At 48.4% G+C, this 55,313-nt stretch carries 63 protein-coding genes and 3 tRNA genes (1 of these 66 cut by a window edge); 39 read left to right on the top strand and 27 right to left on the bottom strand.

From position 1 onward, the window contains the following. Positions 1-76: 76 nt before the first annotated feature. Entirely contained in the window at positions 77-541 is a 465-nt protein-coding gene (locus EXG77_RS01425; protein WP_023469617.1) for an NUDIX hydrolase, read from the bottom strand. A gap of 129 nt (positions 542-670) precedes the next feature. Here EXG77_RS01425 and EXG77_RS01430 point away from each other — a divergent pair. The 7 genes from EXG77_RS01430 (at position 671) to EXG77_RS01460 (ending at position 4,126) form a co-directional block, all read left to right on the top strand. After that, a tRNA-Met gene (locus tag EXG77_RS01430) sits at positions 671-747 on the top strand. 34 nt (positions 748-781) lie between these two features. Further along, positions 782-858, top strand: a tRNA-Met gene (locus EXG77_RS01435). A gap of 118 nt (positions 859-976) precedes the next feature. Beyond that, positions 977-1,426: a tRNA (adenosine(37)-N6)-threonylcarbamoyltransferase complex ATPase subunit type 1 TsaE gene (gene tsaE, locus EXG77_RS01440; protein ID WP_023469616.1), complete on the top strand. Its 450-nt coding sequence runs from the start codon at positions 977-979 to the stop codon at positions 1,424-1,426. Further along, positions 1,423-2,076 (top strand): tRNA (adenosine(37)-N6)-threonylcarbamoyltransferase complex dimerization subunit type 1 TsaB, encoded by a 654-nt coding sequence (gene tsaB / locus EXG77_RS01445; RefSeq protein WP_035395716.1) that lies wholly within the window; start codon positions 1,423-1,425, stop codon positions 2,074-2,076. The genes tsaE and tsaB overlap by 4 nt, the downstream gene beginning before the upstream one ends. Beyond that, positions 2,069-2,524 (top strand): ribosomal protein S18-alanine N-acetyltransferase, encoded by a 456-nt coding sequence (gene rimI / locus EXG77_RS01450; RefSeq protein ID WP_071908837.1) that lies wholly within the window; start codon positions 2,069-2,071, stop codon positions 2,522-2,524. Before tsaB ends, rimI begins: the two co-directional genes overlap by 8 nt. Further along, a complete protein-coding gene (gene tsaD / locus EXG77_RS01455; RefSeq protein ID WP_035395718.1) occupies positions 2,521-3,528 on the top strand; it encodes a tRNA (adenosine(37)-N6)-threonylcarbamoyltransferase complex transferase subunit TsaD in 1,008 nt (335 codons plus the stop codon). The genes rimI and tsaD overlap by 4 nt, the downstream gene beginning before the upstream one ends. Before the next feature lie 28 nt (positions 3,529-3,556). Next, positions 3,557-4,126 (top strand): hypothetical protein, encoded by a 570-nt coding sequence (locus tag EXG77_RS01460; RefSeq protein ID WP_035395720.1) that lies wholly within the window; start codon positions 3,557-3,559, stop codon positions 4,124-4,126. 47 nt (positions 4,127-4,173) lie between these two features. Here the strand turns inward: EXG77_RS01460 and EXG77_RS01465 are convergent, their stop codons facing one another. From EXG77_RS01465 to EXG77_RS01475, 3 genes are all read right to left on the bottom strand, one after another. Next, complete coding sequence (locus EXG77_RS01465; protein WP_023469611.1) at positions 4,174-4,833, bottom strand: haloacid dehalogenase type II; 660 nt, start codon at positions 4,831-4,833, stop codon at positions 4,174-4,176. A gap of 68 nt (positions 4,834-4,901) precedes the next feature. After that, on the bottom strand, positions 4,902-5,357 hold the full coding sequence (locus EXG77_RS01470) for a flavodoxin (protein ID WP_035395721.1): 456 nt from the start codon (positions 5,355-5,357) through the stop codon (positions 4,902-4,904). A 105-nt stretch (positions 5,358-5,462) separates the two neighbouring features. Beyond that, complete coding sequence (locus EXG77_RS01475; protein WP_023469609.1) at positions 5,463-5,783, bottom strand: helix-turn-helix domain-containing protein; 321 nt, start codon at positions 5,781-5,783, stop codon at positions 5,463-5,465. 183 nt (positions 5,784-5,966) lie between these two features. Here EXG77_RS01475 and EXG77_RS01480 point away from each other — a divergent pair, with 183 nt between their 5' ends. Both EXG77_RS01480 and EXG77_RS01485 read left to right on the top strand, forming a co-directional pair. Continuing rightward, positions 5,967-6,365, top strand: a complete 399-nt coding sequence (locus EXG77_RS01480; protein WP_023469608.1) for a DoxX family protein — start codon at positions 5,967-5,969, stop codon at positions 6,363-6,365. A 19-nt stretch (positions 6,366-6,384) separates the two neighbouring features. Continuing rightward, positions 6,385-6,978: a flavin reductase family protein gene (locus EXG77_RS01485; protein WP_023469607.1), complete on the top strand. Its 594-nt coding sequence runs from the start codon at positions 6,385-6,387 to the stop codon at positions 6,976-6,978. A gap of 119 nt (positions 6,979-7,097) precedes the next feature. Here EXG77_RS01485 and EXG77_RS01490 read toward each other — a convergent pair whose 3' ends face one another. Beyond that, on the bottom strand, positions 7,098-7,538 hold the full coding sequence (locus tag EXG77_RS01490) for a hypothetical protein (RefSeq protein ID WP_145981719.1): 441 nt from the start codon (positions 7,536-7,538) through the stop codon (positions 7,098-7,100). Continuing rightward, on the bottom strand, positions 7,520-9,421 hold the full coding sequence (locus EXG77_RS01495) for an ABC-F family ATP-binding cassette domain-containing protein (protein WP_035395941.1): 1,902 nt from the start codon (positions 9,419-9,421) through the stop codon (positions 7,520-7,522). The genes EXG77_RS01490 and EXG77_RS01495 overlap by 19 nt, the downstream gene beginning before the upstream one ends. Positions 9,422-9,588: 167 nt before the next feature. On the opposite strand from EXG77_RS01495, the gene EXG77_RS01500 reads away from it, so the two are divergent. From EXG77_RS01500 to EXG77_RS01535, 9 genes are all read left to right on the top strand, one after another. Then, on the top strand, positions 9,589-10,248 hold the full coding sequence (locus EXG77_RS01500) for a redox-sensing transcriptional repressor Rex (protein ID WP_023469604.1): 660 nt from the start codon (positions 9,589-9,591) through the stop codon (positions 10,246-10,248). Beyond that, on the top strand, positions 10,248-10,448 hold the full coding sequence (locus tag EXG77_RS01505; RefSeq protein WP_023469603.1) for a twin-arginine translocase TatA/TatE family subunit: 201 nt from the start codon (positions 10,248-10,250) through the stop codon (positions 10,446-10,448). Before EXG77_RS01500 ends, EXG77_RS01505 begins: the two co-directional genes overlap by 1 nt. 7 nt (positions 10,449-10,455) lie before the next feature. Continuing rightward, a complete protein-coding gene (gene tatC, locus EXG77_RS01510; RefSeq protein WP_023469602.1) occupies positions 10,456-11,235 on the top strand; it encodes a twin-arginine translocase subunit TatC in 780 nt (259 codons plus the stop codon). Between the two features lie 104 nt (positions 11,236-11,339). Further along, positions 11,340-11,415, top strand: a tRNA-Ala gene (locus tag EXG77_RS01515). Between the two features lie 220 nt (positions 11,416-11,635). After that, positions 11,636-15,382 carry a S8 family serine peptidase gene (locus EXG77_RS01520; protein WP_035395723.1) on the top strand — a complete coding sequence of 1,249 codons (3,747 nt, stop codon included), beginning with the start codon at positions 11,636-11,638 and terminating at the stop codon, positions 15,380-15,382. A 127-nt stretch (positions 15,383-15,509) separates the two neighbouring features. Next, positions 15,510-15,668, top strand: a complete 159-nt coding sequence (locus EXG77_RS16390; protein WP_014971497.1) for a hypothetical protein — start codon at positions 15,510-15,512, stop codon at positions 15,666-15,668. A 118-nt stretch (positions 15,669-15,786) separates the two neighbouring features. Beyond that, complete coding sequence (locus EXG77_RS01525; protein ID WP_035395724.1) at positions 15,787-16,239, top strand: hypothetical protein; 453 nt, start codon at positions 15,787-15,789, stop codon at positions 16,237-16,239. A 13-nt stretch (positions 16,240-16,252) separates the two neighbouring features. Further along, complete coding sequence (locus EXG77_RS01530) at positions 16,253-16,762, top strand: hypothetical protein (protein WP_023469599.1); 510 nt, start codon at positions 16,253-16,255, stop codon at positions 16,760-16,762. Further along, positions 16,729-17,196 (top strand): hypothetical protein, encoded by a 468-nt coding sequence (locus EXG77_RS01535; protein WP_023469598.1) that lies wholly within the window; start codon positions 16,729-16,731, stop codon positions 17,194-17,196. The genes EXG77_RS01530 and EXG77_RS01535 overlap by 34 nt, the downstream gene beginning before the upstream one ends. A 54-nt stretch (positions 17,197-17,250) precedes the next feature. On the opposite strand, the gene EXG77_RS01540 is transcribed toward EXG77_RS01535, so the two are convergent. The 4 genes from EXG77_RS01540 to EXG77_RS01555 form a co-directional block, all read right to left on the bottom strand. After that, positions 17,251-18,258, bottom strand: a complete 1,008-nt coding sequence (locus EXG77_RS01540; protein ID WP_023469597.1) for an iron ABC transporter permease — start codon at positions 18,256-18,258, stop codon at positions 17,251-17,253. Continuing rightward, entirely contained in the window at positions 18,255-19,256 is a 1,002-nt protein-coding gene (locus EXG77_RS01545; RefSeq protein ID WP_035395725.1) for an iron ABC transporter permease, read from the bottom strand. The genes EXG77_RS01540 and EXG77_RS01545 overlap by 4 nt, the downstream gene beginning before the upstream one ends. 79 nt (positions 19,257-19,335) lie before the next feature. Then, positions 19,336-20,247 (bottom strand): iron-hydroxamate ABC transporter substrate-binding protein, encoded by a 912-nt coding sequence (locus EXG77_RS01550; RefSeq protein ID WP_023469595.1) that lies wholly within the window; start codon positions 20,245-20,247, stop codon positions 19,336-19,338. 3 nt (positions 20,248-20,250) lie between these two features. Then, the gene (locus EXG77_RS01555; protein WP_023469594.1) at positions 20,251-21,042 is read right to left on the bottom strand and encodes an ABC transporter ATP-binding protein; all 792 of its coding nucleotides are present in this window, start codon (positions 21,040-21,042) and stop codon (positions 20,251-20,253) included. Positions 21,043-21,226: 184 nt separating this feature from the next. Here EXG77_RS01555 and EXG77_RS01560 point away from each other — a divergent pair, with 184 nt between their 5' ends. The 4 genes from EXG77_RS01560 (at position 21,227) to EXG77_RS01575 (ending at position 24,544) form a co-directional block, all read left to right on the top strand. Next, complete coding sequence (locus tag EXG77_RS01560; RefSeq protein ID WP_023469593.1) at positions 21,227-22,285, top strand: NAD(P)/FAD-dependent oxidoreductase; 1,059 nt, start codon at positions 21,227-21,229, stop codon at positions 22,283-22,285. A gap of 179 nt (positions 22,286-22,464) precedes the next feature. Then, positions 22,465-23,760, top strand: a complete 1,296-nt coding sequence (locus EXG77_RS01565; RefSeq protein WP_023469592.1) for a cation:dicarboxylate symporter family transporter — start codon at positions 22,465-22,467, stop codon at positions 23,758-23,760. Between the two features lie 181 nt (positions 23,761-23,941). Further along, the gene (locus EXG77_RS01570; protein ID WP_023469591.1) at positions 23,942-24,229 is read left to right on the top strand and encodes a hypothetical protein; all 288 of its coding nucleotides are present in this window, start codon (positions 23,942-23,944) and stop codon (positions 24,227-24,229) included. Positions 24,230-24,247: 18 nt separating this feature from the next. After that, on the top strand, positions 24,248-24,544 hold the full coding sequence (locus EXG77_RS01575; RefSeq protein ID WP_023469590.1) for a DUF2089 family protein: 297 nt from the start codon (positions 24,248-24,250) through the stop codon (positions 24,542-24,544). A gap of 41 nt (positions 24,545-24,585) precedes the next feature. On the opposite strand, the gene EXG77_RS01580 is transcribed toward EXG77_RS01575, so the two are convergent. Continuing rightward, positions 24,586-24,798: a DUF4305 domain-containing protein gene (locus EXG77_RS01580; protein ID WP_230088481.1), complete on the bottom strand. Its 213-nt coding sequence runs from the start codon at positions 24,796-24,798 to the stop codon at positions 24,586-24,588. Between the two features lie 42 nt (positions 24,799-24,840). Further along, the gene (locus EXG77_RS01585) at positions 24,841-25,533 is read right to left on the bottom strand and encodes a CPBP family intramembrane glutamic endopeptidase (RefSeq protein WP_023469588.1); all 693 of its coding nucleotides are present in this window, start codon (positions 25,531-25,533) and stop codon (positions 24,841-24,843) included. Positions 25,534-25,753: 220 nt separating this feature from the next. Here EXG77_RS01585 and groES point away from each other — a divergent pair, with 220 nt between their 5' ends. The 4 genes from groES (at position 25,754) to EXG77_RS01605 (ending at position 29,454) form a co-directional block, all read left to right on the top strand. Continuing rightward, complete coding sequence (groES, locus tag EXG77_RS01590) at positions 25,754-26,038, top strand: co-chaperone GroES (protein WP_023469587.1); 285 nt, start codon at positions 25,754-25,756, stop codon at positions 26,036-26,038. Between the two features lie 32 nt (positions 26,039-26,070). Beyond that, complete coding sequence (gene groL, locus EXG77_RS01595; protein ID WP_023469586.1) at positions 26,071-27,711, top strand: chaperonin GroEL; 1,641 nt, start codon at positions 26,071-26,073, stop codon at positions 27,709-27,711. Positions 27,712-27,858: 147 nt separating this feature from the next. Next, entirely contained in the window at positions 27,859-28,479 is a 621-nt protein-coding gene (locus tag EXG77_RS01600) for a LysE/ArgO family amino acid transporter (protein ID WP_035395728.1), read from the top strand. A gap of 72 nt (positions 28,480-28,551) precedes the next feature. Then, the gene (locus EXG77_RS01605) at positions 28,552-29,454 is read left to right on the top strand and encodes a HEAT repeat domain-containing protein (protein WP_203229904.1); all 903 of its coding nucleotides are present in this window, start codon (positions 28,552-28,554) and stop codon (positions 29,452-29,454) included. A 107-nt stretch (positions 29,455-29,561) separates the two neighbouring features. On the opposite strand, the gene EXG77_RS01610 is transcribed toward EXG77_RS01605, so the two are convergent. After that, complete coding sequence (locus tag EXG77_RS01610; RefSeq protein WP_035395732.1) at positions 29,562-31,352, bottom strand: LTA synthase family protein; 1,791 nt, start codon at positions 31,350-31,352, stop codon at positions 29,562-29,564. 226 nt (positions 31,353-31,578) lie between these two features. Here EXG77_RS01610 and wrbA point away from each other — a divergent pair, with 226 nt between their 5' ends. After that, positions 31,579-32,181: an NAD(P)H:quinone oxidoreductase gene (gene wrbA / locus EXG77_RS01615; RefSeq protein WP_035395734.1), complete on the top strand. Its 603-nt coding sequence runs from the start codon at positions 31,579-31,581 to the stop codon at positions 32,179-32,181. Positions 32,182-32,242: 61 nt separating this feature from the next. Here the strand turns inward: wrbA and EXG77_RS01620 are convergent, their stop codons facing one another. Together EXG77_RS01620 and EXG77_RS01625 are read right to left on the bottom strand one after the other, a co-directional pair. Further along, positions 32,243-34,675 carry an ATP-binding protein gene (locus EXG77_RS01620; protein ID WP_035395736.1) on the bottom strand — a complete coding sequence of 811 codons (2,433 nt, stop codon included), beginning with the start codon at positions 34,673-34,675 and terminating at the stop codon, positions 32,243-32,245. 216 nt (positions 34,676-34,891) lie between these two features. Continuing rightward, positions 34,892-35,905: a zinc-binding alcohol dehydrogenase family protein gene (locus tag EXG77_RS01625; RefSeq protein ID WP_304465957.1), complete on the bottom strand. Its 1,014-nt coding sequence runs from the start codon at positions 35,903-35,905 to the stop codon at positions 34,892-34,894. Between the two features lie 189 nt (positions 35,906-36,094). Here EXG77_RS01625 and EXG77_RS01630 point away from each other — a divergent pair, with 189 nt between their 5' ends. After that, the gene (locus EXG77_RS01630) at positions 36,095-36,535 is read left to right on the top strand and encodes a hypothetical protein (protein WP_035395742.1); all 441 of its coding nucleotides are present in this window, start codon (positions 36,095-36,097) and stop codon (positions 36,533-36,535) included. Positions 36,536-36,606: 71 nt separating this feature from the next. On the opposite strand, the gene EXG77_RS01635 is transcribed toward EXG77_RS01630, so the two are convergent. The 4 genes from EXG77_RS01635 to EXG77_RS01650 all read right to left on the bottom strand — a co-directional run bounded on the left by EXG77_RS01635 (position 36,607) and on the right by EXG77_RS01650 (position 39,689). Next, positions 36,607-37,119: a PCYCGC motif-containing (lipo)protein gene (locus EXG77_RS01635; RefSeq protein ID WP_035395745.1), complete on the bottom strand. Its 513-nt coding sequence runs from the start codon at positions 37,117-37,119 to the stop codon at positions 36,607-36,609. A 76-nt stretch (positions 37,120-37,195) separates the two neighbouring features. Further along, positions 37,196-38,113, bottom strand: a complete 918-nt coding sequence (locus EXG77_RS01640) for a metal ABC transporter substrate-binding protein (protein ID WP_035395748.1) — start codon at positions 38,111-38,113, stop codon at positions 37,196-37,198. Beyond that, a complete protein-coding gene (locus EXG77_RS01645) occupies positions 38,110-38,955 on the bottom strand; it encodes a metal ABC transporter permease (protein ID WP_029342804.1) in 846 nt (281 codons plus the stop codon). Before EXG77_RS01645 ends, EXG77_RS01640 begins: the two co-directional genes overlap by 4 nt. Continuing rightward, on the bottom strand, positions 38,952-39,689 hold the full coding sequence (locus EXG77_RS01650; protein ID WP_035395750.1) for a metal ABC transporter ATP-binding protein: 738 nt from the start codon (positions 39,687-39,689) through the stop codon (positions 38,952-38,954). Before EXG77_RS01650 ends, EXG77_RS01645 begins: the two co-directional genes overlap by 4 nt. Positions 39,690-39,916: 227 nt before the next feature. Between EXG77_RS01650 and mgtE the strand changes: the two genes are divergently transcribed. After that, entirely contained in the window at positions 39,917-41,269 is a 1,353-nt protein-coding gene (mgtE, locus tag EXG77_RS01655) for a magnesium transporter (protein WP_035395754.1), read from the top strand. A 53-nt stretch (positions 41,270-41,322) separates the two neighbouring features. On the opposite strand, the gene EXG77_RS01660 is transcribed toward mgtE, so the two are convergent. The 4 genes from EXG77_RS01660 to EXG77_RS01675 form a co-directional block, all read right to left on the bottom strand. Beyond that, positions 41,323-41,973 (bottom strand): hypothetical protein, encoded by a 651-nt coding sequence (locus EXG77_RS01660; protein ID WP_035395757.1) that lies wholly within the window; start codon positions 41,971-41,973, stop codon positions 41,323-41,325. 13 nt (positions 41,974-41,986) lie between these two features. Further along, positions 41,987-42,316 carry a potassium channel family protein gene (locus EXG77_RS01665; protein ID WP_023469572.1) on the bottom strand — a complete coding sequence of 110 codons (330 nt, stop codon included), beginning with the start codon at positions 42,314-42,316 and terminating at the stop codon, positions 41,987-41,989. A gap of 12 nt (positions 42,317-42,328) precedes the next feature. Next, positions 42,329-43,894 carry a sensor domain-containing diguanylate cyclase gene (locus EXG77_RS01670; protein ID WP_035395760.1) on the bottom strand — a complete coding sequence of 522 codons (1,566 nt, stop codon included), beginning with the start codon at positions 43,892-43,894 and terminating at the stop codon, positions 42,329-42,331. Between the two features lie 94 nt (positions 43,895-43,988). Continuing rightward, positions 43,989-44,822, bottom strand: a complete 834-nt coding sequence (locus tag EXG77_RS01675) for an SDR family oxidoreductase (protein WP_023469570.1) — start codon at positions 44,820-44,822, stop codon at positions 43,989-43,991. Between the two features lie 127 nt (positions 44,823-44,949). Between EXG77_RS01675 and EXG77_RS01680 the strand changes: the two genes are divergently transcribed. Genes EXG77_RS01680 through EXG77_RS01690 form a run of 3 tightly spaced genes read left to right on the top strand, consistent with a single transcriptional unit; the run spans position 44,950 to position 47,209 of the window. Beyond that, positions 44,950-45,705 (top strand): DeoR/GlpR family DNA-binding transcription regulator, encoded by a 756-nt coding sequence (locus EXG77_RS01680; protein WP_035395763.1) that lies wholly within the window; start codon positions 44,950-44,952, stop codon positions 45,703-45,705. Next, positions 45,702-46,751 carry a Gfo/Idh/MocA family oxidoreductase gene (locus EXG77_RS01685; protein WP_035395766.1) on the top strand — a complete coding sequence of 350 codons (1,050 nt, stop codon included), beginning with the start codon at positions 45,702-45,704 and terminating at the stop codon, positions 46,749-46,751. Before EXG77_RS01680 ends, EXG77_RS01685 begins: the two co-directional genes overlap by 4 nt. Beyond that, a complete protein-coding gene (locus tag EXG77_RS01690; protein WP_023469567.1) occupies positions 46,739-47,209 on the top strand; it encodes a heme-degrading domain-containing protein in 471 nt (156 codons plus the stop codon). The genes EXG77_RS01685 and EXG77_RS01690 overlap by 13 nt, the downstream gene beginning before the upstream one ends. A 395-nt stretch (positions 47,210-47,604) precedes the next feature. Here the strand turns inward: EXG77_RS01690 and EXG77_RS01695 are convergent, their stop codons facing one another. From EXG77_RS01695 to EXG77_RS01710, 4 genes are all read right to left on the bottom strand, one after another. Further along, complete coding sequence (locus EXG77_RS01695; protein WP_035395771.1) at positions 47,605-48,084, bottom strand: DMT family transporter; 480 nt, start codon at positions 48,082-48,084, stop codon at positions 47,605-47,607. A 12-nt stretch (positions 48,085-48,096) separates the two neighbouring features. Beyond that, a complete protein-coding gene (locus EXG77_RS01700; RefSeq protein ID WP_023469565.1) occupies positions 48,097-48,525 on the bottom strand; it encodes a DMT family transporter in 429 nt (142 codons plus the stop codon). Positions 48,526-48,590: 65 nt separating this feature from the next. Beyond that, positions 48,591-48,908, bottom strand: a complete 318-nt coding sequence (locus EXG77_RS01705) for a helix-turn-helix transcriptional regulator (protein ID WP_023469564.1) — start codon at positions 48,906-48,908, stop codon at positions 48,591-48,593. 45 nt (positions 48,909-48,953) lie between these two features. Beyond that, positions 48,954-49,397, bottom strand: a complete 444-nt coding sequence (locus EXG77_RS01710; protein WP_023469563.1) for a GNAT family N-acetyltransferase — start codon at positions 49,395-49,397, stop codon at positions 48,954-48,956. Between the two features lie 170 nt (positions 49,398-49,567). On the opposite strand from EXG77_RS01710, the gene rpoE reads away from it, so the two are divergent. The 7 genes from rpoE to EXG77_RS01745 form a co-directional block, all read left to right on the top strand. Continuing rightward, positions 49,568-50,092, top strand: coding sequence for a DNA-directed RNA polymerase subunit delta (gene rpoE / locus EXG77_RS01715; protein WP_023469562.1), 525 nt, complete (start codon positions 49,568-49,570; stop codon positions 50,090-50,092). 270 nt (positions 50,093-50,362) lie between these two features. Further along, positions 50,363-51,958, top strand: a complete 1,596-nt coding sequence (locus EXG77_RS01720; RefSeq protein ID WP_035395773.1) for a CTP synthase — start codon at positions 50,363-50,365, stop codon at positions 51,956-51,958. A 132-nt stretch (positions 51,959-52,090) separates the two neighbouring features. Next, a complete protein-coding gene (locus tag EXG77_RS01725) occupies positions 52,091-52,798 on the top strand; it encodes a GntR family transcriptional regulator (protein ID WP_035395776.1) in 708 nt (235 codons plus the stop codon). Positions 52,799-52,950: 152 nt separating this feature from the next. Continuing rightward, positions 52,951-53,295 carry a PTS lactose/cellobiose transporter subunit IIA gene (locus EXG77_RS01730; RefSeq protein ID WP_035395779.1) on the top strand — a complete coding sequence of 115 codons (345 nt, stop codon included), beginning with the start codon at positions 52,951-52,953 and terminating at the stop codon, positions 53,293-53,295. Then, positions 53,295-53,603, top strand: coding sequence for a PTS sugar transporter subunit IIB (locus EXG77_RS01735; RefSeq protein WP_035395782.1), 309 nt, complete (start codon positions 53,295-53,297; stop codon positions 53,601-53,603). The genes EXG77_RS01730 and EXG77_RS01735 overlap by 1 nt, the downstream gene beginning before the upstream one ends. A gap of 12 nt (positions 53,604-53,615) precedes the next feature. Further along, positions 53,616-55,022 carry a GH1 family beta-glucosidase gene (locus EXG77_RS01740; protein WP_035395785.1) on the top strand — a complete coding sequence of 469 codons (1,407 nt, stop codon included), beginning with the start codon at positions 53,616-53,618 and terminating at the stop codon, positions 55,020-55,022. Positions 55,023-55,034: 12 nt separating this feature from the next. Further along, a protein-coding gene (locus tag EXG77_RS01745) for a PTS sugar transporter subunit IIC (RefSeq protein ID WP_023469556.1) crosses the window boundary here: on the top strand, positions 55,035-55,313 show its start. The gene runs 1,044 nt beyond the window's last position; only the first 279 of its 1,323 coding nucleotides appear in the window; its start codon is at positions 55,035-55,037; the stop codon falls past the right edge of the window.

Below are 55,313 nucleotides of genomic sequence, written 5' to 3' on the forward strand. Positions count from 1 at the left end.
GGTCGGTTTTTTGTTGTGGAAAAGGAAAAACTGACCGAATGACAGCCAGTTTTAAAATACGACATCTATATTAAATTCAAGATGTTGTTTCGATAAGACGAGGGATGACGTGTTTTAACAGCGCAGCGGCTCTTGCTTCAAGTAGTTCTGGTAGTTGATCGAGTGGAAAATAACGAAGATCTAGACTTTCTCCATCTGTCATTTGTAATGTACCTGATATTCCTTTTGCTTGAAAGAGATGAATCACACTATAGGTTTGATCGCCATTTGGATAACGGAAGAAGTAATCAGGACCCGAGAAGACGTCTAGCAGCTGAACACTGCGTGCTTGAAGTCCGGTTTCTTCCTGTAATTCACGCATCGCGACTTCTTCAAGTGTCTCACCTGGTTCCATCGAACCACCGGGAAGTCCCCAACTGTGGGTATCCGAACGATATTGAAATAGCAGTTCATGTTGTGGATTTATGACGAGTACGGTCGCACCCACGCTGATCAACGGTCGGTTGCCTACGATTTTTCGTAAATCTAATAAGTATCCCATCTGCTCACTCCTTTCGTATCAGTATAGAAGAATATTCATTATGACAGTTAGTAAAAAGAAATAAGGCAAAAAGACTTGCCAATTTAAAAGACACATGTTATATTAATATCTGTCGAAACGTTATATCATCGCGGGGTGGAGCAGTCTGGTAGCTCGTTGGGCTCATAACCCAAAGGTCGTCGGTTCAAATCCGGCCCCCGCAACCAATTTTTAAATAATTAAATCCGAAACGTTTATCGTCGCGGGGTGGAGCAGTCTGGTAGCTCGTTGGGCTCATAACCCAAAGGTCGTCGGTTCAAATCCGGCCCCCGCAACCAATTTTAAACTTAACTTCAACTTTACTACGAAACGTTCAGCGTTTCGTATTTTTTTTTGCCTTTTTCGTCCGGTACAATAGAGAAGGACGAACAGTACGTATTAAGGAGGAGACATCGTATGATAGAACTGGAAATGAACAGCTTGGAAGAAACGACTGCCTTGGCTCTTGAACTCGGACGACGTGCTGAAGCAGGGATGGTCATTACGCTCGATGGGGATTTAGGTGCTGGGAAAACGACTTTTACGCAAAGCTTTGCGAAAGGATTAGGTGTGACGCGTCACGTCAACAGCCCTACCTTTACAATCATGAAAGTCTATACGGGACGTCTTCCTCTTTATCATATGGATGTTTATCGCCTGGAAGGTTCCGGTGATGATATCGGACTTGAAGAATATTTGAATGGTGAAGGCGTCGCCGTCGTCGAGTGGTCTGAGTTAATTGCGGACAGTCTTCCACCTGAACGGTTGGCAATCACGATTACGCGAACAGGTGATGATAGTCGACGTTTTGAGCTGACGCCGATCGGAGAACGATACATTACATTATGTGAGGGATTGAAATCATGAAAATCGTAGCCATTGATACATCGACGAAACAATTATCAGTCGCTCTTTCAGACGGGAAACAGATTGTAGCAGAAGCTTCTTACGTCACGTCTTTGAATCATGCGACGAAACTCATGCCGTTGCTTGAGCGCTTGATGGTGGAAGCAAAATGGTCGCCGGCTCAACTGACACGCATTGTCGTTGCTGACGGTCCTGGTTCTTATACGGGATTACGGATTGGAGCGACGACAGCGAAGACGCTTGCCTATACACTCGGTATCGAGCTCGTTGCTATCTCGACACTTGAACTGATGGCAGCTTCGACTGGTCATACAGGACGCGTTGCGGCGATTCAAGATGCGCGGCGTGGAGCAGGGTTTGTCGGAGTGTACGACGCCGGGAAACGAATTGGTGAAGAACAGCATGTCGAGATTGCGTCCTTTGTAAAGACGTTAACGCCAGATACGCTCGTCACAGGAGACGTCGAGGCGTTCGAAGAGATTCTTCAGCCCTTCGAAAAGGTGGCTCCTGCTTTCCGGACGCCACGTGCCGGCGTACTCGCTTTACTCGGTGCAACGCGTCAGACGGTCGAAGCGCATGCGTTTGAGCCACGTTACCTGCGACTGGCTGAAGCAGAAGCGAAATGGATCGAGGCACAGCGTCATGAGTAAGGGCATTCGTCGCATGACCGTACAGGATGCTGCAGGTGTTCATGCGGTCGAACTCGAATCATTTGCGACACCGTGGACGCTAGATGCCTTCGAAGCGGAAATGACACAAAATCCGAATGCCTATTATGTCGTTGCCGATCAAGATGGTATCGTTGGGTTTGCTGGTCTGTGGCATATTGCGGATGAAGGACATATTACGAATATTGCCGTCAAGCAGTCGCATCGCGGACAAGGGCTCGGGGAAGACTTGCTAACGGCATTGATCGCCGTCGGTCGTGCGCTTGGTTTGCGGGCGATGACGCTTGAAGTACGTGTCTCGAACACACCAGCGCGGACTTTATATGAAAAACTCGGATTCCAGTATGTCGGTGTCCGAAAACGATATTATCAAGATAACAATGAAGATGCTGCCATCTACTGGCTGGAACTGGAGGGAGAAGACCTATGACACAACCATTGATTCTAGCAATCGAATCGAGTTGTGACGAAACGGCGGCTGCCGTCGTCCGTGGAGGAACTGACGTCTTATCGAACGTCGTCTCGTCTCAAATCGAAAGTCATAAACGTTTTGGTGGCGTCGTGCCTGAAGTGGCTTCACGGCATCACGTTGAACGGATCACATACGTCATCGATGATGCTTTGACGGAAGCAAACGTCACGATCGACGATATCGATGCGATCGCCGTCACGGAAGGACCTGGACTCGTTGGAGCACTACTCGTTGGTGTCAGCGCAGCGAAGGCACTCGCCTTTGCGCACAATAAACCATTAATTGGTGTTCATCATATCGCAGGTCATATCTATGCGAATCGTCTCGTGCAAGAGCTTGAGTTCCCGCTCGTCTGTTTGATTGCATCAGGTGGGCACACGGAACTGATCTACATGCCGGAAGACGGTGTATATGAAGTCATTGGTGAAACACGGGATGATGCCGCAGGGGAAGCATATGATAAAGTTGCTCGAACGTTGCAGTTACCGTATCCGGGTGGTCCACGGATCGATCAATTGGCACAGACTGGTCAGGATACGTTCCATTTTCCACGCGTCTGGCTTGAGAAGGACTCGTACGACTTTAGCTTCAGCGGTTTGAAGTCAGCGGTCATCAATGCCGTGCATAACGCCGAACAACGGGGAGAAACGATCATTCCGGAAGATTTAGCTGCAAGTTTCCAAGCGAGCGTCGTCGAGGTACTCGTGACAAAGGCGGTTCGTGCCGTGAAGGATAAAGGGGGACGTCAATTGCTACTTGCTGGTGGCGTCGCTGCTAACAAAGGATTACGCCAAGGTCTCGAAGCGGCGTGTGCGAAGGAAGGAATCGATCTCGTCATTCCACCGATGCACCTGTGTGGAGACAATGCAGCGATGATCGGAGCGGCTGCAATTCATCCATATCGCGCGTTACGCTATTCGACACTTGCCATGAACGCAGAACCTGGGCTAGATTTAAAGTAAGGAATCCGAACAACTTGGGGGAAATGGAATGAAAAAAGTCATCATCGCATTGTTAGCGGTACTGGTCATCGTCGCGATCGGACTTCAGGTCCGAGAAATCGTCAACGCATACCAAGTCGCCTATAAGGAAGAACTCGTACCCGATAAAAAAGCGGTCGAGACGAATACGAAACAACGTCCACTTTACGAAATCGGACGAGCAGAAGGGGAAAAGACCCGGATTCAAAAGTTATATGCTTTTGATCAGACAATCAATGGTAAGCTCAGTAACGTCGTCATCGTCGATCGGAAGTATGGTTTAACGAACAAGGCGGGTGATGATTATTTCATTATTGCTTCCGGAACACCGGTGACGGATCAAGAAAAGAAGTCATTCGAACCAATGATTCAAAAGATGGATGCAGAACAAGTCCAAGCCGAGGTCATCTCAAAGCATGAGGTGACGGCTGTCGAGAACAATAAAAAACGGACGTTGACGTTATTTAAGGTCTTCTATAAGGATACGGATCAAAACGAATACCTCTTCTTCATCGAAAAAGAAGGCGGTCTGAAACTCGATCTATTTAAGAAGGGTTACTCACGTTTGTCTAATTACTAAATCCATGAAAACAGCGGATTCCTAAATAGGAGTCCGCTGTTGTTCGTTCATTGCCATTCAGTGATACCCGTCAAGTCATCATAGATACGATCGGGATCGAGATTCAATTCCTCGACCGGAAGTCCATTTCGATTGATCCATGCCGTTTTGAAGCCGAAACTCTTCGCCCCGGTGATGTCCCAACCGTTCGAGGACATGAAGAGGATCTCCTCGCGTTTTAGACCGAGCGTGTTTAAGGCATGCATATAGGATGCAGGTGCTGGCTTATACTGTTTGATATCATCGACACTGACGAGATGTTCGAACCGATCGGCTAAGCCTGACTGCTCAATGAGCGGATCGAGCATATCATGGGAACCATTCGAGAAGACGACCAGACGCTTGTCCGCCATCGTCTCGAGAACGGAGCTGACTTCAGGATATACATCAAGCGTCAGGTACGTCTCCATTAAGGTCGTGATTTGTTCCTCGGTCACATGGAGCTTCAGTTCGAGTAACGTATAGCGGAGAGCATCTTGTGTCACTTGGCTGAACGGCACATACTGTCCGTTCAATTGTCGGAGGAAAGAGTACTCCAGTTGTTTCTCCCGCCAGCGTTTGCTGATCGCTTCTCCGTGATCCGGATAAAGCGCTTCGGCTTGTTCTTTGACGGAATGGACATCGAATAATGTACCGTAGACGTCAAAGACGAGTGCTTGAATCGTCATAAAACATTCATCTCACTTTCATAGAGTCTGCTTTAACGATTCCCTTACAGTACGGATTCAAACGACACTCAAGAATGAACCTGTTGTAAAAAGCGATGAAACGTTTGCGCGAATGCACGACAAGCGGCTTGTTTCTCCAGGGTATTCGGATCAAACTCAATCTTCAAGCCATCCGTGACGAGGGTCGCCCCAGCTTCTTTTAATGCGTCTTCAATCAAATCAACGGCTGCGCAGTACTTCGGATAATCAAGATCCCCCGAACCAAAAGCAGCCGCCGGTATCCCGTCTAAGGATTGTTCCCTTAGCTCCTCAACGAAGTCTTCTGCTTCATACGGTAAATCACCGTCTCCCCATGTATATGAGCCGAGTAATAGACCATCAAAACGTGATAAGTCCTCCCCGACGAATTGATCTAGTTCCGTGATCGTCACGTTGACACCGTGTTGCTCGAATTCATGTTGAATGAGCGAGACGATATCTTCCGTATTACCGGACATGCTGACGAATCCAATCGCGATATGCATGCATCTTCCTCCTTTCACTGTACTTCTCTACTTTAATTGATAATGATTATCAATGTCAAAGGACATATAAAAAAGCACCTTCCGAAGAAGATGCTTTTCTATACATTAGTCTTGTAGTTCGGCCCATTCCTCAATGGAACGAATGACCGGTTCGAGTTGGCGCCCTTTGTCGGTCAAACTGTATTGAATCTTAATCGGACGATCGGGAATGACAGTCCGGATGACGATGCCTTCCGCTTCGAGCTCCTTCATACGTTCCGTGAGCATACGACCTGATAATTCGGGAATGGCATCTTGAATCTCATTGAAACGACATGTCTTCGTCAACAAGTGACGTAAGATCAGACCCGTCCATTTCTTACCTAAGATTTCAAAGGCATGTTCGACTTTGGGACAAAGAGCCGGTTGGATTGCGACTTCTTCCATCAGCACTCATCCTTTCTATAGTTGTAGTATACCCGCTTCTGCTAAAAAAATCGAATCATTTTACTTAATGTAACAAAAAGAACTAAAACAAATCTATTTACTTTTAGTAAGTGATAAGATATAGTCTGTTTATTGAGTTACTTAAAGTAACTAAAATACATTAGGTAAAAGGAGAAGAGAGCAATGATGGATACAGGACTTTTAATCATTCGTTTAATCATCGGCTTAACGTTCGCTGCACACGGGACACAAAAATTATTTGGTTGGTTCGGCGGACACGGAATCGCTGGAACAGGCGGTTGGTTCGAATCAATCGGCATGAAGCCAGGGAAGGCACTCGCGATTACAGCAGGTCTTGCTGAATTGATCGGCGGCTTGTTGTTTGCAGGAGGCGTATTCCTCTGGATCGCAGCACTCCTCATCATCGGATCGATGCTTGTCGCGATCGTTAAAGTACACGGTGCGAATGGTTACTGGGTGACGCAGAACGGGTACGAATACAACATGGCATTGATCGTCATCGCGCTTGGTGTAGCAATGATCGGTGCTGGAGACTACTCACTCGCTGCACTCATCGGGTGAAGAAAAAGGTGGGTCATTCATGAAGTTTGAGGCATCAACGCTTAGCGCAAAAGACAATTATAAATTACTGATCGGAAGCATCATTCCGCGTCCGATTGCTTTCGTGACAACGCAAGGAGAAGACGGGACGGTCAACGCCGCACCGTTTTCCTTCTTTACGGTCGCTTCAAGCAGTCCGCCGCAACTGGTGATCGCCGTACAACGGACGGATCAGGGGCAGAAGGATACGGCACGTAACATCCTAGCGAAACAAAGTTATGTCATCCATATCGTCAGCGAAGAGATCGTCGACGCAGTCAATGAGACAGCTGCACCACTTGCTTACGGTGAAAGTGAGCTTAAGCGGACGGATTTAACACTCGTCGATAGTGACGCAATCGAAGTACCCGGAATCGCGGAAGCGAAAATTCGCTTCGAGATGCGCTTGACGCAACACGTCGAGCTAGAAGGTGCCGATCTTCTAATCGGGGAAGTACTGCGCTATCACGTTGCAGATGAACTCGTCGAGTCGTTCCGAATTGACGCGGCAGGCTTGAAGGCTGTCGCTCGTTTAGCAGGGAATGATTATGCGACGATCGGGAAGACGTTTACGATTGCCCGACCGACGAAATGATCGAAGTGTGAATGCCTGACTCATCGTATGATTCGTTTTGATTCAAACAAAAAGGAGTGGAGAGACCGGTCTAACTACCGGAATCTCCACTCCTTTTTTCATGTCGTTCATCTGATTCATCAAGGCTGCGGATCGATTTCGTTTGAAGAGGCTTCAAGACCATGACGTTTACTGTACTGATAGCCATCGAGCAAATAAAAGACGATTGCGAGTGCCCATATTCCGACGCAGCTGATCAAGAAAGCGCTGATTGGAGAGACACTACCGTAATACGATAAGATCAACGGATCATTGAGTTCGACGAATAGCTGTATCGTCAGGAGCGTACAGCATAATCCCGAGAGTAAACTGATGAAGAGCCCACTCAATGTCTGGATGACGAGACCGATCATGCAGGAAATCAAGAGGAACAAAGGAAGTGCAGCATTGAAGGCATCTGGACGAATAAAGACGGATACATAATCGGCATATAACGGTACGAAATAGAGAACACCGGATAGTAATCCTAAGATGAGATTGATGAAAAAGCTCTTCGTCCGCATCAGTGTTGGTTCTCCCATCGTTCCATTAATTCGAGCAAATCGACATCAATCTGATCACGTTCTGCCGAAAGTGCCGTTGCTTTCGGAATGTCATTGAAGACTTCCGGTTCGCAAAGCAACTGTTCGATCTCCGCTGAACGCTGTTCGAGCCGCTCAATGTCTTGTTCGAGTTGTTCGATTTGCTGACGGCGCTTGCGCTCTTCCTTCTGCGCTTCTTTATCGATCGTCTTCGATGCCGTGACTTTTGCTGCTTTTGCTTCCTCGGCTTCAAGACGAGCGATTTCTTCTTGCTCCGCCTTCTTCTCCGTGTAGTACGAATAATCACCGAGGTATTCCGTCACGCCGGCTTCACTCATCTCGATGACGCGGGTCGCGATTCGGTCGATGAAGTAACGGTCGTGAGAGACGAATAACAGCGTTCCTTCGTAGTCGACGAGCGCATTTTCAAGGACCATCTTCGAATCCAGATCCAAGTGGTTCGTCGGCTCATCGAGGACGAGGACGTTCGTTTTCCGGAGTTTCAGTTTTGCAAGTGCGAGACGTCCGCGTTCGCCACCAGATAACTCATGGACGATCTTGAAGACATCGTCACCGCTAAACAAGAATTGCCCGAGGACAGACCGGACTTCTTGTTCACGCATCAGTGGCCATTCGTTCCAAATCTCATCGATGACGCGGTTCCGGTCATTGAGTTCTGCCTGCTCTTGATCGTAATATCCGATCGAGACGCCAGTTCCGAAACGGAAATCACCGAAGAGGGGGCGTAAGCGACCGACGAGGACTTTTAGAAGCGTCGACTTTCCGATTCCATTCGGTCCGACGAGTGCCAGCGATTCACCGCGTTGCAAGCGGAACGTGATGTCTTTTGAGACAGCTTCTTCGTAACCGATTGCCAGTTGATTGACTTGAAGAACGTCATTCCCGCTCTGTTTTTCAATCGGGAAGGACAGGACCGTGCTACGCTCATCCCCATCTGGTCGGTCGAGCCGATCGACCTTCTCGAGCCGCTTCCGGACACTTTGGGCACGTTTGGTCGTCGTCGCTCGGGCGATGTTCCGTTGAATGAAGTCCTGCATCTTCGTGATTTCTTCTTGTTGCTGTTCGAACTGTTTCATTTCTTGATCGTACAATGCCGCTTTTTGTTCCAAGTACTTCGTGTAGTTACCGGTGAACTTACGGCAGACATTGCGTGACAGCTCATAGACGACATTGACGACTTGGTCAAGGAAGTACCGGTCGTGCGAGACGATCAGAACGGCACCACGATAACCGCCGAGGTAACTTTCGAGCCAAGCAAGCGTATCGATATCGAGGTGGTTGGTCGGCTCATCGAGAATGAGGAGCTCTGGTGCTTGCAGGAGCATCTTCGCTAAGGCGAGACGTGTCCGTTGACCACCGGATAACGTTTGGATCCGACGCGAATAATCGTCCGGATAAAAGCGCATGCCGTGCAGGACGGAGCGGATATTCGCTTCGAACTGATAACCACCCGCTTCTGAGAAGTCGTATTGCGCTTGATCGTACGTCTTTAGGAGACGATCGTACGCGACCGGATCGTTCAAGATATGCTCCATGCCCATTTCGATTTCCATCCGGCGTAGTGTTCGTTCTTGTTCCTGCAAATGTTCAAAGACGGTCAGCATCTCGTTCCAGATCGTCTCGTTCGATTCAAGACCACTGTCCTGCGCGAGATAACCGATTTTGACATCTTTACCTTTCATGATGTCACCCGAGTCATGACTGAGTTCGCCAGCAATGATTTTGAGCAAGGTCGATTTACCGGCACCATTTCGTCCGACGAGCGCAATCCGGTCGTGCTCTTGTACTTCCAATTTGATATTTTCTAAAATCGGCTCAACGCCGAATGATTTCGAGAGTTGGTTGACTTGTAAGAGTATCATTTCCATCCATCCTTCCACCCTTTAGTCTATCACGAACAAAAGCGCGAGGTCCTGCGGAATATATTATTTGTGACTCTATGTGAAGTGGTTTACAATCAAGGAGAGTAGAAAGCTTTTTGCAAAGATTTGGGTGCCACGATGGATGTGGCCGAAGGGGGAACTGCAGGATGAATGGACCAGACACAAAAATTCCACAAGCGACAGCAAAACGGTTGCCGCTATATTATCGCTTCATCCAAAGTTTATACAATTCAGGCAAGCTCCGCGTCTCTTCTGCTGAGTTAAGCGAGGCGGTGAAGGTTGATTCAGCAACGATTCGTCGCGATTTTTCCTACTTTGGGGCATTAGGGAAGAAGGGGTATGGATATAACGTTCAACATCTCTTAACGTTTTTCCGCAAAACCTTGAATCAAGATGAGGTGACGAATGTTGCCTTAATCGGGGTCGGTCATCTCGGAACAGCGTTTGCAAATTATAACTTTTTAAAGAATAATAGTACTCGGATAGTCGTTGCGTTTGATGCGGACGAAGAGAAGGTCGGAACAACGACGCATGACGTTCCAATCTATCATGTTTCGGACATGAAAGAACAAATCGAAGCGAATCAGGTCGATGTTGCCATCTTGACGGTTCCATCCCAGTTCGCGCAGTCAGTAGCGGATGAGTTAGTCGAGTATGGTGTGACTGGCATCCTGAACTTTACGCCCGCGCGGTTGAACGTGCCAGCGAGCGTCCGGGTCCATCACATCGATTTATCGATCGAGTTGCAGTCGTTAGTTTATTTCATGAAGCATTATTCGCAATCAGCTGAAGGAGTGAAATCATAATGGAAAACCTTATCCCGTCAACTATAGCATTCATCGGACCAGGTAGCTTAGCACTAATCGGTGTCGTCGCATTAATCATCTTCGGACCGAAGAAGTTACCTGAACTTGGTCGTGCTGCGGGTCAGACATTGAAAGAGTTCAAGAGCGCAACGAACGGTATCATGGACGACGATAAAAAGGATGAACCGAAAGAGAAGTGATTGAATCATGGCGATTGATCAAGAACAAAGCGTGACGTCGCATCTGGACGAACTGCGTAAACGGATCGTCTGGTCGCTTATCATCGTCGTCGTCCTGTTCGCTGTTGCATTTCCGCTCGTCCGACCGCTCGTTCGCTTCTTGCAAGCGGACTTAAAAGAGCTCGGTATCGGTTTGAATGCCTTCAACGTCGCAGATCCTTTAATGTTGTATTTGAATCTTGCGTTCATCATCGCAATCGTGCTGGCATCGCCGTTCTGGATGTATCAACTCTGGGCATTCGTCCGCCCTGGTCTGTATGATAAGGAGCAAAAAGCGACATTGACGTATATTCCGGTCATCTTCTTTCTATTTTTGGCTGGTGTAGCCTTCTCATACTTTTGGTTGTTACCTTTCTTATTAAAAGTTTCGACTGAACTAGGGAAGGAACTCGGAATCGAACAAGTCATCGGAGTTGAGAACTACTTCAGTTTCTTAATCCGATTAACGATTCCGTTCGGTCTTCTTTTCCAATTGCCGGTCGTGACGATGTTTCTGACACGTCTTGGTCTCGTGACGCCAATTTTCATGCGAAAGAATCGGAAATATGCGTACTTTGCGCTGTTCGTCGTTGCGGCATTGATCGCACCGCCGGACGTGACGTCACACTTGATGATCTCGGTCCCATTGTTCGTTCTCTATGAAATCAGCATCTTGATTTCTGCGCGGACGTACAAAAAGGTCTTGATCCTCGAGCAACAGGCAGAGCTTGAACGACAGGCGGATTTGATGCGTGAATTGAATAAATGAATCGTGAATTCCTTCCGATAATTTTGGAAGGGATTCTTTTTTATGAAAGCGTTATTTTTATATTGATAAAGCAGTTAGCGATGCGTATACTAAAGTTAATTCATGGGGGCTTAGCTCAGCTGGGAGAGCGTTTGGCTGGCAGCCAAAAGGTCGTCGGTTCGATCCCGATAGTCTCCACCATATTCGTACACTTCAAACTCTTGAGCATTCAAGAGTTTTTTGTTGTTTTCAAAATATGGAAATGCAATATAAAGTGTCAATAAAAACAAATAATTATATAAAACAGACAGAACTGAATTGTTTATTTCCATCTATTTCATTAAACTAAATATACAGAATTTTCGTTTAACTGTTTTGTTGGTAACATCATTATAGTTTTTTAGAAAAGGGGAAAAGAAGTATGAAGAAGGAAATCGCACTCTTGGCAGCTGTCTTGATGACATCTTCCAACTTGGTCAGTGCTCAAGGAGCACTGTCCTCGCAAGATAAGGCAAGCGGTCAAAAGCCGCACGCCCTCTCACTTAAGAAAACAGGACAGGAGAAGGTGTATAAGCAGTCTGACAAGGTCCGTGTCGTCATCGAGATGGAGCAGAAGCCGGCGATTCAAATTGCGCAGGCACAAAACAAGCGGTATAGCACATTGAGCAATGCCGAAAAAGAGTCGATTAAGGATCGCCTCGTAAGTGTCCAAAAATCAGTCAAGTCAGCGATCGCTAAAAAATCGATTCCCGTTACATATAAGGAAAGCTTCACGACCGTCATTAACGGATTCAGTGGTGAAGTCAAGTTCGGCGACATCGAAGACATCAAACAACTCGACGGAGTCAAGAGCGTACATATCGCCCATGAATACGCGCGACCGAAAGCCGATAAAGGTGCAAAACCAGATATGTTATATAGCAAAGATATGGTTAATGCAAAAGAAACATGGCAGGACTACGGCTTCAAAGGGGAAGGGACAATTGTAGCGGTTATCGATACGGGGATTGATCCGTCGCATAAAGATATGGTGTTGAGCCCAGAGACGAAGATTGATTTGACTTCTTCAAAGGTTGAAAGCGCCAAAGAATCAAAAGGACTAAAAGGGAAGTATTTCACGGAAAAAGTCCCATACGGCTATAACTACGCTGATCACGATAGCGAAATCCGTGATTTAGGTGCAGGTGCATCGATGCACGGAATGCACGTAGCGGGTACGGTCGGTGCTAATGGAGACGAAGCGAACGGTGGTATCAAAGGGGTCGCACCGGAAACACAACTCCTCGCGATGAAAGTATTCGGAAATGATCCAGGCATGCCATCGACATTCAGTGATATCTACATCAAAGCGATTGATGATGCGATCGCCCTCGGAGCGGATGTCATCAACATGAGTCTCGGTTCGACAGCATCATTCGTCAACGCAGATGATCCAGAGCAACGGGCAATCGTCAACGCGATGAACAACGGGATCTTATGTGCGATCTCTGCTGGAAACTCGGCATTCACAGGACATGGTGCAGGCAATCCGTATACAGCGAATCCTGACATCGGTGTTGTAGGATCTCCAGGGTTGATCAGCCAAGCGCTACAAGTCGCATCGCTAGAGAATACGAAATTAACGCTTGAAGGTATGGCACTGACGATTGACGGACAAGATGCTGGGTATTTGGCGTACCAAAAACAGGACTCGCCGAATCCGATTAAGGTATTCAACAAGGAGAAGCAAGACGTCATTTATGTCGGCGATGGTCAAGCATCGAACTATCAAGGAAAAGATGTCAAAGGAAAAGTTGTTTTTGTTGTGCGTAACGGCAGTTTCAATTACGGTATGATTCAAGCAGAAGCTGAGAAACAAGGAGCAGCCGGTGTCATCGTTCGTGGACGAGTCGATCATGGGGATTATGTCAGCATGGCACTTAACAATCCGACGATTCCGATGGTGACGCTCAGCATCGCGGATGGGAATGATCTTGAAGAAAAAGCGAAAGCAGGAAAAGCAATTGCTGTCACGTTCGATGGAAAAGCGGTCTCAGCAGATAACCCAGTAGCGGGCGAGATGTCTGATTTCACGTCATGGGGTGTCACACCAAATCTTGATTTCAAACCTGAAATCACGGCACCGGGTGGAAAAATCTACTCGACGCTCAATGATAACGAATATGGCGTCATGAGTGGAACATCGATGGCAGCACCACACGTCGCCGGAGGAACGGCACTCGTCATGCAACGAATCGCGAAGGATTTCAAAGTCGATGGTGCGACACGCGTTAAACTCGCGAAGAATATTCTCATGAATACGTCACGTCCACAGCTTGATAAAGGGCAGTATAATGCTGAAGCGAAAACTGGTAGCTTCTATTCACCACGTCGTGAAGGTGCTGGTTTAATGGATCTACGTGCTGCGATGAAAACACCAGTCGTCGTTACGGAAACGAAATCGGGTGAAGGAAAGGCTGCACTCAAAGAGGTCGGCGAGAAATTCACATTCACGCTCGATTTGAAAAACTATAGTAGCGAAAAAGTGACGTATCAATTAGCCGGAACGGTACAATCGGATCTCGGTGCAGAAGGAACGAACTTCCTGGAAGCCAACAATATTTATAAGAAAAACTCAGTGGATGCGGTCGATCCGAATAAAGGAACGTTCCCAATCTCATTCGCGATCGGTTCGAAAAAAGCAAGTTCTGTCTCCATCAATCCTAAGAGCTCAACGAAAGTAAGTGTATCGGTCGATTTGAAAGATACAGTCGATTGGGCAAACGGTCTTCCACTTGAGCAAGTCTTTGAAAATGGCTACTTCGTTGAAGGTTTCGTTCGTTTAATCGATACGAAGAGTAAAAATCCGGAATTGACAGTGCCGTACGTCGGATTCAAAGGAAAGTGGGATCAGGCACCGATCGTCGATGCACCGCGTTATGACGAAGAGAAGACATTCTACGGATTAACTGGATTAGCGACAGAAGTAAAAGATGATTTCGAGTTCCTCGGCACGAACACGGCGGGAAAAGTCGTTGAAAACAAGGTTGCGTTCTCACCTAACAACGATGGTAGCGTTGACGAGGCGTTCCCAGTCCTCTCGTTCCTTCGTAATGCACGAAAAGTCGAGTATTCGATTCTTGACCGGAATAAAGCAACACTCCGTAAATTAGATCTACAAACAGACGTTGTGAAGAACTATTATGATAGCGGTTCTGAAGATGGGTTCACACCCGTCACAAGTGCGGCTTGGGATGGAACAGTCAATGGAAAACCAGTCAAAGACGGTCTTTACTATTACCAAGTGAAATCAGTCATCGATTATCCGAATGCGAAGTGGCAGTCGAATCTCTTCCCTGTCTATATTGATACGAAAAAACCAGCAGCAACTGTTCAATGGGATACTGCAAAAGAAACACTTTCTTGGACAGCAGGCGATCAGGGAACAGGTGTAGCGTCGTATGACATTCTCGTTGATGGAACAAGTGTCCTCAAACAGCCGCTTGCGCCGACAGAAAAAGCATATGAATTAAAAGGTCTCTCGAAATCGGCGAAGATTGATTTCGTTGTTAAGGATTATGCAGGAAATACAGTGACGAAATCGGTGAACACGACAGGCATCGACAAGGCGGTACCAACCGTCCAAATCGATACACCGGTCGCACTCGGTCTGTCGACATCTAAAGTGGTTACTATCGCGGGTCATGTATCCGATGAGTCAGGGATTAAATCATTCAAAATTAACGGAAAAGCCGTCCAGCTTCGTTTTGATGCAGCAAAACAGCAGTACGTGTTCAGTCATGATGTGACCTATACGAAAGATGGCGTCAAATCGTTTAAAGTCGAAGCTTATGATGGAAAAGGAAATCGCTTAGTATTTAGTCGCCAGGTCATTCTAGATTCGACATTGCCGACTTTAAAAGTGACAGCACCAAAAACAGTATCAGCAAAAACAAAGACAGCATCTCTTAAAATCGTTCTTCAAGATAATTATGATGAGATTCGATTTGATATGAATGATAATGCGATATACCGTCATACCTTCAAGGAACCATACCAAATGAGAGCCTTCAAAAAGACAATCACGAAAAAAGTGACGCTCAAGAAGGGGAAAAACACGTACAACTTGAAACTGAAGGATCTTGGTGGACACGTTGTTACAAAAACAGTCGTCATCACGAAAAAATAAGTAACTACAGATAAAGTCAGGCGGAAATCCGTCTGGCTTTTCTTGCGTGCCGAAGCGCCTTGAAGGGTTTATGAGACGAGAAGAGGGGGAATTTTAAGAACAGAAACAAGTCAGAGGGGGAACAACCATGAATCCGTTCACGACCTTAATCGCCTTCATCGTAGGGTGTCTCGTCTTATATCTCGGTATCCGTGACAAAAACGGCTGGCTGATCGGTGTCGCGATGATACCGCTCGCAATCGTTGCCTATAGCGTCATCTATCTGATCATCCAGGTCAGTGCGTAGTCTTCATGGAAGATGTCTTACCCTAAGCGGTAGGACATCTTTTTTTTGAAATTCGTACCACAGATGAAACCGATCGAGTAAAATGTAAGTATATGACAGTATAGAAAGGTGGATGATCATGGAACACGTACATACACAAACAGATGCCTTAGCGGCGCTGTACGAAGAGATGCATCAGAAGACGAAGACCGGCATGTGGGTCATGCTTGCGGCATTCTTAGCGCTCAGTAACACACTCGAGAAACCAATCTACGCGATGATCGTCCCGTTATTGTATTTTGGCTACGACATGTTCGTACAACGGAAGCGGTTCGCGCTTGTCGCGGAATACACATCAAAGGATTCAGCAAGACGGCTCTATCAGGTACATGTGCTGATCGGCATCTTACAGTACGGAGCACTCGCTGGTCTGATCGTTTGGGCGGTCGATCGACCGAACACGTACTTCTTGATCGGTCTCGTCATCGTCGTCATTCCGTTCTACTGGCTCTGTCGAAAGACGTTAGAGTTCATCTCACGAAAGATTGATCCAACATATATCACGGAAAAAGAAATTCACAAAGCGCGCTAAAGGAGACGATGTCATGCAAACAGCTCGTGAAGAACGTCTACAAAAACTTGCGCTCGCGTACCGAGACGTCGAGTGGCTCGGCACACGCTGGTATTGGAACATGTTTCTATTCATAACAGTCGGTATCTTAATTGAATGGACGGATCTCCCGATGTTGATTTTGGCGATTCCAGCCGTTTTTCTCGCCTCCGATTTTCGATATCAATTAAAAAAACAAAAAATTTTAGACGGATATATCTCAAAAGCACAAGTCCGTCGGCAATTTTTACTACGTGTCGGTAGTCACGTCCTGCTGTACGCTGTCTTGACGATCGTCATCATCCAGACGATCGAGGAACCGTTCTGGAAGATGCTGGTGGCCATTTTTGCGATTTTAACACCGCTCTACTTCATCAGCGAATGGATCATCCGACGTGACGGAGCGCGTGACCCGGATTATATCAGTGACAGAGAAGTAGCCCGCTTCGTCAAACAGAAAGGAACATCGAAATGGAACACCTATTCGAGCGACAAGCACGTCTGAATGTAATGAAACGTCCAGTGCATGTCGTCACCTATTTCTTTTCGATTCCTGGATTGATTGTCGCCATACTTGCTTGGTTTTTACCAGCGGTTGAATCCGTCTTTGGACAAACCTTGTTTTTCTGTCTTTGTGGAATTGGAGTCGCTCGAGAAATCGTCCGGCTACGACTCATGAAGTCCTATTTAACGCAAGGTATCTATCAACAGACTGTTCAGAAGGTTGCTCACCTGACGATCATAGGATATGTCGTGGCGTGGCTAATCGCTTTCGTCATGCTTTCGATTCCAAATGCTCCCGGTTATTTATTCGTTCTCTTACTTGTCTGGAGCGGCGGAGTCGGTCTTGGTGTCACTCGAATGAATCGATTGGCTAAACAAATCGATCCTGCGTACGTCTCGATGGGAGAAATTGAACGTGCGTGGTGGAAACGGTAAAGCAAAAAAATCCGTATCAATCAGTGAAAGACGCTGATTGATACGGATTTTTGATTATTTCTTCAACAGTAGATAGATGAAGTATGGTGCTCCAATCAAGGCGACGACGATCCCAGCCGGTACACCGTCTGGTCCCGCGATATTGCGTCCAATCGTATCAGCGAACGCAAGCAACCAGCCGCCGAGCAAGAGGGCGATCGGTAGGAAGAACTGATGGCGTGGTCCAACGAGCGCACGAGCGATATGTGGCGCCATCAGACCGATGAAGGAAATCCCACCCGTGACGGAGACGGCAGCAGCAGCGAGCGCGACGGCTGTCAACAAGAGTTGGATCCGTTCTTTTTCAATCGCGACGCCAACACCAATCGCGACCGGTTCATTCAAGGCAAGTAGATTGAGCTTATTCGCCTTATAGAACGTGAGCGGAATCAAGACGAGTAACCACGGTAAGAGTGAGTAGACGAAGATCCAGTCCGTCCCCCAGATGTTACCGGCGAGCCACTTGGCGATGAAGTCGACCTTTTCACGACGCGTCGACGAAATCAGGATGACCATGATTCCAGACAGTGCCATCGAGAAGCCGACACCCGTTAAGATCAAGCGGATCGGTTGGAGTCCTTGTACACGGTCGTACGAGAACAGGTAGATCGCTGTCGCGGTGACGAGTGCACCGAAGAAGGCAGCGATCGGTAACAGATAGATGAATGACCCGACATCGGTCGGGAAGTACAGGAAGAACAAGGCGACGGCGACGCCAGCTCCCGTATTGATGCCGATGATACCAGGATCAGCGAGTTCGTTGCGGGTGATCCCTTGAAGGATTGCACCGGATAAGGCGAGCGCCATTCCTGCCATGACGGTGATGAGCAGTCGGGGCAAGCGAAGCGAATAGAGGACGAACTCCTCTTTGAATGATCCGTTTCCAAGTAACGTCGGCAGTAAACGATCATACGACAGGGAAGCAGGTCCAAGACCGATGCTGACGACGAGTGTTGCGATCAATAGTGCCAGTAACGTCCAAAACGTCAGTTGCTGGCGACGGCGTAAACGAGATTCCATCATGAGAAAGCACGCCCTCCTTTCCGAACGATTAAGAGGAAGAATGGTAGCCCGAGCATCGAAACGATCGCGATGACCGGCGTCTCATAGGGTGCATATAGTGTCCGTCCAATCGTATCAGCAAGCAACATGAATGTCGCACCAAAGATCGCGGTCATCGGCAGGATGAACCGATAGTCCGTCCCGACGATCGCGCGGACGATATGTGGAATCATCAGCCCGATGAATGCCATGTTACCGACGAGGGCTACGGCAGCACCGGCAAGCAGGATGACGACGACGTAGAGGACCGCTTTGATCCGCTGGATGTTCTGTCCGAGTCCGAGCGCGACTTCTTCCGAAAGACTGAGGATCGTCAATTGTCGTGAGAAAATGAACGCAATCAAAATTCCAATTGCGATGACTGGCGCGATGACTTGCAGTTGTCCCCAGGTCGAGCCGACGAGTCCCCCGGACGTCCATTGTGAGACATCTTGGGCAATCTTGAAGTAGATCCCGATGCCTTCCGCAATCGCGTACAGAAACGCTGAGATCGCGGAACCAGCAAGGACGATCCGGAGCGGGGAGAAGCCGCCTTTTTTCGAAGCGCCGATTCCAAAGACAAGTGCTGCCCCGAGTGCTGCTCCGACGAAACACGCGATCATGATCCCGAAGTAGTCAATTTTCGGGAACAGGACGATGACGAGCGCCAGTGCCGCATTCGCACCTGCTGTCAGACCGAGCAGACCAGGATCTGCGAGGGGATTGCGTGTCATGGCTTGCATGATGGCACCTGAGACACCGAGTGCCGCACCGACGAGGGTTGCTGCCAGTTCCCGTGGCAAGCGGATTTCTTGGACGATTTTTGCTTTTTCATTCAACGGTCCGAACGTCAAAGCGTTCCAGACTTCGCGCGTCGTCGTATCGGCAGCACCGAACGTCATTGCGATCCAGAACATCCCGAAAAAGAGGACGAGACCGAGTGTGATTTTAATGCCGAACGGAATTCGACCAGCTGACATGAATGTCGCCTCCATTTCTGATTCAGTGAGTGAGCCGCAAAAAAAAGGGAGGGATCCCGCAGGTTCCCTCCCTTATTCATTATGCGCCAAGGAAACTTTTCTTGAAGAACTCGAGTTGACGTTCGAGTGTGAGCGGATCGTTGAAGTAGAACTCCTTCGAATCGACTTCGAAGACACGATCGTTTTTGACGGCTGGAATGTTCTTGAACGTATCCGTTTTCGTGAATGAGTTGTCCGCTTCCGCACTCTTACTGAAGATGAGGTAGTCGCCTGCGTATTCAGGAAGGACTTCTGGTGACAACGCGTAGTATCCGTCTTTTAATGCCATCTTCGTGACTTTATCTGGCATTTTCAATTTCATTTCCTGATAGAGAATCTCTGTTCCACGACCCCAGTTATCGCCGAAGACGTAGAGTTGTTTATCGAAGCTTTCGATGACAGAAACAGTAGCATCTTCACCGATTTTTGCTTTGATGTCTTTACCGGCAGCAGCAGCGCGTGTTTTAAAGTCTTTGACCCAGTCGCGTGCTTCTTGCTCTTTGTTGAGCAATTTACCGATTTCGATATGTTGCGTCAAGTAGTCGACTTTTCCGTATGTGTACGTGACCGTCGGAGCAATCTTTTTGATTTTATCAAGGTTTTTCGTTGTTGAGTAGCCGATGATCAAGTCTGGTTCGAGTTCGATGATTTTTTCAACGTTCTCTTCCGATACTTCCGTGACATCTTTGAGCTTGTCGAACTTCGGATTCGCTTTTGACCACGAATCGACACCAACGACAGGTACGTCGAGTGCCATGACGTTGCCGGCAAAACCAGCGAGAACAACGACACGTTTTGGATTAGCCGGAACTTTGATGTCACCGTTCTCCGATTTGTACGTAATCGTCTCGTTTTTCGACCCAGACGCTGCGTCGTCTTTTTTCTCCGTATTGCCACACGCTGCGATGACGAGCGTGAGAATGAGTAGAACCGGTAAAAGTAGTTTCTTCATGATTCAATCTCCCTTGATTAAGTTGTAGGTGATACACATCGGCTTGTTCGTCCGCGGATCGCGTCCGATTTCAGCATCGATATGGAATACTTCTTGTAAGACGTCTTTTGCGATGACTTCCTCACACGTTCCGGCTTTGACGACTTCACCGTTTTTCATGGCGATGATATAGTCGGCGAACCGTGCCGCTTGATTCAAATCATGCAGGACCATGACGATCGTCCGTCCTTCAGTCCGGTTGAGATGCTCGAGTAGTTCGAGTACCTCGAGTTGGTGGGCGAGATCAAGATAAGTCGTCGGTTCATCAAGGAAGATGATGTCCGTCTCTTGGGCGAGTGCCATCGCAATCCAGACCCGTTGACGTTGACCACCCGACAGCGCATCGACGGGACGATGTTTAAATGCCATCGTATCCGTTGCTTCGAGTGCCCAATCGATGATCTCGTAATCGTGTTTCGTCAAGCGTCCAAATCCTTTTTGGTACGGGAAACGACCGTATGAGACGAGCTCTGCGACCGTCAGACCACTTGCGCTCTCTGGAGTTTGTGGCAGAATAGCCATTTTCCGGGCAAGTAGCTTCGTACTTTCCTTGGCGATATCGAGACCATCGAGCAATGCACGTCCTGATTGATGAGGAATGATCCGTGTCATCGCTTTCAATAAAGTCGATTTGCCACATCCGTTCGCCCCAATGATCGTCGTGATTTGTCGATCGGGAATTTGGACGGACAAGTCTTTGACGATGGGACGATCACCGTAGCCGATATTGATTTCTTCTGTTGCTAGACGTACCATACGCGACGACTCCTTCGTTGTTCTCTCCGTTTTCAATGATAATGATTATCACTATCGTCTCATTAACCATACCAGTCCTGTAAAAACGCTGTCAACATTTTTTCTTGTGTTCAAGAGATGTTCACGTTATCATGAGGGAGTGAGAATGATAATCAATCGTAATCAAAGATGAGGAGTGAGCGAGATGAGGGAACAGGAGTTGTTCGACGTAACGATCATCGGCGGAGGACCTGCAGGGTTATATTCGACGTTCTATAGTGGTCTTCGGGGCATGAAGACGAAATTGATCGAGTATCAAGCAGAACTCGGAGGAAAATTGCACGTCTATCCGGAAAAGATGATCTGGGACGTCGGCGGACAGCCACCGATCACTGGTGAAAAACTCATGGCTCAACTCGTCGAACAAGGACTGACGTTCCAACCGACTGTTCAATTGAATGAAAAGATCATCTCGATCGCAAAAGACGTCTTCGGCAACTTCGTCTTAGAAGCAGAATCGGGTCGGATCCATTATTCGAAGACGGTCATCGTCGCGGTCGGCGGCGGCATCCTCAATCCACAAAAATTAAAAGTCGAAGGTGCGGAACGCTTTGAAGTGTCGAACTTGAACTATACGGTCAAATCGATTGAACGCTTTAAAGGAAAGACCGTCATCGTCTCAGGTGGTGGGAACTCTGCGATCGACTGGGCGAACGAGCTCGAACCGGTCGCGAAAAAAGTCTACGTCACGTATCGCCGGGATTGTTTCTCGGGGCACGAGGCGCAAGTCGACCAGCTCGTTAAAAGTTCGGCTGTTTGTCTCCTCAACACGACGATTCACAAGCTGATCGCAAGTCCTGATCATCAACGGATCGCATCAGTCGAATTGATCGACTGTCAAACAGAGGAAATCGTTGAGATTCCAATTGATGAAGTCATCATCAATCACGGCTACGAGCAGGACGCGGCACTGCTTGACGCCTGTGATCTCGATATCGCACGGGTCGATGACTTCTATATCGCGGGTAACGCGGCGAGCGAGTCGAGTGTACCGGGACTATATGCTGCCGGAGATATTCTTTCACACGACGGGAAGGTCCATTTGATCTCAGGTGCCTTTCAAGATGCGGCGAATGCCGTCAACCGGGCAAAACGCTTCATTGAGCCGGAAGCGCCAAAAGTGGCGATGGTCTCGTCACATAACGAAGTCTTTAAAAAACGCAATCGTGCGTTGATTGAGGAACGCGTCAATCAACAATCTTGAATAATGTTCAAACGTCCAAAATGCTTGGAAACAAGCGGATTTTGGACGTTTTTTTATACAGAATCTAGTTTTGTACTATAACAGAACGATTTGACAACGTACTGTATTTAGGACAAAATTCTACTTATGTTCCACTACATGTAGGATACAAGTAAGACGGATGTATAAGGAGGAAGAGTATGACAACTACGAAACGTAAGCCAATTGGTCTTGCCTGGCAAATTTTAATCGGCTTGATTCTCGGGATCACAGTCGGTGGTGTATTTTATGGGAATCCCCATGTCGCGGAGTGGCTCAAGCCAATCGGTGACATCTTTATCCGGATGATGAAAATGATTGTCGTTCCGATTGTCTTCACGACGATCGTCCTCGGTGTCTCATCAGTCGGTAGTCCGAAAAGTCTCGGACGTCTTGGCGTCAAGACGCTCGGTTACTTCACGATCGTGACGATGATCGCCATCTTCACGGGGCTGTTCGCAGCCAATCTCGTTGAACCGGGTGCTGGTATTAACATGTCGACACTCGATAAAACGGACATTTCGACATATGTCGAGACGGAAGAGACGACACAAGACGCAGGACTCGTCGACAAGATCGTCAACATCGTCCCGACGAACATCTTGGACGCGATGGTCCGCGGTGACATGCTTGCAATTATTTTCTTCTCGGTCTTATTCGGACTCGGTGTCGGTTTTGCAGGAGAGAAGGGCCAACCGGTCGTTCGTTTCTTTGAAGGCGTCGCAGCAGCGATGTTCAATCTCGTCAATATCGTCATGAAATTTGCGCCGATTGGTGTCTTCGCTTTAATCGGTGTCACGGTCTCGACGTTCGGGATTGAATCGCTCGGTTCATTGTTTAAATTGATTGCGACGTTATACGTCACAGCGCTTCTCTTCATGGTCGTCGTCTTCGGTGCCATCATGAAGTGGGTTGGTATTCGGGTATCTGATTTCACACGCATATTCAAAGACGAGTTATTGCTGACGTATTCGACGGCGTCGTCTGAGACGGTACTGCCACGGATCATGGAAAAACTCGAGAAGATGGGTGTTCCGAAATCAATCGTCAGTTTCGTCGTACCGACGGGTTATTCGTTTAACCTTGATGGATCTGCGCTTTATCAAGCGCTCGCAGCCTTGTTCATCGCACAGATGTACGGGATTGATCTCTCGATTGGAACACAGCTGACGCTTGTCTTCGTCTTAATGCTGACATCAAAAGGGATGGCTGCCGTTCCTGGCGTCTCATTCGTCGTTTTACTCGCAACACTCGGTACGGTCGGTATCCCGGCAGAAGGACTTGCCTTCATCGCGGGGATTGACCGAATCATGGATATGATGCGCTCGGTCGTCAACGTCACAGGAAACACGCTCGCTTCACTCGTCATCGCGAAGTGGGAAGGTGTCCTTGACGAAGACCAACTCGAGACGTTCATGTCGACAGAAGGTAAAAAAGACGACGTCCGCAGTGCGTGATTGTCGTAAATATAAGGAAGGACTGAATCGTCAGTCCTTCTTTTTTTCGTCCTTGAAAATAGATTAAAGTCGATTGTTTTTAAATAAAATCCCTTATTTTTGATTATAGTTAAAATTATGTTGAATATTATTAATTATAAAGTTAATATTATTGATATAATCATAGGGGAGAGGCGATAGGATGGAAACGGTAGGAATCGTCATTGGTATTGTCACAGTCTGTATCGTACAATTTTACTTAGCACGGCGAGGAAGAGTCTGGAGCCTCATCATTCCAGCGATCATCATCGGGCTCGGAATTTACTGGTATTTCGGAACAGGACCACACACGTCGGATCGGGAGTCAGTGATTCGGATGGGAACGTTTGCCTGTTTATCACTCATGATCTCAATGGCCGAGATGGGAGTTAACTCACGTCGCAAGCAACTGAAGCGTGAAAAAGAACGAATGGAGATTCAAGATTTGTAAGAGAAGTGAGGGAACACGATGGAACGACAAGACGTGCCCGCTTGGGTACTGGCACTCGAACAGGAGCATCTCGAGTTCATCCGCAAGTTCGTCTTGAGCTCTGGTTCATTAAAGGATATGGCAACGGCCTATCAAGTATCCTACCCGACCGTCCGGGCGAAGTTGAACCAGTTGATCGAGCGGATTGATTCGGTGCAGCAAGAGGATGTCGAGTTCGTCAATATGATCAAGAACTTGGTCTTAGATGAACGGTTGAGTCTCGATGTGGCGAAGACGATCATCGATTCCTACCGCAAGGGTCAAGCGAAAGAATAAACCAAAAAACGAGATTCCCGTCTGACGGAAATCTCGTTTTTTTATTGTTTGTCGTTCTTTTTGTCCTGTTCCTTCTTGATCATCTTCTTTGCTGCTGCGCGGAAGCGGAAGATCAAGTAGAGACGGTAGAAGTCGATCGCGGCAAACAACGTCAGCAGGATCGTCCAGAAGTTAAAGACCGTTCCTGCTTCGACCGAGTTGTTGTAGGCGAGGAACATGAAGAGAATACCGAATATGGCATAGAATACTGCCATGAAGTTCGAGCTTTGACGCATGAAAACACGACCTTTCGTAAATTAAGACATCGCGTAGATGGCGAGTACGACGATTCCGTTGTTAAAGACATGGATGGCGATCGGAGCAATGATCCGGCGCGTCTTGACGAAGACGAGCGAGAAGACAAAACTCATCGCGACATAGATTAAAAATTTGTTGTCTTGGTGAATCAGTCCGAACAAGGCACCCGTCAAGATGAAGCTGAAGAAGAAACCGAGCTTCGAGGAGAGATTCCCGAACAGGATATGCCGGAACAAGAACTCTTCCATGATCGGTCCGAGCAGGACGACCATGACTTGAAGGAGTGGGATGACTTGGATCGCTTGGATGATCTGATCCGTATTTTGCGATTTCGCGACATTCTCGATCCCGCCTGCCATCCAGGCATCGATCAAGTTGACGCTGATCAAGAGCGCATACAGGAGCACGATCCCGATTCCGATCCATTTCAACGTATCCATCGGATCGGTTTGACGTCCCTCTGCCTTCCACTTCTGCCAATCGGGACGCAGGCAGTAGTAGGAGACGATGACGGCGACCGTGAAGCCGATCGCAAGCCACCAACCGGCGACGTCAGCAATGACGTTTTTCGGAAGGAAATACTGGAACGAACCCGGAACCAATTGGACGATCAGATAGATGATGATCGGAATGACGTGACGCTTTTGCCACTTCTCCGCCATCACGAAAGGCAGACTGATTGGATTTTTCATCGTACAGGACACAACTCCTTTATAATGAAGGTACTGTCCCGATTGTAACAAACAAACGGTCTTGGCGCACGATTGACGATGATTCAAAGGTGTCGATTTCGGGAAAACGGATAAAGGTTCAGGCTTGAATTCAGAAGAGAAAGCGTATAAGATAAAAATATGTTAGCACTCAACTAAAGTGAGTGCTAAAAAACAGTCATTTTCAAGGAGGATGTTTCGCATGTTAAAACCACTTGGTGATCGCATCGTGATCGAAGTCGTTAAAAAAGAAGAAACAACACTCGGAGGAATCGTTCTTCCTGGGTCAGCGAAAGAAAAACCACAAGAGGGTAAAGTCGTCGCTGTCGGTACAGGCCGTGTGACAGAGCAAGGCGTACGTGTACCACTTGAAGTGAGTGTCGGAGATCACGTCATCTATGCACAATATGCCGGTTCAGAGGTCAAAGTCGACGGCAATGAATACTTAATTTTACGCGAAAGCGATATTTTGGCAGTAGCCGAGTAATTCAGTCAATCATCTAAAGGGGGATTTCAGTCATGGCAAAAGACATTTTATTCAGTGAAGAAGCACGTCGAGCAATGCTCCGCGGGGTCGACGCATTAGCGGATGCAGTCAAAGTCACGATCGGACCAAAAGGACGCAACGTCGTCCTCGAGCGGAAGTTCGGTTCACCACTCATCACGAATGATGGTGTGACGATCGCAAAAGAAATCGAACTCGAAGATCATTTCGAGAACATGGGTGCAAAACTCGTTGCAGAAGTTGCCTCAAAAACGAATGAGATCGCAGGGGATGGTACGACAACAGCGACAGTCCTCGCACAAGCGATGATTCGTGAAGGTCTTAAAAACGTTACAGCGGGCGCAAACCCGATGGTCATCCGTAAAGGAATCGAAAAAGCGGTCCGTCGCGCTGTCGAAGAGTTGCACACGATCGCAAAACCAATCGAAGGTAAAGAAGCAATCGCCCAAGTCGCAGCAATCTCAGCAGCAGACGAAGAAGTTGGTCAATTGATTGCAGAAGCGATGGAACGTGTCGGTCAAGATGGTGTCATCACGATCGAAGAATCACGCGGCTTCACGACAGAACTCGACGTCGTCGAAGGCATGCAGTTCGATCGTGGTTACGCGTCACCATACATGATTACGGATTCAGATAAGATGGAAGCGGTCCTTGAGAACCCGTACATCCTCGTCACGGACAAAAAGATCTCGAACATCCAAGAGATTCTTCCAGTCCTCGAGCAAGTCGTTCAACAAAACAAACCACTCCTTATTATCGCAGAAGACGTTGAAGGCGAAGCACTGGCGACACTCGTCGTCAACAAACTCCGTGGTACGTTCAACGCGGTAGCAGTCAAAGCACCAGGCTTTGGTGACCGCCGGAAAGCAATGCTTGAGGACATTTCAATTGTCACAGGCGCAGAATTGATCACAGAAGACCTCGGTCTTGATCTGAAAGAAACACAAATCACGCAACTCGGTCGCGCGTCGAAAGTCGTCGTCTCAAAAGACAACACGACAATCGTCGAAGGTCACGGACACGGGGATTCGATCGAAGCACGTGTCGGTACGATCCGTGCGCAAATCGAAGAGACGACAAGTGACTTCGATCGTGAGAAATTACAAGAGCGTCTGGCGAAACTCGCAGGCGGCGTAGCAGTCGTCAAAGTCGGGGCAGCAACCGAGACAGAACTCAAAGAACGCAAGCTCCGGATTGAAGATGCACTTAACGCGACACGCGCAGCGGTCGAAGAAGGTATCGTAGCAGGTGGGGGAACAGCTCTCATTCACGTTACGAAAGCCGTCGAATCGATTCTGTCGGTCTCAACAGGTGACGAAGCAACAGGTGTCAACATCGTGCTTCGCGCACTTGAAGCACCGCTTCGTCAAATCGCGGAAAACGCAGGTCAAGAAGGTTCGGTCATCGTCGAGCGTCTCAAGCATGAAGCGCCAGGAATGGGCTACAATGCGGCAACGGACGAGTATGTCGACATGATCGAGACAGGAATCGTCGATCCAGCGAAAGTAACGCGTTCAGCACTTCAAAACGCAGCGTCCGTTTCAGCGATGTTCTTGACGACGGAAGCCGTCATCGCCGATAAACCAGAACCAGCCGGATCTGCTCCTGCAATGCCTGATATGGGCGGCATGGGTGGAATGGGCGGCATGATGTAAGACATTTCATCTAAAAGTACCGAATCCTAGTAAATAGGGTTCGGTACTTTTTGTTTGCGATAGTATACTTAATAGTTGAAAGAATTACATAAACAGTACTCATCAATTTAAAAATAAAGATAGCGATAACGAGAGAGGAGACGTCAAGTGAATGAAATTTTAAAAGGCATAGTAACCTCGGGTACACTCATCGTCGCAATCGGCGCTCAAAATGCGTTCGTCCTTAAACAAGGTTTACTTAAAAACAATATTTTCTGGGTGGCGCTAGTATGTTTCTTGTGCGATGTGTTGTTGATGTGTGCGGGCGTACTGGGAGTTGGTACCGTCATTAAGAATAATACGTTTGCAAATATTGGACTTGCGATTGTTGGAGGACTGTTTCTTCTCTTGTATGGATTTAAATCTTTTCGTAGTGCATTTTCGTCATCACATACAATGAATGTTTCAACAGATTCTAAAATCATGCCTATTCACAAAACGATCTTACTCACATTAGCGATTACACTTTTAAATCCACATGTCTACTTAGATACGGTCGTCATCATTGGTGGTATAGCTGGGACTTTGACATTTGATCAAAAAGTCAATTTCTTGATCGGAGCTTTGATTGCCTCATTTGTCTGGTTTTTTGGATTAGGATATGGATCGAGATGGCTCATTCCTGTGTTTAAACAACCAAAAGCGTGGAAAGTACTAGATTTTGGAATAGGATGCTTAATGTTCTGGCTATCGTATCAATTAATTCAGTTTGCTTTAGAACAAAGTTAAATAGATATTTAAAGGGTTAAGGAGCAACTACAAAATATGAAGGACGATGAGATTTTATATTTAGTTGAACAGATGTCTGATGAAGAATACCTCTATCATGAAGAATTGAAGTGCTATACGAACGAAGGCTCACCATCCGACTTAGCTTATGCAAGAGTCCGTCAATTTAGGGACGCGAAGATGCTTCCGATATTGAACGATTTACTCGATAAAGTGAAACAAGCAGAACAAAAACAACATCTTTATTTTATGATTGGGACGATTGGTGTGAATTCGGGAGATGTTCGTGCAGGGATGTTACTGCTTGAAAAACTGGAGCAAGAGACAAAGCCGAGTCTTCTCGAAAGCATTTTGGAAGAACTAGCAAAACAGCAATGCATTCCTGATACAGAACGAATCGTAAAATATATAGACGATTCTCGGTCGTCAGTTCGAGAAGCTGCGATTCAAGCATTGCGAGCCTGTCGAGATGAGATAGCAGAGGATGTGCTAATTCGTTTGATTACGACATCAAATAACTCTTTTGATATCATGAGTGCTAATTTTGTTTTAGCCACGATTGGAACAGAGCGAGCCGTTCCTTATTTGACTCCTTTGTTGGATCATTCTCGAGGAGACGTGAGACATTCGGCTTTAGCAACGCTAAGTGAACTTGGAAATGGGTTAGATCTTTCGATATTTTTGCATGGACTAAAAGATCGATCTAGCAATGTGAGAGAGTATGCGTTAGTCGCAATCGAGCGACATGGTGATGAAGTAGCGATTGAACCGGTGATCAAACGTGTACAAATATTATTGAAGCGAACGCGACAAATACAAACAGATGAAGTCCTAATCGCTCTTCGATTTTTACATCGATACCAGCATTCCCATCAGGCGATTCCTAAATTATTTCATTGGATCATTCAAACAAAAAGAGAAGTCTTGTTTGACGAAGAATGGCAATGGATCGAAGACCATTTTACTTGCTATTGATGGGCTCGAGGATAGGTGGAGATAACAATCAATAAACAAACCTGACCTTCTTCACGTCTAGTGAGAAGTCAGGCTTGTTTATTTTAAGAAAATCAGATGTCCTTTGATTACTCCAGTTCATTCTCCTCAATAATCTTATCCGACAGCTTTAACTGCTTACTCACATCCTTGACTTGATTTCGACAGAACTTCAGCTCAACTTTCTTTTTTGTCGAGACGTCATAGCAGGTGCCTTCACCGGATGCTTTCGTCAAATCCGCTTCATAGTAATAGTCCTTGTAGCGAAACGAACCATCACGGAAGCCGGTCAGATTCGGTTGATCATCGACGAGGGATTGTCCCATCATATAGGACGTCTTAAGATTCAATAGATCAATGATTGTTGGTGCGATATCGATCTGTCCGCCATTCTCTTTCATGACCCGACCGGTTTGCTGGTCGGGTTTTTTGATGAAGAGTGGGATGCGGCGCTCGAGTTCAAAGGCAGCAACCGGGGACGAGATATCCGCTTTTTTGCGCATCTCGCTGTCTTCATTGACAAGTCCACTATCGTGATCGCCATAAAAGATGACGAGAGACTGATCCCAAAGATCGCGTTGTTTCAACTCGTCGATCATCTTTCCGACACCGGTATCGACGTAATGGACGGTCTGATAATACCGTTTCAGCATTGGATCCTCATAACCAGATAGATCAAGCGTCTGGTCTTCCTTGTCAATTTCATACGGTGTATGACTCGTCAGCGCGACTAAAAACGAGAAGAACGGTTCTTGCAACGTCTCCATGTGATCAATCGATTCGAGGAAGAACTGTTGATCGTTCAGTGCCATGCCGATTTTCTTCTCTTTTGAATAATCCTTTTGGCTGAAGAAGTGCTTAAAACCGATGTTCTTGTAGACATCGTCACGATTCCAGAAGCCTTTTTCGTAGGCATGCATCGCTGCCGTATCGTATCCGTTTTTCTCAAGTAATGCAGGGAGCGGCTCGAATTCATTCGTCGGATATCGCGTATAGACAGAGCCTGATTTTAATGGATAAAGTGACGTGTTCGTGATGAACTCAGCGTCCGAAGTTCGTCCTTCATGCGTCTGGTGGTAGAACGACGAGAAGTAGAGTGATTCCTTCTTCAATTGATTCAGGTTCGGCGTCACTTCTTCACCGTTGATGGTCTGGTCGATGACTGAAGCCTGGAACGACTCGAGCTGCACCAGAATGATATTTGGCGTCTGCTTCGGACCCGTTGGATTCGTCTGTTCCTTTTGATTGATGCGCTGTTGTTCCTGTGCCGTCAGTCCGTCGCCGGGTCGTCCAGTCACGCCTTTAAACACATCCCATCCGTGATAACCCCAAAAGCCAAACAGGTAGTAGTCACGCATATCGGAGATCGTTGCCGTCGGTTGACGCTCTTCCGTTAGCGTCCGGTACGTCAGTAGCGAAGCAGACAAGACGATACCACTGACTGCAAGGATTCCCGCCGTCCGGCGTCGTGTTTGCTTCGTCGTCACTTCCGGTCGTTTGTGGAAAACAAAAAGCAGTAGTACAAAGATCAAACTATCAGCGAACAAGAGGAAGTCTTGCGGTACGATCAAGGCGGTGAAGCCGCTACTGACGTCACTCATCTGCGTCATCTGTGAGAGGAGCGAGACGGAGAGAAAGTCCTCGAAGTAACGATAGTACCACATGTCGGAAGCCAGTAGAAAACTGTGCGCGAGCAGTAGACCGAGCCAGACCCAGCGGCGTTTATTCCACGGAATCAGTAACGTCCAGCTCGACAGGATCAGCATCCCGGCCAGGTTCATGAGTGTTAAATGGAGCGAAAGATCGGTCTTTGTAAAGTAACTAAACAGCATGAACTTCAGCATGCCGAGTAACAGATAAAGGGTGTAGCGAATCGCCATGGTCAGTACTCCTTACGTGTGTCGTCACACGTTCTTTACCCTAAACGTTTAATGGTGGAACGCCCAGATGTGGACAGCCATGTTCGCTTGTTCCATGATGTAGTCGAAAAATTGGTCTATATTTCCTCTTGAATTCAAACAATTGACGTTAATTTGCGCAGAAAGCGGGAATAGAAAGCGTGTACGTCCATCGTCCGTCACTGTCTTTTAAAAAAGGAGCGAAGTCATGTCAAACGTGAAACTAGCGGTCATCTATTACAGCGCAACCGGAACGAACCATCAACTTGCCTCATGGGCAAAAGAAGCGGGAGAAGCGGCAGGAGCAGAAGTCCGCCTTGCGAAAATCAAGGAGACAGCCCCAGCAGAAGCGATTGCTTCGAACCCATTGTGGCAAAAGCATGCGGATGCCACACGTGATATCGAAGAAGCGACACCGGATCTACTCGACTGGGCAGATGCGATTATCTTTAGCGTCCCGACACGTTACGGTCATGTCCCAGGACAATTCCAACAGTTCCTCGACACGACAGGCGGACTGTGGGCACAAGGCAAACTCGTTAATAAAGTCGTCAGTGCGATGTCGTCGGCACAGAATCCGCATGGCGGTCAGGAAGCGACTGTTCTCGCAGTTTATACGACGATGTTCCACTGGGGTGCAATCGTTGCAGCACCAGGTTATTCGGATCCTGTCTTGTTCGCAGCGGGCGGAAATCCATATGGTACATCGGTCACTGTCGACCAAGACGGCAACATGGTCGAATCGGTCGAACCAGCCGTGCGCCATCAAGCGAAACGGACGATTGAAGTGGCAAGCCGTCTCAACTCATAACATTACCTAATTCAAAAAGCGCCGGAATGCTGATTCGCATTCTGGCGCTTTTTCATATGCATCATGTATTTTGCGTCAACGGAAGTTCGACTGTGAACGTCGAACCTTGTCCTTCGATCGACTCGACATGGATTTCTCCATCATGCCCACGCGCAATTTCGCGACAGATTGAGAGCCCAAGACCAGTACCGCCGATTTGACGGGTGTCCGAATTGTCGACACGATAGAATTTTTGGAACAAGTTACTCATCGCAGAAGCAGGAATCCCGATACCCTCATCTTGAATCGCGACGGTGACACGTGACGCGTGTCGCGTCAGTTGGATATCGATCGTTCCACCAGCTGGTGAGTATTTGATCGCATTGTTGATCAGGTTACTGAACAATTGGCGAATCTTCTTCGCATCCCCTTCGACGATCAGCGGTTCGACGTTTCGGAATATTTCAATCGCGTGGGAAGACGACGACAGGCTATGCAACTGTTTCAAATCCCGAATCATCGCGACGATATCAAACGGTGCCATCTCATATTCCTGACGGTTTGCTTCCATCCGTTGCAGGTCGAGGAAGTCATTGATCAACAGCGAAAGACGTTCTGTTTCCGAATGGACCGCTTCGAGATACTTCTTCTGTCGCTTCGGTGGCAGGTCACGCTGAATCATCAGCTCAGTAAAGCCATAGATCGACGAGAGTGGTGTCCGCAGTTCGTGCGAGATCGTCGAGACGAGTTCGTTTTTGATCCGGTCAATCTCGACTTCGTTCGTCACGTCACGTAAGACGAGTAGAATCCCGCGGAATTGTCCACCATAATGAATGCTCTCGGAATACGTCTTGATGAAGCGTCGCTCGTGATCGATTGAGAAGGTGATTCCTTCACCGATTTCACGCTGAACGAACGTCTTTTTCAAGTAACGTTCGAATTCCGGTAGTTGGTCGACGCGATGCTTGAGTTGGACGACAGACGGAGTGATGTTCATCAGTCCGTTCTCATCGATACTGTCATCAACCGGATGGTCAAACAGATCGAGCAATGGTCGGTTGATCAATTGAATATCGCCTTCGGGTTCGATATAGACGATCGATTCACGAATCGAGTTCAATAGTCGCGCCGTTTTTTCCCGCTCACGTTCAATCTCGTCGAACGTCCGCATCCGCAAGAGTGACAATGCCAGCTGGCGCGCGAAGGCGGCTAGTTCTTCCTGCTCGTAACGATCAAACCGATCCTGATCGCGGGACAAGAAGATATAGGCGATGATCTCATTTTGACTCGGGTCAAGAACCGGTGTGACAGCGCGTGCGACTTCGTCCTCGAACTGTGTATGCGGTCGTTTATCTTGTCGCGATTCACGCAATAACGGCTCAATCGTTGGCATCCAATCCTCGACTGTGAGCGGTGTCTGTGGATAAAAGACGATATCGATGACTTTTGTTCCTTCTTTAAAGATCAGTGCGCCTTGATCAGACTGCGTGATCTCAACCATCTTTTGGATGACAGAAGGATAAGCGCTGATGCTATCGCGCGACGCCAGTGTCTCCGTCAATTGATTCCGTAGACGCAAGTGGGACTCGTTCCGTTGCGTCAGTTTTAAGGCATCTTCGAGATTGACGTTCGTTGACATCAATTGATGTTTGTTTTCAATCAAAGCTGTCGCCATCTGATGGAACGATTTACTCAATTCACCAATCTCGTCAGCACGGTTGAGTGGAATCAACGGTAACGTATGCTCACCGCTTGCAAGAAGTTTACTCTCCTTGCTAAGAAGATGGATCTGTCGCGTCGTCCGTTCGATGAACGGGCGGACGATCAGCAAGATAACAAGGAATAGGACGAGCAGATTGACGAGCCAAATCCACTCAGCGTACTTTGTCTGGGTGACGAGTTGTTCTTTTGCACCGAGTTCTTTCGCACGGAGACTACTCCGATAGTTTGTGAACGTGCTCTCCATCGTGTTGACGCTTTTACGCATCGTCTCACTATTCGAGGCATTCATTTTGAATTTCCGGTTCGGGTCCCGTGGTACTTGTGGCATCATCGCCTTCAGACTTGGCATCTGCAAGAAACGTTCGTCGATCGTGCCTGACTGCTTCGCTTGAACATATTTAATCAAGCTTGGCATGACGAAGTTCGTATACGAGTTATAGAGCGACCAGATATCAGACGCATAGATTTGATCCGCTTTGTAGAGACGATTTTTCTCAAACCAAGCGGTCTGTTGTTCAAGTGAGGCTTTTTTTTCATCAATCACGTCGAGCACGGCATCGTCACCGAAGACGATATAGCCCCGCATCTCGTATTGAAGGGACTGCCAATCGTCCCAAAGTTTCGTCGCTCGATCTTCACGTAAGCTGATCGCATCGAGCTCCTGTTTCGCATCCGTGACTTGGTGGTTCGTGTAAAAATAAGCAGCCAGGGAAGAGATCGATAGTGTGATAAGAATGAGATAAAACGACGACATGATCTGTCGGCTGATCTTTTGATTGAACCATTTTCGCATATGGATTATGGATGCTCCTTTGTCTATGTGTATCAAGCGTCGATTAGATGTATTACATTGGAATATTTGTTACCGTAATCGTACATTTTTTAGACGAATAAATATAGTCATAATGCTTAAATTATCTTCAAAGTAAGAGATTCAGGTTCACAAAGAAAACAAAGAACGATAAAAAAAGCAGAACGGGATTTTACTCCCATCCTGCTCCGATGCCCATTAATGATGTTCGACGACAATCTTCCCAATCGTTTTTCCGCTTTCGACAAGACGATGTGCTTCTTTTAGGTTGTCGGCATTCATGCCGATTAGCGTCTGTGTGACCGTCGTCTCGAGCGTATGCTCTTCGATCCATGCTGCGACTTGCGTCAGAATCTCATGTTGGCGGATCATGTCCTCTGTCGCAAACAGCGGACGCGTGAACATGAACTCCCAAACGAACGTCGCACTCTTTTGTTGGAGCGCACTCAAATCGAGTTTTTGATCTGTCTCGACGATGCTACAGATTTTCCCTTGCGGTGCAATTACATCGACCATCGTCTCAAAATGTTGGTCCGTCGCATTGAGACAGAAGATATAGTCGACGTATTTGTAGCCGAGGGCTTCCAGCTGAGGACGGAATGCCTCGTGGTGATTGATCGTATGATGTGCACCGTGTTCCTTCGCCCAATCAATCGTCTCGTCACGCGACGCCGTTCCGATGACGGTCAGCCCAGCGTGATTCGCGAGTTGTGTCGCGATTGAACCGACACCACCAGCAGCTCCAATGATGAGAATCGTCTTCTCGAGATTCGACTTAGCGTCAAACGTCAATCCGAGACGATCGGTCAATGCTTCATAAGCTGTCAGCGTCGTCAACGGGAGAGCAGCGGCTTCACTGAACGTCAACCGTTCCGGCTTTTTGGCGACGATCCGTTCATCAACGAGTTGGAAGTCACTGTTTGACCCAGGGCGCTGAATCGCACCGGCATAATAGACTTCATCACCGACTTGGAAGAGGGAGGCATCATCGCCGACTTCAATGACGACTCCGGCTGCATCGTAACCGATGACCTTCGGGGCGTCTTCGTCTTTCCCGTGAGCACGGACTTTCGTATCGACCGGGTTAACTGATACGGCTTTGATCTCAACCAATAAATCGTGTCCGGTTGCTTCCGGGCGTGGCAGTTCTAAATCAATCAGACTCTCTTGTTCCGTTAGTGGTAAGTGTCGGTGGAAACCGACAGCGGACATATTCGACATCGACAATCATCCTTTCCAGATAGGAATCGTTTCTCTCCATCTGTTCCACCCCCGCTCGGTCTTAAAACCAATTGCGAAACTTTGAAAACCGATTCCCCTTCTGTCGTCAACGTAAGAATGCTGGATAGATATGGTAGCATATGAGAGTAGCTATCAACTTTTGAGAAGGAGCGATTTTGTATGTATGACGTCATCTCTCTACCGGCAGGACCGACTCAAGTCACGATTGAACGTTACCTCGTCCATGCGCATCCGCACCCACGTCCATATCGACCCGCGCGTTTGATTGCCTTGCGTCAAAGTGGTGGCGTCATGCATCGATTGTATCGCACGGAGCGGGAAATCGTGCTCTCTCCGCACGAGGCACTTGCCCCACAAGTCCAGCGGCTCTCGTTCTCGCAACAGGAGCGTGTCCTTGCGTATATCGAAGAACGGCGCGCAAGCTTCGGTTTTGATGAAGGGGAGGAATACAAATTTTACTTACTCGAAGTAGCATACGAACTCCGTCACCTGCCACGAACGGATCGACCGATTCGGGCACATACGTACTATCAACTGGATGAGCTGTTGTCGGGTCGACCGCTCGTTTTGCGTGCTGGAAGTCAAATGCGCTCCACATGAGACAGAAAAAAGAACATAAAAAAAGCAGTCCGCCTTTCCTGACGTTCATCGCGAGGAGGGCGGACTGTTTATTAGAGTGCCGGAGTTGGCGTCGGTGTGACACCGGTCTTTTTATAAGCTTGATCGATGGCAGTCCGGATTTCCTTGACGGAGCTACCTTTTTGATAAGCGACAATCGACTGTGCTGCGATATCGAGACACGTGCCGCACGTGATGCCGTGCGTCGTCCAGGTCGTGGAACTAGCAGTCTGCTCCTCGATGAAGCAGTCATAGTTGCTTGTATGACCAGCAGATTCACCGCAACCACAATAACAAGGCATCTTCTTCAAGAGATCAGGATGTTTAGCGACGGAGCGGTAAATCGTCTGGATCGACTCATCCTGTTCGTTCAGAAAAGCGGGTAACGTGTCTGGTCCCGCGGTCTTCTCGAGTTGATCACCAGCACCGTGGCTGGCATGGTCAGCATGATCTCCGTGATTCGTCTGTTCTGTCTTCGGAGCACCCGTTTGATCAGCTGTTCCGCATGCGGCAAGCAACAGGCTGATACTAAGGGGAAAGGCGTAACGATATAGTCGTGTTTGCATAATGTGCCTCTCTTTCATCGTCTTGCCTTCATTATAAGGAAAGACGTATCCAGAAGGCGTGACGATTTGTTGACGCTTACTTGGCGAGTGCTTCCGTGATCGTCTCGATATTTGTTTGCATCATGCTGTAGTAGGTGTCGCCATCCTTACCCGGTGCACCGAGTGAGTCGGTGAAGAGAGTACCACCGATCGGAACACCAGTCTCCCTTGAGACGGTTTCCATGCTCCGCCGATCGACGCTCGTTTCGACGAACAGGACAGGGATATCTTGCTCCTTGATCGTATCGACGATCCGGCGGACTTGAGCCGGAGTCCCTTGATTATCTGAGTTGATCTCCCAAATATAATCCGCTTTGACGTCATAGGCAGTTCCGAAGTATTTGAAGGCTCCTTCGCTCGTGACGAGATGACGTTCTGCTTTCGGAATAGCGGCAAACTGCTTTTTCGCTTCCTGATTAAGCGTCTGCAATTTTTTGATATAGGCATCGGCATTTTTTTCGTAGTCGGCTTTGTGCTTCGGATCTTCCTTGATTAATGCCTGCTTGACGTTTTCGACGTAGCGGATGCCATTGCTTATATCGAGCCACGCATGTGGATCAGTCTCCGATTCTTTGCCCTTCGTCGTCAGGTATTTCGGTTCGACGCCTTTGCTTAAACGATAGACTGGTGCGTCAGACGCGTCTTTGCCAGTCGTTGCCCGGAGTTTATCGAACCACGCACCGCCGGCTTCCAGGTTCAACCCGTTGTAGAAGACGACGTCAGCATCTGCCATCGCTTGTACGTCTGCTGGAAGTGGATCATACTCGTGCGGGTTTGCCCCGATCTTGACCATGCTGTGGACATCCACATGTTCACCACCGACCTCACGTGCGAGGTCAGCGAGAATCGAATATGTCGCAACGACCTTCAGCTTCCCGTTATCTTCTGCAGGTGTCGAACAAGCAGCAAGCAAGATCGTGCTGAGGAGGACGAACAGAAAAAGTTTTACTTTCATACAGTAGACTCCTTTCGTTTCCGGTGACGCATCAGACCGTGACGTGGTGAGAAGACGAAGACGAGTGCGAACAACGTCGTCGCGACGAGGACGATCGACGCACCGGAAGATAGATTATAGGTGAAGCTGAAATACAGTCCGACGATGGCGGACAGCGTACCGAATCCTGCCGCTAGGAACAGCATCCTTGAGAGACGGTTCGTCAGTAAATACGCGGTCGCTGCTGGTGTGATCAGCATCGCGACGACGAGGATGATGCCGACGGTCTGAAGTGAAGCGACGGTGACGAGTGTTAGTAACGTCATCAGTCCGTAATGAATCCAACGCGTCGATAGTCCATAGGCTTGCGCCATCGTCGGGTCAAACGAGCTGATCAGCAACTCTTTGTAGAACAAGAAGATCCCGCCGAGGACAATCAATCCGATGATGACGGTCATCCACATGTCGCTCGGACGGACCGCGAGGACGTTACCGAACAGAATGTGATAGAGATCACTACTGCTACGCAAGAACGAGATCAGGATGATCCCGAGGGCGAAGGCGGATGTGAACATGATTCCGATTGCCGTATCGTTCTTGATGCGACTGTTCTGGCTAACGAAGCCGATTCCGAGTGCGGTCACGAGACCCGTCACGACAGCACCGATCAGGAAGTTGATTCCGAGTAGGTAGGAAATCGCAACACCAGGTAAAACGGCGTGCGAGATCGCGTCCCCCATCAATGACATTCCGCGAAGGATGATGAAACAGCCGATCACACCACAGATGATGCCGACCATGATGGCGGTGATCATCGCTTTTTGTAAGAACTCATACTGAAGTAATGCCTCGATGAACGTCATCCTTGTCCCTCCTTGCGTCGTTCGAATAGCGGTAAGCCATACGCTGGTTCGAGCCATTCCGGTGTCAAGATATCAGACGGTGGACCGACAGCGATCAGTTGTTTGTTCAACAGCATCAATGTGTCGAAGTAGTCTTCTGCTTTATGCAAATCATGGTGGACGACGACAATCGTCCGCCCTTCGGCTCGGAGTGTCCGTAAGAGCTCGATGATCATCTGCTCACTCGCGACATCGATGCCGACGAACGGTTCGTCCAGCAATAGTAGCTCTGCTTCTTGGGCAAGGGCACGCGCCAGAAAGACCCGTTGTTGCTGTCCGCCTGACAGTTCACCGATTTGGCGTTCAGCATGATCGGACATACCGACGCGTTCGAGACAATCCATGGCGAACGCTTTTTGTGCTTTCGATGGTCGTTTGAATAAGCCGAGCTTCGGATAACAGCCCATCAACACGACGTCCTGCACACGAACCGGGAAATCCCAATCAATTGCACTTCGTTGTGGAACATAAGCGACGCGTGACCGGACGTCTTCGAGTGATTGGTCGAGCACGCGTAACTGCTCGATACGAGCCGGGATCAGACCGAGGACGGCTTTTAAGAATGTGGATTTACCAGCACCGTTCGGTCCGATGATGCCAATCAACGAAGCGACCGGGAGGCGAACGGACACTCCGTCGAGTGCATGGGTATCAAAATAAGAGACGGTGAGACGATCAACGTCAAGGGCGTACATGAATGATCACTCCTTTGGTTTTGTGGTATATAGAAGGAAAGTTTCCTTAGGGCAAAAAATAGGGTAAAAATTTTAACTCCAATCACTGGAAAAAGATTCGGTCTACAAATAATGTTTCCTTAAGGCAAACTTTAAAGCCATAGGAAACAGATGTCAACTGTTTTTCGATATCGATCGCGAATCAACTCGTGCTAAGATGAAAAGGCAGAATACAGGGGGTGAGGAGATTGCGTCAGACAGCAGAACAACAATGGAAGTGGTTATTGCTCGATGCGCTCGCGAAGGAAAAGCGGGAGCAAGCACAGCAAGTCATCGAAGAGGTCTATCCGTATGATATCGCGCAAGTGTATGAAGAGTTGGGCGAAGACGATCAGGCACGACTCCTCGACTATCTGGATCACGAGCGATTGGCGGATGTCCTCGAGGAGCTCGAAGGGGAGCAACGTCTCGCCGTCTTACGTCGTTTAGACGTCGAGCGTGCCGGGCACGTCCTCGATTTAATGGAGAACGATGACGTCGCGGATTTACTCGAGGAACTTGGACCGGAAGAGACCGACCGCTTGCTTGGAAGCATGCGGACGGACGAGGCTCTGATCGTCCGCAATCTCTTGACGTATCCACCGGAAACGGCAGGGCGCTTGATGACGAACCGGTTCATCTGGGTCGGAGAGGATTTCACGGTCGGTGAGACAGTCGAGAAGATGCGCGACTACATCGAATATTCGGAGACGATCAACTATGTCTACGTCGTCAATCAACTCAGTGAACTCGTCGGTGTCATCTCATACCGGGATGTCATCTTAGCTGAAAATACGGAACGGATTAGTGACGTCATGGAGACGAAGGTGATTCGGGTAGCGGCAGAGACCGACCAGGAAGAAGTCGCGCAATTGTTCGAACGCTATGATCTCGTCTCGTTACCCGTCGTCGAGGGCGACATTCTCGTCGGACTCATCACGGTCGATGATGCGCTTGACGTCTTACGGGAAGAAGCGAACGAAGACATCGAGAAACTCTCGGCGTCCGGTAAATCAATTGATTTCGAGACGAAGCCGTGGATTGCTGCGACCCGTCGCTTACCGTGGCTCGTCTTGCTACTGTTCATCGGGCTCGTCTCCGGATCGATCATCAGTCAGTTCGAAGAGACGCTCTCAAAAGTCGTCGCGCTCGCCTTCTTCATGCCGATGATTGCCGGGATGACCGGAAATACCGGTACTCAATCGCTCGCGGTCGTCGTCCGCGGATTGATCACGCGTGAAGTCGATAAGCGGGTCGCGACTCGATTAATCCTGCGAGAACTCTGGGTTGGTTTAATCATTGGTGTCATTTGTGGTATCTTGATCGCCGTCATCGCCTACGTCTGGCAAGGGAGTGCCGTCTTAGGACTTGTAGTCGGCAGTTCGCTCGTCATCACGTTGATCTTCGGGACACTTGCTGGAACGATCATTCCGCTCATCTTACATCGTCTAAAGATTGACCCGGCAATCGCATCCGGACCATTGATCACGACGTTGAACGATATCTTATCGCTCCTCGTCTACTTCGGGATTGCAACGGCATTCATTAGCCGCTTGATGTAAAAAAACCGAACCGATTCATCTTCGTCAAGAGGAAGGGAATCGGTTCGGTTTTTTCATGTGTGATCATTCGTCGTGCGAATCCAGATCGCGAGTGGACCAACGTCGTCAAAGCCGGATTCAAGCGCTGTGATCAGGTGATCGCCATACTCGTAACCGACGAGCGATTGACCGGGAAAATGTGCTGAACTCAAACGTGCGATATCATCCCATAAGCGTTCGTCGAGGTAATCGGAATTGACGTACGTCAGTCCGGTCGTCACTTGATTCGAGTAGGCGATGCAACTTGCTTGTTGCGCCTCCGAATAGAAGAATCGGACAGCGGGATGTTGCCATAACGTTGTGGGCAACTCCGGTGTTGCCTGGATAGCCTGGAAGCGAGCGAACTGATCGAGATCCGTCACGACGGACCAATCGACGGGAAGAGCACGGCGATCGAGTATGGCAGGGCGGGTCATCCATTCCGCTGTGAACAGATGACTGAGACCGGCACTCGAGAAATCATAGCTTGCCGTGCAGTCCTTGATACTGTAGGCATCCGTGACACCAATTCGCTGATGGGGAAGCCGGACCATCAGTTCCGGATAATAGCTTGGTACGTTTCCTTGAGCGTGCCAGGTCGAATCAGTTTCTGTCACCCGGCAACCGGCTGACTCACAGACGAGGCGACACCAATCGAAGTTATTTTGGATGGCAGCTTGGCGCATGGATCATTCCCCCTTATTCATCCTCCGGTTGTTTAATCAGGACATACGATAACGTGGCAATCAGTGTTAAGAACAGCCCGCAGCCAATCGTGATGTATGCCATCGTAAAGACCTTACCGAGCGTCGTCGTCGGAACGAACGTTGGATGCCCAACCGTACTTAATGTCGTGATACAAAAGTAAAGTGCATCCACTATCGACAGGTTTTCTTCCGTGCTATAGAAGATCGTACCGGAAACGAGTGTCAACAGGCAGAGAATCAATAGACCACGAAAGTAAGATAAGTGAAAGGCGCGGCGCAATCCCTTGAATAAGCGTGAAAAAATCGTCAGTACAGAAATCATGGAATCTCTCCTTTAGGATCGTTGCGTCGAGTCCATCGTATCATGAATGAAATAATCGTTCTTTCCGGCATGTTTGACACGATACATCGCTTGGTCAGCATGCTGAATCAGCGTGTCGAGATCGACGCCATGATTGGGTGAGTAACTGAGTCCGATGCTCGTTCGGATTTCAATGGTTTCTTCAGCGAACCGGTAAGGGTTGTCTTGCAAGTACGTCAACAGGTCTGCGGCATAAGTATGGAGCGTAGCGACAGACGGATGACGATAGAGTAAGAAGAATTCGTCGCCACCGACACGGGCAGCGAATCCATTCTGTTCCGCATGGTGTTCTAGTAGGCGAGCGATATGAATCAAGAAGGCGTCACCGATTTGATGTCCATACGTATCGTTGATGACTTTGAAACCATCGAGGTCGACGACGATGATCGCGATATGATCAAGTTCGAGTAACTCTTGCGCTGCACGTTCATAAAAGCTCCGGCGATTCGCAATCTTCGTCAACGGATCGTGGTAGGCGAAGAAACGAATCGTCTGCTCCGCTTCCTTGAAGGACTGGATATCACGAATCAACAGCATCCCGTGCAACTCTTGTTCGATGAAGACGAAATCGGCATCCATGACGACGTAGCGTTCTTGTTGTTGTGCTGTCAAAATCTTCGTCTCGAATTCATTGAACTTACGTTGCGATAAAAAGTGCGTCATATAATGCAGCGACCAATCGGCTTGTTTTTTATCCGGCAAGTAGGTCGAAAACGTACATGCCGTTAAGTCATCGGTCTCAAACAGCCGATGAGCGGCTGGGTTGGCACTCTCGATTCGTCCATCCCGGTCGAGCAGCAGGATTGCCGAAGGATTCAAATTGTAGAGCGTCGCGAAACGCTTCTGATAGGACGCGAGATAATCGAATCGGCGCATTGCGATTGCCAGTGCTCCTGCCCAGAACAAACCGCCATACATATAGGCATACGGTGGCATGATGCCGTAGAACGACCAGTAGCCGAAGACGATATCCCACGCGAGAACGAGAATCGCGACACTGAGTAAGACATTGATAATGCCACGACGCGCATCTTTCAAGTGTGTCCGTGCGTACACGAGCAGACCGATGACGAGGAGATGGAAGATGTTCCCGATCGTCATCGTCACTAGATATTGTGTGTTGAATTCAGGATAGATGAACTGTCCGACCTGTGTGAATTGCTGACTGTTGATGACGTTCGTCTGGAATACGTATGTCGTCAGCACGACGCCCATCGGAAGATAGAAGATCCATGGGTACAGTAAACGTGGCATTCGTTTCCACAAATTCGAGACGCGAAAGATGAAGTGGAGCGATGTACTGAAGACGATCAGACCAGCATTTCCGAACCAGTAGGTCACGAATGCCGGACTAAAATCGATCGGGGAGGCATTCCGGAAAAATTCACCAAGGAACAACATCCCGTAAGCGAACGTGAATAAGCTAAGCAGTCGGTGTTGCGGACGTGATGGATTGCGTAAAAATATATCAATCGACATGTAGAACATGATGAAGGTCGGAATCAGATAGACGATCGTAAAAAGAAACAAGGATGGCATGGCGTTCCGCCCTTCTAGATAATTTTTAGGTAGATAGTCTCAGTATAGTGGGCAAAGATTGCTTAGGCGGATTGAAATTTCAAAAAAAGGGAAATCAGTCGAGATTTAATGTCAGTCGTCGTATTTTGGCGATCCCTTCGAGACCTGACGGATCATGATGTGTCTTATGGGCGACGAAATGTTCATCGGCTTCTGTCGTCCGGATCCGTAACGGACGTTCGTCACGGTGGACGACCTCGAAGATCACCTCAGCCAGAGCTTCTGCCGATTGGCGATCGGCATGTCGCGTCCGATACGTCTGCAAATAGGCCGTGATGATCGGTTTGAAGTCGTCTTCGTGTAAGCCGCCCGTCCGTTCGAGTTGATCGAGCACAGTTGCGGTAAAGTTCGTCTCGACGGCGGCTGGTTCAATCAGGGTGACGTCGATATTGAAGTACGGTTTATAGTAGGTCGCAAGACTTTCGAACAGCCCCTCGATCGCGAACTTACTGGCACAATACAGTTCATTCATCGGTTGACCGACGAGACCACTGACGCTTGAAGTCGCGAGTAAGTGACTACCGTCCGGTGCTTGTTTGAGTAAGGGGAGACAAGCTTCGATCGTTCGGATGACACCGAAGACGTTCGTTTCGAAGAGTTGCTTGATTTCATAACTCGTCGCTTGACCGAGTGCGCGCAGCAAACCATGACCGGCATTACAGAACACGACGTCGAGATGATCGACTTCTTGTTCAATTTGACGAACGGCTGCTTTCACGCTTGTTTCATCCGTCACATCGAGCGGCAAGAAGGTAAGCGTCGGTAATGACACGGTCATTTCGTCTGGGCTCCGGACACCAGCGTAGACGAACCATCCGGCGTCTGCGAATCGCCGCGCCGTCGCAAGACCGATACCAGAAGAAGCACCCGTGATCAACATCGTTTGCATATCTATTCCTCCGTTCTGAAAGTAGTTGTCTTCTATTATTTACCCGAATTACTGTTGAACTATTTGCATTAAAATTGCATATTGTAATGAAAAAACTTAATATAAAGAAAAAAGGAGGCAGGAATCGATGGGGCAAATCGAACGGTTGCAACAGATGCGGGAATGGATCAAGACGAGTCCTGAAATTTCGCTCGATCAATTGATGCAGGAGTATCAGATTTCACGGGATACTGCACGTCGTGACGTCATCGCCCTCGAACAAGAAGGGGAGATCATTCGCGTTAAGAATGGATTAGTCCGTGCTGGTGGAACACTTGCATATGAGCAACGGACAGAGAAACCGGAAAAACGGCGGATTGGGCAGCGTGCAGCGCGTCACGTCCAAGCGAACGATCGCTTATTGCTCGACGCTGCAACGACGGTATCTGAGATGGCACGAGCACTTCCGCCTTATCCACTACAAGTCATCACGAACTCCCTCGACATCGCAGACTATGTCGGAGCTCGCACGGATATTGAGCTGTACGTCACGGGAGGACGTTTCGACCGGCATGCGCGCAGCTTGAGTGGGATCAAGACGGCAGACGACATCCTGAATTATCAAGTCGATTGTGTGTTTCTTGGAGCATGTGGATTGACGGAAGAAGGACTTTTTGCGGAACAACTCGAAGAAGCGGTCGTAAAGAAAGCGATGATTCGAAGTGCGACCCGTGTCATCGTCCTCGCAGACCATACGAAATTCAATAAGCGTTTTTTGCATAAGGTCTGTGACTGGGAGCAAATCGATGTGCTCGTCACCGATCAAGTACCAGATGCAACGTGGCAAGAACGACTAGATCATTATCATGTCGATCTCGACGTGACAGAGGAGGAAACAACATGAACCCGATTCAAACGACGCTCGTCGGATTCGGCTTTTCAGCGGTGACGTTCCACGTTCCGTTCTTACAGGCATTACCGGCATTTGAAGTGACGCAAGTCGTCTCAAGTCGACCGGAGCAGGTGGCACAACATTTCAGTAAGGCGACGGTCGTCGCGACACTTGCTGAAGCCTTACAGGATGAGAACACGGAGCTCGTCATCATCACGACACCAACGGCACTCCATTTCGAAATGGCAAAACAAGCGATTGAAGCAAAAAAGCACGTCTTACTCGAAAAGCCGGCTGTCGTAACGATCGAAGAAGCACTGGCGCTGCAAACGTTAGCGAAACAACACGGCGTTCAAGTCGCCGTCTATCAAAATCGTCGCTTTGACGGTGACTTCCTGACACTTGAACAATTGATGGAAATGAACGAGATCGGCGACTGGCAAGTCATCGAATCACGCTTTGATCGCTATCGCCCGGTCGTTCGGGAACGCTGGCGGGAACAAGCGGGAAGTGGCGCCGGCATCCTGTTTGATCTCGGCTCACACTTACTCGATCAAGCACTCGCTTTGTTCGGAGAACCGGATGCACTCACAGGCGACGTCTACCTGCAACGTGACGGTGCTGTCGTCGATGATGGTTTCCACATCACGCTGCATTACGGGACGCGTCGTGTCATTCTCCGTTCGACGTCCTTCATTCAAGGACCAACACCACGTTTCGAGTTTCATGCGACGCGCGGCAGTTACATTAAATACGGAATGGACCCACAAGAAGGACGGCTTGCGAAAGGTCATCCGGTGGACGAACAGCTCGGTGAAGATGAAGTAGATTCCTACGGTTACCTTCAAATCGCTGATCAGCCAGTCGAGCGTCTCGCGACACTTCCAGGCAGTTATGCGACGTTTTATGAACAGTTGGCGGAAGGACTTCGCGGGGGACGAGTACCTGTCGATTTACGCGACGCTGAAAAAACGATGCGTCTGATTGAAGCAGTGCGCATCAGCAGTGATGAAGGACGACGCCTCTTACGAAAGGAATGGGATGCATGGAAGAATTGAAGGTGTTGCTAGCGGAAGAGGACGAACTCGTCCTGACGTCATTGACGAACACGGAAGCGATCGGGATGGGACATGAATTGATCGGACGGGCGATGAAGGAGAACTTATCGATCGCCGTTGAAATCAAACGGAACGGGCAGCGTTTATATTACGCGGCGCTCGACGGTACGGCGCCGGATCAGGAAGAATGGATCCGCCGGAAATCGAACGTCGTCTTGCGGCATGGCTATAGCTCACTCTACATGCGCCGGTATAATGAGAGTAAACATCGCTCGTACCACTCGATGTATGCCGTTTCTCCGGCTGATTATGCCGATGCCGGCGGATCGTTCCCGATCCGGATCGAAGGAGTCGGTGTCGTTGGTACGATCACCGTTTCCGGTCTATCGCAGGAAGCGGATCATCGTCTCGCGACGGAAGCGTTGCGCTTACTTAAGAGACAACAGCTGGGGCAATAAGGTATTTATAAAACACAAGTGTTGATTCTCGTGCAAGACTTCGCTTTCCGCGGGCGGAAGGCGAGCCTCCTCGCCGCATTCGCGCCTACGGGGTCTCACCCATTCCGCTTTTCCCGCAGGAGTCTTCGTCTTGCACGTTCATCAACGGATCGTTCGACACGAAAAAACCGAAATGCTGAAGTGAATATACTTCAGCATTTCGGTTTTTTATATTCTATTTTGATAGATCATGAGAAACAGCAGGACTCACGTTGTTCACGCAACTCCTACAGGAAAAAGCGCAAGATTTTGCGCTGTCAGAGATAAACAAGACCCGGGTCGGCTGTCTGTGACAGTCGACCCGGGTCTTGTGTCTCGCCTGAGGAAAGCGCGTGAACGAATCGTGAGGACAATCGTTACGATGCCATCGAATCAGATGAAGCCGACACGTCTTTACGTGTGTTCCCGCGATAGACGAAGTAAAGCGCAGCAAGCATCGCAAGCAGACCGAGCAGACGTTTTCCGTCGAGCGGCACGACGACGCCACCGAACGCACCGATGTGGTCGATGACCATCCCTGCTGCGAGTTGACCGATGACGGTCGCGATACTAGCTGCCGTGACACCGATTTGCGGGACAGCAAGAATCGTCAGGAAGAGATAACTGACCCCAAACAAGACGGCACTGAGTTGCCAACGTGGTGCTTCAAGCAAGAGCAAGACGTTCCCTTGACCAAAGAACAAGATAGCGAGTGCGAGAATCAGCATTCCGGTGAAAAAAGTCAGGAACGTACTTTCGAGAGCCCCTGCCTTTTGACTGAAGGCACCGTTGATCGAGGACTGGGCGCTCAGCATCACGCCGCCGAGTAATGTAAAACCGAGTAATAGAATATTCACGAGCGAACCTCCTTAAAAGATGAGAAATAGAGCGACGAGCATCAAAGCAGAAGCCGTCAGCTTGTCACGATTGATCGGACGTTTCGGACTACCGAGCCAGCCGTAATGTTCGATGACCATGCTGGCGATCATCTGTCCGATGATGACACTGATCATGGCGAGACCGACACCGACGAGCGGGATGCTGATGATCAAGATCGTCAAGTAGATACTACCGAGTAGACCACCGAGCAAGGTCCATTTCGGTGCGCGAAATGTATAGCCGAGTGAACCTTTTCCGAAGAAGAGGACGATCAGCCCGATGATGATCGTACCGGCGAAGAAATTATAAAAGCTACTTTCAAGTTTTCCGACGAAGTTCCCGAGCTCACCATAGATGGCCCCTTCGACACTTAAAGCGATACCCGCAAGTAACGCGAGTACGTAATACACGATTTTCAACAGAATTCATCCTTTCACGAATCTAAATATCGAGAAATGTCGATATGTAAGGCAAGGAGAACGGATCAAAGTTCTCCTTTGAGGTACGCTGCGAGCTCCTGGATTTTTTCTTCATTTCGCCGGTAATACGTCCATTTGCCGTGACGTTCGGATTCGAGCAATCCGACTTTTTGCAACATCGCAAGATATTGGGAGACGGTCGATTGAGATAAGTTCGCCTTCTCTTGGATATCTCCGACGCAGATGCCTCCCTTGTCCGACAGATTCGTCGCGAGATGGGCCGTCGGCTTATTGAAATGAGTCTCGGGATCCTTGAGCCAGCGTAAGATATCAAGACGTACCTCGTTCGATAATGCCTTGAATAGATCCACTTGATTTGTCATACGCTTAAACTAATCGATGATTCTCGATATGTCAATCCAAGACACTTAAGGTTGGACGAATGCATGCTTTAAAAGTCGATGTGTCACCTTAGTTGCCGTATACGGCTCAAAACCAAATCGTTCATAAAATGTACTGGCATCGTCCGTATAGAGCCAGAGCTCGGAATACGTCAACAGCGCTTCTGGGATGATTTTCTCAAGCAGTTGCGTACCGACACCGTGATGTCGCATTTCCGGTAAGACATAGACATGACGAATCCGACCGACGTCAATCGCGTCGGTTTGTTTCATATAACCCCCGCACGCGATGACGTGACCGGAGAGCGACAAAACGACGAACATTGCTTCTCCGTCTTCTCGATACGTTTCATTTCGGCGTTCACGTAGCATCCGTTCGATGAAGGGATAGCCTTCCTGTGTACTCTTTGATAAGATTGGTAACCAGTTGAAGTCATCAAAATCGTTGACCCGTTCGATTGTCATCTCCATCTGTCATTCCTCCTTCTTCTCCCTTGGATATTCCTTTTTCGGGAGTAGGAAAAACACGAATCGAGAATCAATTCGAGCTTTTTTTAAATAGAGACTGGATTTTTAAAAGCCGTTTTGCGTATAATGAGAAGTAATGGATTGAACGCAAATGAAAGGAAGTGGCCGTCACAATGAGCCTCAGCCGTTTAAGTAAAGAAGAGATTACTGATCTTTCGCTGATCGAATTCGTCAACGAAATGTTGCAAGAAGCTGGCGAACAGCCAATCACGTTCGATGACATCACGTCAGAAATCGAAAAGTACCATACGTTTACAGATGAAGAAGACAAGTTCGAGAAACTTGCTCAACTCTATACAGACATGAACATCGATGGAAACTTCGTCAACGTCGGAGCGAACCGTTGGTCACTCCGCGCTTGGTATCCGTTCGATAAGTCGGATGAGGATCTCGTCATCGAAGCGCGTCAACGTGGAGAACTCGATGAGTTTGAAGAAGAGTTCAACTATGATGCAGAAGAAGATGAGTTCGAGACGATCGAAGACGATCTCGATACATTCGCGAAGACAGCGGACTATGATTCAGCTGACGACAGCGAAGACGATGATACGTTCAAAAAAGTCGCAGCCATCGATGATCTCGATGACGATCTCGACGAAGAAGACTTAGAAGACTTCGAAGAAGAAGAGGAAGTCTAAGCACGATCAACCACAACTGTACAGCTGCTATTTCCCTATAGAAATGGCAGTTTTTTCGTTGACGGCTGACGAACGAGCACGGAAATTTTTCTTTGAAAAATTAGGCTTGACGAAGTTTTCCGAATGACGTAAGTTAGTCATGGGCTTCTTTAAGCAACGTGCTTATTTCAGCAAAAGTGTCTCCTATTCCAATGGGGGCACTTTTGCTTTTTTGTTTTTACCACCTCTGTATTGTTGAGATGTGAATTAGAGAAGGGAGCAATATTTAACATGACAAAGTATATTTTCGTAACAGGTGGCGTCGTATCGTCACTCGGTAAAGGGATCACAGCTGCATCGCTCGCTCGTCTCTTGAAAAACCGTGGCCTCAATGTCACGATCCAAAAATTCGACCCGTACATCAACATCGACCCGGGTACGATGAGCCCGTATCAACACGGGGAAGTATTCGTCACGGATGATGGCGCGGAGACAGACCTTGACCTTGGTCACTACGAGCGTTTCATCGACATCAACTTGAGCCAGAACGCAAACGTCACGTCTGGACGTATCTACTCGACGATCCTCAAGAAGGAACGCCGTGGCGACTACAACGGTGGAACGGTCCAAGTCATTCCGCACATCACGAACGAAATCAAGGATCGCGTTTTCCGCGCTGGAAAAGAAACGGGCGCTGACGTCGTCATCACAGAGATTGGTGGAACAGTAGGGGATATCGAATCGCTTCCGTTCATCGAAGCCATTCGTCAGGTGAAAAACGATATCGGGAAAGAAAACGTCATGTACGTTCACTGTACGCTCGTTCCGTATCTTGCAGCAGCAGGTGAGCTCAAGACGAAACCGACACAACACAGTGTCAAAGAACTCCGTAGCTACGGTATTCAACCAGATATCATCGTCTTACGTGCGGAGCACCCAGTCCCACAAGAGATGAAAGATAAAATTGCTCTCTTCTGCGACACACGTCCGGAAGCAGTCATCGAAGCACAAGATGCATCGACACTCTATGAAGTACCACTCAACTTGCAACGCCAAGGTATGGACCAACTCGTCTGTGACTACTTCAAGTTCGATACACCAGCTGCTGACATGACGGCTTGGAAACAACTCGTTCACACAGTGACGCACCTCGAGAAGACGACGAAGATCGCACTCGTCGGGAAATACGTCGAATTGCGTGATGCGTACATTTCGGTCGCAGAAGCATTAAAACACGCTGGATTTGCCTTCAACAGTGACATCAAAATCGACTGGATCAACGCAGAAGACGTGACGCGTGAAAACGTCAACGAATTGCTTGGTTCGGCAGACGGAATCCTCGTTCCTGGTGGATTCGGCGAACGCGGTATCGAAGGGAAAATCGAAGCGACACGTTTCGCACGCGAGAACAACGTACCGTTCTTCGGTATCTGTCTCGGGATGCAACTCGCAACAGTTGAATTCGCACGTAACGTCCTCAACCTTGAAGGCGCACACTCAGCGGAAATCGACCCAGCGACACCATACCCGATCATCGACTTGTTGCCAGAACAAAAAGACATCGAGGACCTCGGTGGTACGCTCCGTCTCGGACTCTACCCATGTAAACTCGAAGACGGAACGAAAGCGCGTGCCGCGTATTCAAGCGAACTCGTCTACGAACGTCACCGTCACCGTTATGAGTTCAGTAACGAATTCCGTGAGCAGTTCGAAGCAAACGGCATGGTCTTCTCAGGAACGAGCCCAGACGGTCGTCTCGTTGAGATCATTGAGATTCCAGAACACAAATGGTTCGTCGCGTGTCAGTTCCACCCAGAATTGATCTCACGTCCAGAACGTCCACAAGCGCTCTTCCATGACTTCATCCAAGCTTCACTCGGTGAGTAAGTCGTATCCAAATAAACCTGTCTTCTTCAAGAAGACGGGTTTATTTTCATTTATTCCTATCGTCAAAATACATATCTGCTATAATGGTAGCGGATTCATTCCTACAAATTTTAGATAGAGGGGGGAATATCATTGATTCCGAAGTATAAACATGTCGCTGAACAAATCGAGATCGAGATCAATGAGCACGTCTATCAACATACGAACAAACTGTTGACGGAAGACGAATACGCCCAAAAATTCGATGTCAGCCGAAATACGATCCGGAAGGCGATCGAGATTCTCGTCAATAAAGGATACGTTTACCAAGTACAAGGGAGCGGTGTCTTCGTCCGCGATCATTATAAGAGTGATTACGTCAATCTCGAAAAGCTACAAGGATTGACGAGCGACTTCAGTGGACGGAAGGTCGAGACGCGCGTTCTCGCTTTCGAACAGACGAAGGCAGACGAAGAAGTCGCGGAACGCATGAAATGTTCGGTCGGTACACCGGTCTATTACGTCAAACGACTGCGTCTCGTCGATGATCACCCGTTTTCGATCGAAGCGTCCTATTTCCGAAAAAATCTCGTCATGTATCTCGATGAGAATATCGTTCAAAAATCGATCTACACGTATTTACGCAATGATCAAAATCTGTCGATCGGATTTGCGGATCGCGTCATCTATGCTGATTACTTGAATAGCAGTGACGCCGAGTTGCTTGGATTAAAAGAGAACGATCCATCCTTACTCGTCGACAATACAGTCTATTTGACGAATGGGAAAATCTTCGACGTCTCGCGAGCGACGCATCATTTCCGCCACGTGAAGATGCTGAAGGTCTCGAATATTAAATAAGAAGGAAACACACGAAGCGAATTTCGTGTGTTTTTTTTATTTAAATTTTTTAAAAAGAAAGGGTTTACACGTTATGAAAGCGCATGCTATTATCGAACTGTAGAATTTGTACCTATGAATTTAAGTTATCCATACAACAAAGGAGAGACAGCATGACTTCTGAAACGATTGAAATTACCCCGGAAGATATTTTTGGATTGATCGCCTTGTCGGGCGACGCCAAAGCAAGCTACCACCAAGCGATGTTACTGATGCAAGAAGGTAAAGTCGAAGAGGCACAAGCGGCTGTTGCAGCAGGTGACGCGACACTCAAGGATGCGCATAGCATTCAGACGAAGTTCGTCACACTTGAAGCACAAGGTAAGACAGCGACGGTTGGCGTCCTGATGGTACACGCGCAGGATCACCTCATGAACACGATCCTCGTCAAGGAAATGCTCGGATATATGATGAACATGCAAAACGAAATCAACCAATTGAAGGGAATGGATCAATAATGATGAAAATCGGACTCTTTTGTGCGGCAGGTATGTCGACGAGTATGTTAGTAGAAAAAATGAAAGCGGTTGCCTCGAAGCGCGGCTTAGAAGCAGACATCGCAGCATACCCGGAATCAGAGATGGAAACATACGTCAACGAACTCGACGTCGCTCTCCTCGGACCACAGGTGAAGTACCTTCTTTCAAAAGGAAAACAGATCTGTGAACCAAAAGGTGTGCCAATCGATGTCATCAACACGATCGATTACGGCATGATGAACGGAACGAAAGTACTCGACCAAGCAATCAAACTCGCAAACAAATAAGAGGTGAAGACGATGAAAATGCCAAAAGATTTTCTATTCGGCGCTGCTTCTGCTTCTTATCAAGTAGAGGGTGCTTGGAACGTAGACGGAAAAGGCGTCTCGAACTGGGATGTCTTCTCGAAGATTCCTGGAAAGACGTTTGAAGCGACGAACGGGGATGTCGCAATCGATCATTACCACCGTTACAAAGAAGATATCGGTCTGATGGCAGAGATGGGTCTTGAATCGTATCGCTTCTCGATCTCATGGCCACGCATCTTCCCGAACGGCACAGGTGAAGTGAATGAAAAAGGACTTGAGTTCTATAACAACGTGATCGATGAGTGCCTTAAGCACGGGATCGTCCCGTTCGTGACACTCTATCACTGGGATTTACCACAAATCCTTGAAGAACAGGGTGGCTGGCGTAGTCCTGAAACAGCAGATGCCTTCGTGCGTTTTGCGAAGACCTGTTTCGAAGCGTTCGGCGATCGTGTCCGCAACTGGATCACCTTCAACGAGACGGTCATCTTCTGTTCGCTCGGCTACTTGACGGGCGCACACCCACCCGGCATCACAGGCGATGCAAAAGCGTACTTCCAAACGACGCACAACGTTTTCGTCGCTCACGCTCGCGCAGTCGAAGCGTTCAAGGAAGCGGGATATGAAGGAGAAATCGGCATCACGCACGTCTTCAACCCAGCGTTCAGCATCGATGAAGCGCCAGAGAACAAACAAGCCGAAGTACATGCGAATGAATACGCGACACACTGGTTCTATGATCCGATTCTAAAAGGTGAGTACCCAGCGTATGTCGTGAAGGATTTAGAAAAGCAGGGATTGTTACCGGAATGGACAGAAGAAGAGCTCGATCTCTTGAAACGGACAGCACCGCTGAACGACTTCATCGGACTGAACTACTATTGTCCACAACGTGTCATGAAGAATGATTCGGCGCTCGTCATGGCAGGTGGCCGCGAAAACTCAACCGGACGTCCTGGGAACCCATCGTTCGATGGCGTCTATAAGACAGTCTTGATGGACGATAAAGTCTACACGAAGTGGGGCTGGGAAATCGCACCGGATGCCTTCCTTGAAGGAATGCGGATGCTCCAAGCACGATACGGCGATATCAAAATCTACATCACGGAGAACGGTCTCGGTGACGAGGATCCGATCGTCGGCGAAGAAATCATGGATACACCACGAATCGAGTACATCGAAAGTCATCTTCGCGCCGTCAAGCGTGCTGTCGAAGAAGGCATCAATGTCTCTGGTTATTATGCATGGTCCGTCATCGATCTACTTAGCTGGTTGAACGGATATAAAAAGCAGTACGGATTCATCTATGTCGATCATGCGAATGGTCTGGCACGGAAGAAGAAACAGTCGTTCCATTGGTACCAGGAAATCATCGCGACACGTGCTGCTGAACTATAAGGAGGAGTCGGAATGAACCGATTAGAAACCGTATTTGAAAAAGTCACTCCTGCCTTCGCACGATTCGCGAACGCCAAGCCTGTCCTTGCGATCAAGGACGGCTTCATCTTAACGATGCCGATGACAATCATCGGCTCGTTATTCCTACTGATTCTTGCGTTACCAATCCCAGGCTGGGAGAAGTTCATGACGGGCCTATTCGGTGCCGACTGGACATTACCGCTGACGCAGGTCGTCGGTGCGACGTTTGATATCCTCGCATTGATTGGTGTCTTCGGTATTGCCTACTCC

This window comes from Exiguobacterium sp. OS-77 (genome assembly GCF_000414195.2).
Taxonomy (GTDB): Bacteria; Bacillota; Bacilli; order Exiguobacteriales; family Exiguobacteriaceae; genus Exiguobacterium_A; species Exiguobacterium_A indicum.

Excerpts from the sequence above, each read along its gene's own strand:
- EXG77_RS01425 (WP_023469617.1), bottom strand. The coding sequence starts at position 541 with ATGGGATACTTATTAGATTTACGAAAAATCGTAGGCAACCGACCGTTG.
- tsaE (WP_023469616.1), top strand. The coding sequence starts at position 977 with ATGATAGAACTGGAAATGAACAGCTTGGAAGAAACGACTGCCTTGGCT.
- tsaB (WP_035395716.1), top strand. The coding sequence starts at position 1,423 with ATGAAAATCGTAGCCATTGATACATCGACGAAACAATTATCAGTCGCT.
- rimI (WP_071908837.1), top strand. The coding sequence starts at position 2,069 with ATGAGTAAGGGCATTCGTCGCATGACCGTACAGGATGCTGCAGGTGTT.
- tsaD (WP_035395718.1), top strand. The coding sequence starts at position 2,521 with ATGACACAACCATTGATTCTAGCAATCGAATCGAGTTGTGACGAAACG.
- EXG77_RS01460 (WP_035395720.1), top strand. The coding sequence starts at position 3,557 with ATGAAAAAAGTCATCATCGCATTGTTAGCGGTACTGGTCATCGTCGCG.
- EXG77_RS01465 (WP_023469611.1), bottom strand. The coding sequence starts at position 4,833 with ATGACGATTCAAGCACTCGTCTTTGACGTCTACGGTACATTATTCGAT.
- EXG77_RS01470 (WP_035395721.1), bottom strand. The coding sequence starts at position 5,357 with ATGCATATCGCGATTGGATTCGTCAGCATGTCCGGTAATACGGAAGAT.
- EXG77_RS01475 (WP_023469609.1), bottom strand. The coding sequence starts at position 5,783 with ATGGAAGAAGTCGCAATCCAACCGGCTCTTTGTCCCAAAGTCGAACAT.
- EXG77_RS01480 (WP_023469608.1), top strand. The coding sequence starts at position 5,967 with ATGATGGATACAGGACTTTTAATCATTCGTTTAATCATCGGCTTAACG.
- EXG77_RS01485 (WP_023469607.1), top strand. The coding sequence starts at position 6,385 with ATGAAGTTTGAGGCATCAACGCTTAGCGCAAAAGACAATTATAAATTA.
- EXG77_RS01490 (WP_145981719.1), bottom strand. The coding sequence starts at position 7,538 with ATGGGAGAACCAACACTGATGCGGACGAAGAGCTTTTTCATCAATCTC.
- EXG77_RS01495 (WP_035395941.1), bottom strand. The coding sequence starts at position 9,421 with ATGATACTCTTACAAGTCAACCAACTCTCGAAATCATTCGGCGTTGAG.
- EXG77_RS01500 (WP_023469604.1), top strand. The coding sequence starts at position 9,589 with ATGAATGGACCAGACACAAAAATTCCACAAGCGACAGCAAAACGGTTG.
- EXG77_RS01505 (WP_023469603.1), top strand. The coding sequence starts at position 10,248 with ATGGAAAACCTTATCCCGTCAACTATAGCATTCATCGGACCAGGTAGC.
- tatC (WP_023469602.1), top strand. The coding sequence starts at position 10,456 with ATGGCGATTGATCAAGAACAAAGCGTGACGTCGCATCTGGACGAACTG.
- EXG77_RS01520 (WP_035395723.1), top strand. The coding sequence starts at position 11,636 with ATGAAGAAGGAAATCGCACTCTTGGCAGCTGTCTTGATGACATCTTCC.
- EXG77_RS16390 (WP_014971497.1), top strand. The coding sequence starts at position 15,510 with ATGAATCCGTTCACGACCTTAATCGCCTTCATCGTAGGGTGTCTCGTC.
- EXG77_RS01525 (WP_035395724.1), top strand. The coding sequence starts at position 15,787 with ATGGAACACGTACATACACAAACAGATGCCTTAGCGGCGCTGTACGAA.
- EXG77_RS01530 (WP_023469599.1), top strand. The coding sequence starts at position 16,253 with ATGCAAACAGCTCGTGAAGAACGTCTACAAAAACTTGCGCTCGCGTAC.
- EXG77_RS01535 (WP_023469598.1), top strand. The coding sequence starts at position 16,729 with ATGGAACACCTATTCGAGCGACAAGCACGTCTGAATGTAATGAAACGT.
- EXG77_RS01540 (WP_023469597.1), bottom strand. The coding sequence starts at position 18,258 with ATGATGGAATCTCGTTTACGCCGTCGCCAGCAACTGACGTTTTGGACG.
- EXG77_RS01545 (WP_035395725.1), bottom strand. The coding sequence starts at position 19,256 with ATGTCAGCTGGTCGAATTCCGTTCGGCATTAAAATCACACTCGGTCTC.
- EXG77_RS01550 (WP_023469595.1), bottom strand. The coding sequence starts at position 20,247 with ATGAAGAAACTACTTTTACCGGTTCTACTCATTCTCACGCTCGTCATC.
- EXG77_RS01555 (WP_023469594.1), bottom strand. The coding sequence starts at position 21,042 with ATGGTACGTCTAGCAACAGAAGAAATCAATATCGGCTACGGTGATCGT.
- EXG77_RS01560 (WP_023469593.1), top strand. The coding sequence starts at position 21,227 with ATGAGGGAACAGGAGTTGTTCGACGTAACGATCATCGGCGGAGGACCT.
- EXG77_RS01565 (WP_023469592.1), top strand. The coding sequence starts at position 22,465 with ATGACAACTACGAAACGTAAGCCAATTGGTCTTGCCTGGCAAATTTTA.
- EXG77_RS01570 (WP_023469591.1), top strand. The coding sequence starts at position 23,942 with ATGGAAACGGTAGGAATCGTCATTGGTATTGTCACAGTCTGTATCGTA.
- EXG77_RS01575 (WP_023469590.1), top strand. The coding sequence starts at position 24,248 with ATGGAACGACAAGACGTGCCCGCTTGGGTACTGGCACTCGAACAGGAG.
- EXG77_RS01580 (WP_230088481.1), bottom strand. The coding sequence starts at position 24,798 with ATGGCAGTATTCTATGCCATATTCGGTATTCTCTTCATGTTCCTCGCC.
- EXG77_RS01585 (WP_023469588.1), bottom strand. The coding sequence starts at position 25,533 with ATGAAAAATCCAATCAGTCTGCCTTTCGTGATGGCGGAGAAGTGGCAA.
- groES (WP_023469587.1), top strand. The coding sequence starts at position 25,754 with ATGTTAAAACCACTTGGTGATCGCATCGTGATCGAAGTCGTTAAAAAA.
- groL (WP_023469586.1), top strand. The coding sequence starts at position 26,071 with ATGGCAAAAGACATTTTATTCAGTGAAGAAGCACGTCGAGCAATGCTC.
- EXG77_RS01605 (WP_203229904.1), top strand. The coding sequence starts at position 28,552 with ATGTCTGATGAAGAATACCTCTATCATGAAGAATTGAAGTGCTATACG.
- EXG77_RS01610 (WP_035395732.1), bottom strand. The coding sequence starts at position 31,352 with ATGGCGATTCGCTACACCCTTTATCTGTTACTCGGCATGCTGAAGTTC.
- wrbA (WP_035395734.1), top strand. The coding sequence starts at position 31,579 with ATGTCAAACGTGAAACTAGCGGTCATCTATTACAGCGCAACCGGAACG.
- EXG77_RS01620 (WP_035395736.1), bottom strand. The coding sequence starts at position 34,675 with ATGCGAAAATGGTTCAATCAAAAGATCAGCCGACAGATCATGTCGTCG.
- EXG77_RS01625 (WP_304465957.1), bottom strand. The coding sequence starts at position 35,905 with ATGTCCGCTGTCGGTTTCCACCGACACTTACCACTAACGGAACAAGAG.
- EXG77_RS01630 (WP_035395742.1), top strand. The coding sequence starts at position 36,095 with ATGTATGACGTCATCTCTCTACCGGCAGGACCGACTCAAGTCACGATT.
- EXG77_RS01635 (WP_035395745.1), bottom strand. The coding sequence starts at position 37,119 with ATGCAAACACGACTATATCGTTACGCCTTTCCCCTTAGTATCAGCCTG.
- EXG77_RS01640 (WP_035395748.1), bottom strand. The coding sequence starts at position 38,113 with ATGAAAGTAAAACTTTTTCTGTTCGTCCTCCTCAGCACGATCTTGCTT.
- EXG77_RS01645 (WP_029342804.1), bottom strand. The coding sequence starts at position 38,955 with ATGACGTTCATCGAGGCATTACTTCAGTATGAGTTCTTACAAAAAGCG.
- EXG77_RS01650 (WP_035395750.1), bottom strand. The coding sequence starts at position 39,689 with ATGTACGCCCTTGACGTTGATCGTCTCACCGTCTCTTATTTTGATACC.
- EXG77_RS01660 (WP_035395757.1), bottom strand. The coding sequence starts at position 41,973 with ATGCGCCAAGCTGCCATCCAAAATAACTTCGATTGGTGTCGCCTCGTC.
- EXG77_RS01665 (WP_023469572.1), bottom strand. The coding sequence starts at position 42,316 with ATGATTTCTGTACTGACGATTTTTTCACGCTTATTCAAGGGATTGCGC.
- EXG77_RS01670 (WP_035395760.1), bottom strand. The coding sequence starts at position 43,894 with ATGCCATCCTTGTTTCTTTTTACGATCGTCTATCTGATTCCGACCTTC.
- EXG77_RS01675 (WP_023469570.1), bottom strand. The coding sequence starts at position 44,822 with ATGCAAACGATGTTGATCACGGGTGCTTCTTCTGGTATCGGTCTTGCG.
- EXG77_RS01680 (WP_035395763.1), top strand. The coding sequence starts at position 44,950 with ATGGGGCAAATCGAACGGTTGCAACAGATGCGGGAATGGATCAAGACG.
- EXG77_RS01685 (WP_035395766.1), top strand. The coding sequence starts at position 45,702 with ATGAACCCGATTCAAACGACGCTCGTCGGATTCGGCTTTTCAGCGGTG.
- EXG77_RS01690 (WP_023469567.1), top strand. The coding sequence starts at position 46,739 with ATGGAAGAATTGAAGGTGTTGCTAGCGGAAGAGGACGAACTCGTCCTG.
- EXG77_RS01705 (WP_023469564.1), bottom strand. The coding sequence starts at position 48,908 with ATGACAAATCAAGTGGATCTATTCAAGGCATTATCGAACGAGGTACGT.
- EXG77_RS01710 (WP_023469563.1), bottom strand. The coding sequence starts at position 49,397 with ATGGAGATGACAATCGAACGGGTCAACGATTTTGATGACTTCAACTGG.
- rpoE (WP_023469562.1), top strand. The coding sequence starts at position 49,568 with ATGAGCCTCAGCCGTTTAAGTAAAGAAGAGATTACTGATCTTTCGCTG.
- EXG77_RS01720 (WP_035395773.1), top strand. The coding sequence starts at position 50,363 with ATGACAAAGTATATTTTCGTAACAGGTGGCGTCGTATCGTCACTCGGT.
- EXG77_RS01730 (WP_035395779.1), top strand. The coding sequence starts at position 52,951 with ATGACTTCTGAAACGATTGAAATTACCCCGGAAGATATTTTTGGATTG.
- EXG77_RS01735 (WP_035395782.1), top strand. The coding sequence starts at position 53,295 with ATGATGAAAATCGGACTCTTTTGTGCGGCAGGTATGTCGACGAGTATG.
- EXG77_RS01740 (WP_035395785.1), top strand. The coding sequence starts at position 53,616 with ATGAAAATGCCAAAAGATTTTCTATTCGGCGCTGCTTCTGCTTCTTAT.